At 34.8% G+C, this 53,924-nt stretch carries 52 protein-coding genes, 1 tRNA gene and 1 pseudogene; 42 read left to right on the top strand and 12 right to left on the bottom strand.

Annotated features, from left to right (window positions below):
• Nucleotides 1-1,339 (top strand): hypothetical protein (locus tag J6569_RS06885; RefSeq protein WP_296318097.1); only part of this gene is annotated, 1,339 nt, incomplete at its 5' end.
• 544 nt (nt 1,340-1,883) lie between these two features.
• Here the strand turns inward: J6569_RS06885 and mobA are convergent.
• Entirely contained in the window at nt 1,884-2,471 is a 588-nt protein-coding gene (gene mobA / locus J6569_RS06880; protein WP_296302094.1) for a molybdenum cofactor guanylyltransferase MobA, read from the bottom strand.
• A 144-nt stretch (nt 2,472-2,615) separates the two neighbouring features.
• Between mobA and J6569_RS06875 the strand changes: the two genes are divergently transcribed.
• Complete coding sequence (locus J6569_RS06875) at nt 2,616-2,885, top strand: YihD family protein (protein WP_034911797.1); 270 nt, start codon at nt 2,616-2,618, stop codon at nt 2,883-2,885.
• A 14-nt stretch (nt 2,886-2,899) separates the two neighbouring features.
• Nucleotides 2,900-3,613 carry a DsbA family protein gene (locus J6569_RS06870; RefSeq protein WP_065626249.1) on the top strand — a complete coding sequence of 238 codons (714 nt, stop codon included), beginning with the start codon at nt 2,900-2,902 and terminating at the stop codon, nt 3,611-3,613.
• A 103-nt stretch (nt 3,614-3,716) separates the two neighbouring features.
• Here the strand turns inward: J6569_RS06870 and J6569_RS06865 are convergent, their stop codons facing one another.
• A complete protein-coding gene (locus J6569_RS06865) occupies nt 3,717-5,714 on the bottom strand; it encodes a MacB family efflux pump subunit (protein WP_238552641.1) in 1,998 nt (665 codons plus the stop codon).
• Complete coding sequence (locus tag J6569_RS06860; protein WP_296318096.1) at nt 5,686-6,879, bottom strand: efflux RND transporter periplasmic adaptor subunit; 1,194 nt, start codon at nt 6,877-6,879, stop codon at nt 5,686-5,688. The genes J6569_RS06865 and J6569_RS06860 overlap by 29 nt, the downstream gene beginning before the upstream one ends.
• 575 nt (nt 6,880-7,454) lie before the next feature.
• On the opposite strand from J6569_RS06860, the pseudogene ftsY reads away from it, so the two are divergent.
• The 4 genes and pseudogenes from ftsY to rpoH form a co-directional block, all read left to right on the top strand.
• Nucleotides 7,455-8,378 (top strand): annotated as a pseudogene (gene ftsY / locus J6569_RS06855) (signal recognition particle-docking protein FtsY); the annotation flags it as partial.
• Between the two features lie 8 nt (nt 8,379-8,386).
• Nucleotides 8,387-9,046: a cell division ATP-binding protein FtsE gene (ftsE, locus tag J6569_RS06850; RefSeq protein ID WP_034911799.1), complete on the top strand. Its 660-nt coding sequence runs from the start codon at nt 8,387-8,389 to the stop codon at nt 9,044-9,046.
• A complete protein-coding gene (gene ftsX / locus J6569_RS06845; protein WP_065590255.1) occupies nt 9,046-10,014 on the top strand; it encodes a permease-like cell division protein FtsX in 969 nt (322 codons plus the stop codon). Before ftsE ends, ftsX begins: the two co-directional genes overlap by 1 nt.
• Before the next feature lie 195 nt (nt 10,015-10,209).
• On the top strand, nt 10,210-11,070 hold the full coding sequence (rpoH, locus tag J6569_RS06840) for an RNA polymerase sigma factor RpoH (RefSeq protein WP_065590254.1): 861 nt from the start codon (nt 10,210-10,212) through the stop codon (nt 11,068-11,070).
• A gap of 174 nt (nt 11,071-11,244) precedes the next feature.
• Here rpoH and ubiA read toward each other — a convergent pair whose 3' ends face one another.
• Both ubiA and J6569_RS06830 read right to left on the bottom strand, forming a co-directional pair.
• Nucleotides 11,245-12,072, bottom strand: coding sequence for a 4-hydroxybenzoate octaprenyltransferase (gene ubiA, locus J6569_RS06835; RefSeq protein ID WP_085164970.1), 828 nt, complete (start codon nt 12,070-12,072; stop codon nt 11,245-11,247).
• Between the two features lie 148 nt (nt 12,073-12,220).
• Nucleotides 12,221-12,778 carry a molecular chaperone gene (locus tag J6569_RS06830; protein ID WP_174798935.1) on the bottom strand — a complete coding sequence of 186 codons (558 nt, stop codon included), beginning with the start codon at nt 12,776-12,778 and terminating at the stop codon, nt 12,221-12,223.
• A 547-nt stretch (nt 12,779-13,325) separates the two neighbouring features.
• On the opposite strand from J6569_RS06830, the gene fdnG reads away from it, so the two are divergent.
• From fdnG to J6569_RS06790, 8 genes are all read left to right on the top strand, one after another.
• A complete protein-coding gene (gene fdnG, locus J6569_RS06825; protein ID WP_296318095.1) occupies nt 13,326-16,394 on the top strand; it encodes a formate dehydrogenase-N subunit alpha in 3,069 nt (1,022 codons plus the stop codon).
• A gap of 16 nt (nt 16,395-16,410) precedes the next feature.
• The gene (gene fdxH / locus J6569_RS06820; RefSeq protein WP_296318094.1) at nt 16,411-17,385 is read left to right on the top strand and encodes a formate dehydrogenase subunit beta; all 975 of its coding nucleotides are present in this window, start codon (nt 16,411-16,413) and stop codon (nt 17,383-17,385) included.
• A complete protein-coding gene (locus J6569_RS06815) occupies nt 17,378-18,070 on the top strand; it encodes a formate dehydrogenase subunit gamma (protein WP_296318093.1) in 693 nt (230 codons plus the stop codon). The genes fdxH and J6569_RS06815 overlap by 8 nt, the downstream gene beginning before the upstream one ends.
• A 116-nt stretch (nt 18,071-18,186) precedes the next feature.
• Nucleotides 18,187-19,095: a formate dehydrogenase accessory protein FdhE gene (gene fdhE, locus J6569_RS06810; protein ID WP_296318092.1), complete on the top strand. Its 909-nt coding sequence runs from the start codon at nt 18,187-18,189 to the stop codon at nt 19,093-19,095.
• A 200-nt stretch (nt 19,096-19,295) separates the two neighbouring features.
• A complete protein-coding gene (locus J6569_RS06805; protein WP_296318091.1) occupies nt 19,296-20,255 on the top strand; it encodes an ABC transporter substrate-binding protein in 960 nt (319 codons plus the stop codon).
• 258 nt (nt 20,256-20,513) lie between these two features.
• Nucleotides 20,514-21,491, top strand: coding sequence for an ABC transporter substrate-binding protein (locus tag J6569_RS06800; RefSeq protein WP_296318090.1), 978 nt, complete (start codon nt 20,514-20,516; stop codon nt 21,489-21,491).
• Between the two features lie 61 nt (nt 21,492-21,552).
• The gene (locus J6569_RS06795; RefSeq protein WP_065560857.1) at nt 21,553-22,497 is read left to right on the top strand and encodes an ABC transporter permease; all 945 of its coding nucleotides are present in this window, start codon (nt 21,553-21,555) and stop codon (nt 22,495-22,497) included.
• Nucleotides 22,498-22,499: 2 nt separating this feature from the next.
• The gene (locus tag J6569_RS06790) at nt 22,500-23,294 is read left to right on the top strand and encodes an ABC transporter ATP-binding protein (protein ID WP_296300398.1); all 795 of its coding nucleotides are present in this window, start codon (nt 22,500-22,502) and stop codon (nt 23,292-23,294) included.
• Nucleotides 23,295-23,530: 236 nt separating this feature from the next.
• Here the strand turns inward: J6569_RS06790 and J6569_RS06785 are convergent, their stop codons facing one another.
• Nucleotides 23,531-24,118 (bottom strand): NADAR family protein, encoded by a 588-nt coding sequence (locus tag J6569_RS06785; protein WP_296318089.1) that lies wholly within the window; start codon nt 24,116-24,118, stop codon nt 23,531-23,533.
• A 202-nt stretch (nt 24,119-24,320) separates the two neighbouring features.
• Between J6569_RS06785 and dauA the strand changes: the two genes are divergently transcribed.
• The gene (gene dauA / locus J6569_RS06780) at nt 24,321-25,994 is read left to right on the top strand and encodes a C4-dicarboxylic acid transporter DauA (RefSeq protein WP_296206968.1); all 1,674 of its coding nucleotides are present in this window, start codon (nt 24,321-24,323) and stop codon (nt 25,992-25,994) included.
• Between the two features lie 195 nt (nt 25,995-26,189).
• A complete protein-coding gene (locus J6569_RS06775; protein WP_296318088.1) occupies nt 26,190-26,732 on the top strand; it encodes an HdeD family acid-resistance protein in 543 nt (180 codons plus the stop codon).
• A gap of 141 nt (nt 26,733-26,873) precedes the next feature.
• Here J6569_RS06775 and rsgA read toward each other — a convergent pair whose 3' ends face one another.
• Entirely contained in the window at nt 26,874-27,902 is a 1,029-nt protein-coding gene (gene rsgA, locus J6569_RS06770; protein ID WP_296318087.1) for a small ribosomal subunit biogenesis GTPase RsgA, read from the bottom strand.
• A gap of 79 nt (nt 27,903-27,981) precedes the next feature.
• On the opposite strand from rsgA, the gene orn reads away from it, so the two are divergent.
• From orn to J6569_RS06745, 5 genes are all read left to right on the top strand, one after another.
• Nucleotides 27,982-28,548, top strand: coding sequence for an oligoribonuclease (gene orn, locus J6569_RS06765; protein ID WP_034911832.1), 567 nt, complete (start codon nt 27,982-27,984; stop codon nt 28,546-28,548).
• 5 nt (nt 28,549-28,553) lie between these two features.
• Nucleotides 28,554-29,825 carry a lipid IV(A) 3-deoxy-D-manno-octulosonic acid transferase gene (gene waaA, locus J6569_RS06760; protein WP_296318086.1) on the top strand — a complete coding sequence of 424 codons (1,272 nt, stop codon included), beginning with the start codon at nt 28,554-28,556 and terminating at the stop codon, nt 29,823-29,825.
• Between the two features lie 9 nt (nt 29,826-29,834).
• Nucleotides 29,835-30,821 (top strand): ferrochelatase, encoded by a 987-nt coding sequence (gene hemH, locus J6569_RS06755; RefSeq protein WP_296318085.1) that lies wholly within the window; start codon nt 29,835-29,837, stop codon nt 30,819-30,821.
• A 199-nt stretch (nt 30,822-31,020) separates the two neighbouring features.
• On the top strand, nt 31,021-32,352 hold the full coding sequence (locus tag J6569_RS06750; RefSeq protein ID WP_296318084.1) for a CoA-disulfide reductase: 1,332 nt from the start codon (nt 31,021-31,023) through the stop codon (nt 32,350-32,352).
• Nucleotides 32,353-32,427: 75 nt separating this feature from the next.
• The gene (locus tag J6569_RS06745; protein ID WP_065608940.1) at nt 32,428-33,849 is read left to right on the top strand and encodes a cation:dicarboxylase symporter family transporter; all 1,422 of its coding nucleotides are present in this window, start codon (nt 32,428-32,430) and stop codon (nt 33,847-33,849) included.
• A gap of 895 nt (nt 33,850-34,744) precedes the next feature.
• Here J6569_RS06745 and trmL read toward each other — a convergent pair.
• From trmL to thiI, 4 genes are all read right to left on the bottom strand, one after another.
• Entirely contained in the window at nt 34,745-35,230 is a 486-nt protein-coding gene (gene trmL, locus J6569_RS06740) for a tRNA (uridine(34)/cytosine(34)/5-carboxymethylaminomethyluridine(34)-2'-O)-methyltransferase TrmL (RefSeq protein ID WP_244178553.1), read from the bottom strand.
• Between the two features lie 19 nt (nt 35,231-35,249).
• A complete protein-coding gene (cpxA, locus tag J6569_RS06735) occupies nt 35,250-36,632 on the bottom strand; it encodes an envelope stress sensor histidine kinase CpxA (RefSeq protein WP_296318083.1) in 1,383 nt (460 codons plus the stop codon).
• 28 nt (nt 36,633-36,660) lie between these two features.
• Nucleotides 36,661-37,383 carry a response regulator gene (locus J6569_RS06730; RefSeq protein ID WP_143422135.1) on the bottom strand — a complete coding sequence of 241 codons (723 nt, stop codon included), beginning with the start codon at nt 37,381-37,383 and terminating at the stop codon, nt 36,661-36,663.
• Nucleotides 37,384-37,501: 118 nt separating this feature from the next.
• Complete coding sequence (gene thiI, locus J6569_RS06725; RefSeq protein ID WP_296318082.1) at nt 37,502-38,950, bottom strand: tRNA uracil 4-sulfurtransferase ThiI; 1,449 nt, start codon at nt 38,948-38,950, stop codon at nt 37,502-37,504.
• A 296-nt stretch (nt 38,951-39,246) separates the two neighbouring features.
• Here thiI and secG point away from each other — a divergent pair, with 296 nt between their 5' ends.
• The 11 genes from secG (at nt 39,247) to J6569_RS06670 (ending at nt 46,911) form a co-directional block, all read left to right on the top strand.
• Nucleotides 39,247-39,621 carry a preprotein translocase subunit SecG gene (gene secG / locus J6569_RS06720; RefSeq protein ID WP_085166040.1) on the top strand — a complete coding sequence of 125 codons (375 nt, stop codon included), beginning with the start codon at nt 39,247-39,249 and terminating at the stop codon, nt 39,619-39,621.
• Nucleotides 39,622-39,628: 7 nt separating this feature from the next.
• Nucleotides 39,629-39,714: transfer RNA gene (locus J6569_RS06715), tRNA-Leu, on the top strand.
• A 184-nt stretch (nt 39,715-39,898) separates the two neighbouring features.
• Nucleotides 39,899-41,149 carry an integrase domain-containing protein gene (locus tag J6569_RS06710; protein WP_296318081.1) on the top strand — a complete coding sequence of 417 codons (1,251 nt, stop codon included), beginning with the start codon at nt 39,899-39,901 and terminating at the stop codon, nt 41,147-41,149.
• Nucleotides 41,150-41,834: 685 nt separating this feature from the next.
• On the top strand, nt 41,835-42,212 hold the full coding sequence (locus J6569_RS06705; RefSeq protein WP_296318080.1) for a terminase small subunit: 378 nt from the start codon (nt 41,835-41,837) through the stop codon (nt 42,210-42,212).
• A gap of 651 nt (nt 42,213-42,863) precedes the next feature.
• Entirely contained in the window at nt 42,864-43,166 is a 303-nt protein-coding gene (locus J6569_RS06700) for a hypothetical protein (protein ID WP_296318079.1), read from the top strand.
• The gene (locus J6569_RS06695) at nt 43,159-43,635 is read left to right on the top strand and encodes a hypothetical protein (RefSeq protein ID WP_296318078.1); all 477 of its coding nucleotides are present in this window, start codon (nt 43,159-43,161) and stop codon (nt 43,633-43,635) included. Before J6569_RS06700 ends, J6569_RS06695 begins: the two co-directional genes overlap by 8 nt.
• Nucleotides 43,628-44,107 (top strand): hypothetical protein, encoded by a 480-nt coding sequence (locus J6569_RS06690; RefSeq protein WP_296318077.1) that lies wholly within the window; start codon nt 43,628-43,630, stop codon nt 44,105-44,107. Before J6569_RS06695 ends, J6569_RS06690 begins: the two co-directional genes overlap by 8 nt.
• Before the next feature lie 190 nt (nt 44,108-44,297).
• Complete coding sequence (locus J6569_RS06685) at nt 44,298-45,332, top strand: hypothetical protein (RefSeq protein WP_296318076.1); 1,035 nt, start codon at nt 44,298-44,300, stop codon at nt 45,330-45,332.
• A gap of 104 nt (nt 45,333-45,436) precedes the next feature.
• The gene (locus tag J6569_RS06680; protein WP_091125917.1) at nt 45,437-45,637 is read left to right on the top strand and encodes an AlpA family transcriptional regulator; all 201 of its coding nucleotides are present in this window, start codon (nt 45,437-45,439) and stop codon (nt 45,635-45,637) included.
• Nucleotides 45,637-46,050: a hypothetical protein gene (locus tag J6569_RS06675; protein WP_296318075.1), complete on the top strand. Its 414-nt coding sequence runs from the start codon at nt 45,637-45,639 to the stop codon at nt 46,048-46,050. Before J6569_RS06680 ends, J6569_RS06675 begins: the two co-directional genes overlap by 1 nt.
• 99 nt (nt 46,051-46,149) lie before the next feature.
• Nucleotides 46,150-46,911, top strand: coding sequence for an antA/AntB antirepressor family protein (locus J6569_RS06670; protein WP_085166036.1), 762 nt, complete (start codon nt 46,150-46,152; stop codon nt 46,909-46,911).
• A gap of 319 nt (nt 46,912-47,230) precedes the next feature.
• Here J6569_RS06670 and J6569_RS06665 read toward each other — a convergent pair whose 3' ends face one another.
• Nucleotides 47,231-47,410: a YlcI/YnfO family protein gene (locus tag J6569_RS06665; protein ID WP_085166035.1), complete on the bottom strand. Its 180-nt coding sequence runs from the start codon at nt 47,408-47,410 to the stop codon at nt 47,231-47,233.
• Nucleotides 47,411-47,546: 136 nt separating this feature from the next.
• On the opposite strand from J6569_RS06665, the gene J6569_RS06660 reads away from it, so the two are divergent.
• From J6569_RS06660 to J6569_RS06620, 9 genes are all read left to right on the top strand, one after another.
• A complete protein-coding gene (locus tag J6569_RS06660) occupies nt 47,547-47,888 on the top strand; it encodes a hypothetical protein (protein WP_065585765.1) in 342 nt (113 codons plus the stop codon).
• A gap of 1 nt (nt 47,889) precedes the next feature.
• Complete coding sequence (locus J6569_RS06655; RefSeq protein WP_085166034.1) at nt 47,890-48,105, top strand: host cell division inhibitor Icd-like protein; 216 nt, start codon at nt 47,890-47,892, stop codon at nt 48,103-48,105.
• Nucleotides 48,098-48,325, top strand: a complete 228-nt coding sequence (locus J6569_RS06650; protein ID WP_065636761.1) for a hypothetical protein — start codon at nt 48,098-48,100, stop codon at nt 48,323-48,325. The genes J6569_RS06655 and J6569_RS06650 overlap by 8 nt, the downstream gene beginning before the upstream one ends.
• Entirely contained in the window at nt 48,318-48,539 is a 222-nt protein-coding gene (locus tag J6569_RS06645) for a hypothetical protein (RefSeq protein WP_085166033.1), read from the top strand. The genes J6569_RS06650 and J6569_RS06645 overlap by 8 nt, the downstream gene beginning before the upstream one ends.
• Nucleotides 48,526-48,717 (top strand): hypothetical protein, encoded by a 192-nt coding sequence (locus J6569_RS06640; protein ID WP_065627010.1) that lies wholly within the window; start codon nt 48,526-48,528, stop codon nt 48,715-48,717. The genes J6569_RS06645 and J6569_RS06640 overlap by 14 nt, the downstream gene beginning before the upstream one ends.
• Complete coding sequence (locus J6569_RS06635; protein WP_085166032.1) at nt 48,710-49,084, top strand: hypothetical protein; 375 nt, start codon at nt 48,710-48,712, stop codon at nt 49,082-49,084. Before J6569_RS06640 ends, J6569_RS06635 begins: the two co-directional genes overlap by 8 nt.
• 10 nt (nt 49,085-49,094) lie before the next feature.
• On the top strand, nt 49,095-51,476 hold the full coding sequence (locus J6569_RS06630) for a primase-helicase zinc-binding domain-containing protein (protein ID WP_296318074.1): 2,382 nt from the start codon (nt 49,095-49,097) through the stop codon (nt 51,474-51,476).
• A 6-nt stretch (nt 51,477-51,482) separates the two neighbouring features.
• On the top strand, nt 51,483-51,809 hold the full coding sequence (locus tag J6569_RS06625) for a hypothetical protein (RefSeq protein WP_296318073.1): 327 nt from the start codon (nt 51,483-51,485) through the stop codon (nt 51,807-51,809).
• A gap of 11 nt (nt 51,810-51,820) precedes the next feature.
• A partial coding sequence (locus tag J6569_RS06620; RefSeq protein WP_296318072.1) for a tape measure protein occupies nt 51,821-53,924 on the top strand: 2,104 nt, incomplete at its 3' end.

The raw sequence follows: 53,924 nt of genomic DNA, 5'->3' as shown, positions 1-53,924 counted from the left end.
CATTCACGGTACTGCGCCTTATTTAACTATTGATGGCGGTACTACCAAATTGACTACTACAGATGACTTATTAAGTATTAAGTTATCGGATGGTCGAACATTTACATTGCAAAATAATTCTTCATCACCGACAGCGCCAATCAAGTTACCGAATGTAGAGGATACTTTTGCTGATATTGAAATGATAGTCCCGTCATCAAGCAACTCAATAAATATAAATGACTTAGTGGCACAAGGTAAATGGGGCGATGATGATGGGGATGGACAGGGAGCAGGTGAAGTTACTGCATCAGGAAGTATATCGTTAGTAATAAAAGATAAAGATGGCAATACCGTTAATCGTAGTGATACATTAAGTCTATGTAATGCACCTTATAAGGTAACCTTAGATAGTTCAGAGGGAACTTTAGAGACTCGTTATGGCATGCCGAATAGTAGTACTTTTAGTGGAGGAACAGCGGAGTATTATATCACTCTGCCGTCACAGCCCGTTATTTGTTCGGTCAGGCCGAATCTAAATTATGGCACAGGCAGGTATGCAGGTCCACCTAGTATGTGGAACCCAGCAAAGGGTTTTTTAATTCAGTCCACTAATCCATCATCTTACGGTTTAAATTTTCCAACAACAGGTGCAGATGGATTGTATTTTGATTTGGATATAGTTGGGGTAGATGCAAGCCAATTGAGTTGGACAGTTACTACGCTTGGTGATATAACGGCAGCGGTGAGTTGGACAAGGCCACTTTCAGGGACATTCACGGACCCAAAAGGGAATACTATACCAGCTGATGAGTGGATTACTGATAAATCCAAGAACGTAACGAGGGTAACGTTGAATGGTCCTAAAGCTGATAGTACTCAGATAAATTCAGATAATCCAAGTTCACTAACACGTCCATCTTTACCGCAAACCTTTGAGTTAGTCGGAAGGGATAGAAGTGGTAATGAGGTGAGGTATGGATTTGTGTTGAGGCAGTGGTTCGTCAATCGTGGTGGTCAATGGAAAACTTATAGTGACCAGTTAGCATGGTGTAATAGTTTGGGTTATCGTCCTCCGCAGGTAAGGAATTTAACCAATGGGAAGTGTTATTCATGTATAAGTGGCAGTGGCATAGCGACGTCTGATACTACGCTTTTCAAGCGTCACATTGGAGCAGGATTTTTCACTGAGTGGGGCAGTATGCAATACTATGCTGATGTGGGATTCATGGGCGACGCTTACTTTTCAAGTGAATTAAAAGATGGTAAACGTTCGAACGTTGTTTCCGGGAATTTCGGCGCCACCGGTACTTTCGATCTTGTTTACGATCGTGGCTATACTATTTGTACTGCACCTTAATTTTTAGCGTTTATTTCTTAATCCTTTAGGTGCGGAAGGTGATTATGGTGCCTGAGAGGAAAATATAAAAAATAATAAAGCTCCAACGCAAGTTGGGGCGCTGAGTTTAATGACTAAAAGCCAAAACAACGCCCGACCGAAACAATTTTAAAGTTTGCGCTTTTGTTATTAACTAGCTGTTATTAACAAGTTGCCAATAATAGCTATTATCAAATAACAAAAGCGCTTTTATTAAAAAGTCAAATTCAATGTAATAAATAACTAGCCTATAAGTGTTTGATTTTATTTAGAAACGCAAATAAAAGTTCAATAAAATCAATAGCCTACCTGAACAATTTTAGAGCAAAAACACGCTTATAGCACCACAATGCTAATATGCTTGCCTTATCACAGCATCAAAATATACCGATAACCAAGTAAAGCTAGCACGCCAAACTTGGCTGTTGGGTGTGTTTGTGTTTTAGATGTTATCAGCAATATTAATCATTCCGCAAAAGCCAAAATGTCCTAAAGCTAACACCCTATTTTTTATGAAAATAAATGATTATTTATCTTCTTTCTGATTAAATGAATTAAGCACCTCTAGCGTGTTGATATTGCTAAAACAAGCTGCTTTATCACTAAAATCAACCGATTTAGCACTGATTTGTTCTAAAAACAGCATCAGCTTGCGTTCGCCTTGCTCTAAATAGATTTTTAGTTGTTGAGTAACGGTTTTATGAATAAGTAGGATGGTTGGATGGTGGTATTGTCCATCATGTGGATAAATAGCGCTGTTATTTGCCGTATAAAAAGCTAAACGGTCAATTAAATCAGCTGGCAAAAAAGGCGTGTCACAACTGACAAATAAGTTCCAATCGGTTTTGCTGCGTAATAAACCACTGTAAATCCCCGATAATGGTCCACAAAATCCTGCTAGGTCATCACTAAATATAGGATAACCAGCTTTTTGGTATTGTTCAGTGTGACGATTGCAATTAATCATGATTGCATCAACATGAGGTTTGATGCAATCAATGACATGTTGATAAAGTGGTTTTTGATGTAATAATAACAGTCCTTTGTCGTTGCCATTCATGCGGGTACTTTTACCTCCAGCTAGAATGATTGCAGTAATAGAGGGTTTTTCCATAAATTATTTCTCTTTTACGTTGCGAAAAAACAAAATAACATTACTATATAGTAATGTTATTGCAAGTCGTAGCGTATCATTTTTAATGATTGCTTAATTATCATTATCTTCGAAAGGTTTGAAGATTTACTAAAGGTAACAATTATGAAATGTCATCGTATTGATGAAGTAATGGAATTATTGCAACCCGCATGGGAAGGCGATTCTGATCTTAATTTATTACAATTTTTAGCTAAATTAGGTCAAGAGGCTGGTTTTGAAGGTGAATTAAAAGATTTGAGTGATGAAGTCTTAATTTATCATTTAAAAATGCGGGGTTCGGATAAGAATGATGTTATTCCAGGTCTAAAAAAAGATTATGAAGAAGATTTTAAAACCGCATTGTTAAAAGCTCGTGGGATTATAAAAGAATAAGGAGAATCATTAAAATGAAAAAAACACTTATCGCAATTAGTATTTTGCTTTTTTCTGTAAACTGTTTTGCAAATGAAAGCCCAACTATTACTAAAGCCGACACGTCAGCGAATGCATTTGAGCCGATTGAATTAGGTAAACAATATGCTGCGCTACCAACTAATCCATCGCCAGATAAAGAAGTTATTGAGTTCTTTTCGTTTAATTGCCCAAGCTGTTTTAGATTTGAAATTCAAAATCAAGGTCCTCAAACTATTAGCAAGGCTTTACCAGAAGGTGTTAAATTCAAACGCTACCATTTAGAAGATTTTGGACCATTAGCTAAAGATCTTGCGCAAGCATGGGCTGTGGCTAATGTACTAGGTATAGAAGATAAAGCTTCAGATGCACTTTATAATGCGGTTCAAAAAGATAAAACAATAAAAACAGCAGATGACATTAAAGCTGTTTTTGAAAAATTAGGTGTTAGTAATGAAGTGTATGATAAAACAAAAGATAGCTTTTTGGTTAAATCATTTATGGCACAACAAGCAGATGCGATTAAAGAGATGAAACCAGATTCAATCCCTACGGTTATTGTTAATCGTAAGTTTTTTATCATAGCAAATCAACTTAATGTAACTAGTGATGATGCATTTATTAATGATTATGCAAGAGTTACTGCATTTGTAGCAGGGTTAGATCCTAATGCAAAAATAGAAGAAAAAGCGCATTCTGATAAAAAATAAATGGTTAACAAGTTTAGAAACAACATAAGTTAATCCCTTATTTTTGACGTTTTAAATCCCATTGTATCATTTTGTGCAATGGGATTTTTTATTATATCAATTGTTACTCTCGCTCTAAAGCATAAATTGGATCGAGTTTAGCAGCCCGTCTAGCAGGGAAATAACCAAAAATAATACCAATTATACTTGAGAAACTAAATGCCGCTATAATAGCTATTGCTGAGAAATTCATTGCAAATGATGTAACAACTGAATTAAAAATAAAGCCAATGGCAAACGAGAGTACAATACCTATTGTTCCGCCAATTAAACATACTAATACAGCTTCAATTAAAAATTGTTGTAATATGTCACTTGATCGAGCACCGACAGCCATTCGTACGCCAATTTCTCGAGTTCTTTCTGTGACTGATACTAACATAATATTCATCACACCAATACCGCCAACAACGAGGGAAATCAGCGCAATAGCCGAAACCAATAACGTCATTACCCAAGCGGATGAGTTGATTGTTTCTCGTATATTATCGGAATTAAAGATGAAAAAATCTTTTGTACCATGCCGTTGTAACATAATTCGATTAATAGCTTGTTCAGCAACAGATAAATTAACATTATCTTTAACACGTACTGTAATGCTTTTTAACGAAGTTTGACCTACCATGCGGTTAATCACGGTAGTATAAGGTAACCAAACATTCAGGCTTTCATTGCTACCAAATCCTTGCTGTTGTTTAGTTGCAACACCAATTATTCTTACTGGTAACTGTCCAACCATTAAAATTTTTCCAATTGGGTTTTGATTTGCAAATAACCGTTTAACAGTATTGTCATCAATCACTGCATCTTGTGCCGAGGCAATAATACTTGCTTCATCAAAAGATTTTCCTTGAGAAATAGTGTAACCACGAACCGCAAAAAATTGCTCTCCTACACCATTTACTGTTCCAGTTACTGCTAAATTATTAATTCGGAAATAAACACTGGTTGCAAGGTTAGGGGTAGTACTGTGGACAAAGTTTTGTTGCGCCAAAAAATCTGCGTCTGATGAGCGTAATGTAGTAATTTTATCCGCATTACGATCACCAAAGCCCGATCCTGCATAGATTTCTAACGTGCTAGTTCCTAATGAGTTAATGTTAGATAAAATTTTCTGCTTTGTGCCTTGTCCTAATGCAACAACAGAGACTACCGAGGCAATGCCAATAATTATGCCTAACATGGTTAAAAATGTCCGTAATCGCTGCGAAAGCATTGATAGCATGGCCATTTTAAAAGCATCTCGAAAACGGTAATATTTTGCCAGTAGATTATCTTGGGTTCTGGTTGCTTCGATTTGCTTAACTTGCCGATTATCATTTTGATCAAATTGATAATTAGGGTTAATAGAATCAGAAATAATATTACCGTCACTAATTTCAACAATCCTTTGGGCACTTTGGGCAATATTTGAATCGTGGGTAACAATAATAACAGTGTGACCTTGTTGATGTAACTCTTGTAAGATAGCCATCACTTCTAAACCACTTTTACGGTCAAGTGCTCCCGTTGGTTCATCAGCTAAAATGATTTGTCCACCGTTAATTAAGGCTCTGGCAATACTGACCCGCTGTTGTTGACCTCCAGATAACTGGTTAGGTTTATTGTGGATTTTTTCGGCAAGCCCTAAACGTGTTAAAATTTCGTTCGCTCTTTTTTGACGTTGTTCATTGGTAACGCCAGCATAAATAGCAGGGATTTCTACATTGCCTTGTGCGGTTAGTGCATTTAATAAATGGTAACGTTGAAAGATAAAACCAAAATGCTCTCGGCGTAACTGAGCTAACTCATCAGGTGACAATTCACTTGTTGTGCGTCCTCCAATAGAATAAGTGCCCGAGGTCGGTTTATCTAAACAGCCTAAAATATTCATCAAAGTGGATTTACCCGATCCTGATGCGCCAATTATCGCCACCATTTCACCAGCATTAATTGTTAGATTTATGCTTTTAAGAACCTGTATGGTTGAATCGCCTGCTGGAAATTCACGAACAATATTCTCAAGCTTAATAAGAGGTATATTATTGACCATATTAGAATCGAATCCTTGGGGCTCTTGCATTATTACCACCTAGTGAAGCACCATTAGTGCCACTGACCACAACCATATCACCCTCTTTAATCCCCGATTTTATCTCAACATTGACATTATTATCGATACCCAAAGTAACTTCATGTTCTTCGATCTCATTATGTTTATCTAACAGGTAAATAATGGCTTTATTATTGCCCAATTTTTTTTGAATTGCTTGAGATGGAATGGTTAGTACATCTTTTGCCTCAGACAAGACAATATAAACTTGCGCTGTCATTGAAATTCTTAACACATGGTCGGGATTATCTACATCAAATAATCCATTATAATAAATTGCGCTTTTTGTTGTTGATGATGAGCTTGACGAGGTTGTTTCAGTATTAATTGAGTCTGGTGCAGGCTCTATAGCCCGTAATGTTAAACCATCAAAGCGTCTATTAGGTTGACCTAAAATAGTAAAATAAACAGGCATTCCTTTTTTTACATTGATCACATCGGCTTCAGAAATTTGCGCTTCAATGGTCATTTTATCAAGTTGTGCGACTTTAACAATGGTTGGTGCACTTTGAACAGAGTTAACAGTTTGTCCTTCATTGACTGGAATTGCAACAATCACTCCATCGATAGGGGAGCGAATTTTAGTATATCCCAAATTAACTTTGGCGGTATCGACTGCAATTTGTGCTTTAACGATATCAGCATCAAGTGCTGCAATATCGGCTTTGATTGCATCGAGTTCGGCTTTTGCCGCATCTAAATCCGATTGAATGCCAACGCCTTTATGAACAAGTTTGTACTGGCGATCATAGGTTAATTGATTGTTAACTAATCTCGCTTTTTTTGCCTCACGTTGTGCCTCTAAACTATTAAGTGACGCTTCAGATTGTTTTAAATCATTGCTTTGTTTAAGATCATCAATCTCAGCAATCATATCGCCTTGTTTAACTTCATCACCCAGCTCAACATAGAGTTTTTTAATTTGTCCAGAAACCTGCGCACCAACACTAACTTGTTTAAAAGCACTAATTGTTCCATCGGCTAGTACGGTTTTTTCAATATTACCTTTGGTAACTGGTGAGGTAATATAATTAGCTGTAGGCTCTGAATGAGATATGAATAAACATACAATATAAATAATTGTAAAGAAGATAGTAGCTATAATTAAATATTTAATTTTCATTAATTTTAACAATGTTTTTCACCCTTTATTTTCTTATTATAATTTTAACATTTTACCGTAATAACAAAAATGATATTGATAATTATTATTAATAAATTGTAATAATTATGAAATTTTAAATTTTAAATTTTAAACTAATTTATAGAAATTATTCGTGTTGTTTATAGTAATTTGAGGAACTATTGTAATAAACATGAATAAAAAAAGTAAAATTGATCAAACCTACCTATCCACAAATAAGTGGAAAAGTAAAAAGAGTGATACGTACTCAAATGAAGATGTGGTATTGTCAATAAACATTTAGCAACTCAAAAATAAAAAACAAATTTTTAAGTGATTTATTAACTATTATAATATGGCTAAACTGCATAAAATGATTGCGAGGAAAATAATTTATGAGTTTTTATAGGATTATTTTAACTTGAAGTGTAAACAACCTAGTGTTTTTCTAAATTTTGTAATTAGAAAAAAATCTGACAAAAGAACAAGAATGGTCTCTTTTATTGAATACATTGGGCTTTATTCTAAAATAAGATAAAATGATCTTAGAAAATGTTATGGGATAATTATTTATGGTTGAACAAAAAAAAGAAGGGTTTTTCTCTCGTTTAAAAAAAGGTCTTTTTAAGACTAAACAAAATATTGGTTCAGGTTTTCTTAGTTTATTTAAAGGGAAAAGGATCGATGATGCTTTATTTGAAGAATTAGAAGAGCAGTTACTTATTGCTGATGTAGGTTTTGACACAACCCAAAAAATTATTGATTCCTTAACTAAACAAGCATCGAGAAAAGAGCTAAAAGATGCTGATGCATTACATGATCTTTTAAAACAGGAAATGAAATCTATTTTAGATGGAGTAGATAAGCCCCTTGATATAGAAAGCCATAAACCATTTGTAATATTGATGGTTGGTGTTAATGGTGTTGGAAAAACAACAACAATTGGCAAATTGGCTCGTCAATTTCAACAACAAGGCAAATCGGTTATGCTTGCGGCGGGTGATACCTTTCGGGCAGCGGCTGTTGAGCAATTACAAGTTTGGGGAGAACGAAATAATATCCCTGTTATTGCTCAGCATACTAATGCAGATTCCGCTTCTGTCATTTATGATGCAATACAAGCAGCAAAAGCAAAAAAAATAGATATATTAATAGCCGATACTGCAGGGCGCTTACAAAATAAATCTCATTTAATGGATGAGTTAAAAAAAATAGTACGCGTAATTAAGAAACACGATGAAACAGCACCCCATGAAATTATGTTGACTATTGATGCTGGTACTGGTCAAAATGCGGTTAGCCAAACCAAACTATTTAATGAGGCTGTTGGTGTCACTGGGATGACATTAACTAAATTAGATGGTACTGCAAAAGGGGGTATTATCTTTAGTATTGCCGATCAGTTTAATATTCCTATTCGTTATATTGGTGTCGGGGAGAAAATTGAAGATTTAAGGCCTTTTGTTGCTGATGATTTTATCAATGCTTTGTTTGATGAAACAGATGGTTAGAGAGTGTCATGATTCAATTTCAGCGTGTAAGTAAAGTGTATTCTGGCGGTAAACCAGCACTACAAAATATTAGCTTCACTTTATTACCTGGTGAAATGGCTTTTTTAACTGGACACTCAGGGGCTGGTAAAAGTACGTTAATGCGATTAATTTGTGGGTTAGAAAGAGCGAATGATGGCAAAGTGTTGTTAAATGGCGTTGATGTTTCAAGTTTAAGACGCCAAGAGATGCCATTTCTACGTCGCACAATTGGTATGATTTTTCAAGATCACCAATTACTGATGGATCACACTGTTTATGATAATGTAGCTATTCCATTAATTATTTTAGGTAAACCAGCTGAAGAAATTAAAAGAAGAGTTTCCGCTTCACTGGATAAAGTTGGATTACTTAATAAGATGGAATTTTATCCAATACAGTTATCTGGTGGTGAACAGCAGCGAGTAGGTATCGCTCGCGCTATTGTTAATCGTCCTAGTGTTTTGCTTGCAGATGAACCCACAGGTAATTTAGATGATAAACTATCAAAAGATATCTTAAAGCTTTTTGAAGAATTTAATCAAGCTGGTGTAACGATTTTGATGGCAACGCATAATATGGGACTGATACGACGCAAGCACCATCGAATATTGCATTTAAATCAGGGACGTTTAGAGATTAAAAATTAATGAGCTTAACTAATATCAAACCTAGTAAATCGAAGAAGAATGAAAATAGCTTTTTCTCTCGCTGGATAAGACAAATCGGTTATGCTTGGCGTAACACGTTTAATGACTTTTCTCAGCATATTATTGCTTCATTACTGACCATTTTTGTTATTGCTATTTCAATTACTTTACCAACTATCAGCTATTTACTTTGGAAAAACGCTAGTCAAACTGCACAGCAATGGAATCCAACTCCCAGTTTGACAGTTTATATCAATAAAGAATTAACATCAGAACAAACAACAGAATTGATTGCTAAAATTAAATCTTATTATGAAGTTGATCAGGTTGAATATCTTTCCAAAGATGAAACAAAAGAAGAATTCGAAACGTGGTCTGGGTTTAGTGATGCACTCGATTTGCTAGATGAAAATCCATTACCTGCAGTAGCAATTGTTATTCCTAAAGATGAGTCAAAAAAGACAGCTGTGTTACATCGATTACAAAAAGAATTGCTTACCATTGATGGTATTGATGATATAAAATTAGATGATAGCTGGTTTACTCGTTTAACAGCACTAACTGATATGGTTAAATCTATCGTATGGATTATTTCTATATTTATGATTATAGCTGTATCCCTTGTGATTGGTAATAGCATCCGTTTAAATATATTCTCTAGAAAACAGACGATTATGGTTATGCAATTAATTGGGGCAACAGAAGGATTTATTTTGCGTCCTTTTCTTTATAGTGGAATGTTTATTAGTTTTATTAGCGCTATTATAGCGTTAGTGTTATCGGAAATATTTATTTATCAAATAGAGTTAATTATGTTGAATGTTTCTGATACATTTGGAACAATAATCCATATTGAAGGGCTATTATGGGATGAGAGTTTATTGATTGTCCTTATAACAGCTAGTATTGGGTGGCTTTCATCGTTGATTGCGACTAAGAAATACTTAAAAATAGCACAAATTGTCTAGTTATTTTGCTATAAATTGCCAAGATATATATCAATTTAATAAAAGGCTAATATTAAGTAAAACATTTTAAGTATTTTAGCTAAAATAGTGAACTAATTTATAATTCATTGGTCTAATATTGTAATAAACGCTAGTTTAACGTTTTTATTGTTACATATTTAATGTAACGAAATTTATTATTTAAGGGGGAATTAAATGAGTACTGATTTAAAAATGCAAGTAGGTGCTTTAATCCCACAAGGAAATATAGAATCATACCTTCGCATGATTAACACCTATCCAATGTTAACTGCAGAAGAAGAAAAATCATTAGGTGAAAAACTCTATTATCACGATGATGTAGATGCTGCTCGCCAGTTAATTTTATCTCATTTACGATTTGTAGCGCATATTGCCCGTGGTTATTCGGGTTATGGTTTACCACAAGCTGACTTAATTCAAGAAGGTAATATTGGCTTGATGAAAGCAGTACGTCGTTTCAATCCTGAAATGGGTGTTCGTTTGGTCTCATTTGCTGTGCATTGGATAAAAGCTGAAATCCATGAATATGTATTAAAAAATTGGCGTATTGTTAAAGTTGCAACAACGAAGGCACAAAGAAAGCTATTCTTTAATCTAAGAAAGACTAAACAACGTTTAGGTTGGTTCAGTAATGCAGAAGTGGATATGGTAGCAGATGAATTAGGTGTAAGTCGTAAAGATGTACTTGAAATGGAATCACGTATGTCAGCACAAGATATGTCATTTGATATAGATAATGATGACGATGATAATTCAATTATTGCACCGGCACTTTACTTAGAAGATAGCAATTCTGATTTCTCAAAATCAATTGAAAATGATAATTGGGAAAATGATGCGACAGATAGGCTACATGATGCATTATTAAAATTAGATGAACGTAGCCAAGATATTATTAAAGCACGTTGGTTAGATTCTGATGAAAGCAAATCAACTTTACAGGTCTTAGCCGATAAATATAGTGTTTCAGCAGAGCGTATCCGCCAGCTTGAAAAAAATGCAATGAAAAAGTTAAGAGTTGCTATTGAAGCATAATTTTTTCATTTATAATTTTTTAATTAGTGTTAACTTCCTAAACCTTACTTTTAAAAAAGTAAGGTTTTTTTTATAACTTAAACTCATGAAATAAAAGGATATAAAATAAACACAGATATGATTAAGTTATATTTTCGATTGAATCAATCTGTAAATATAGTAGTGATTTAATTTTTAAACAGAAAAGAGACCTAAAAAAACAATCAAACCAACATAATTATTATTCATAAATGCGCTAAAACATTTGTTTCTTTCTCGATCTTTTATCAACCATTGTTGGTAAATAAATAATGCTGTAACTAGTAATAAAGCAATATAAACTATCAACGATAGTTGGTTGATTAAACTAATCAATAATAAACCAATAATAGAAGCTATCTGTAATAATCCAATGATTAATTTATCATAACGTCCAAATAAGATGGCAGTGGATTTTATACCTATTTTTACATCATCGTTGCGATCAACCATCGCATATTCGGTGTCATAGGAAATTGTCCAACAAATATTAACAAAGAAAAGCAACCAACAGGTTAATGGGAACTGCTCAATAGTTGCTGCATATACCATCGGAATGCTCCAACTAAATGCGATACCTAAGATGATCTGAGGTAAATGGGTATAACGCTTCATAAAAGGATAAATCAGCGCAGTTAATAACGCAAAACAACCTATCAACCATGATAGTTTATTTAAAGTTAGCAATAAGCAAAGAGCAATAAATAATAATACAAATAACGTCCATAATGCGTTCTTTTCCGTCAATGCTCCACGAGCCAGTGGGCGATTTTTAGTCCGTTCAACATGTGCATCAAAATGACGATCAGCATAATCATTCACTACGCAACCTGCCGAGCGCATTACAAATACGCCAAGTATAAAAATAATTGTTATGTAAATAGAGGGGTGTCCCGTAAGCCAAATTGCCCAAAGGGTAGGCCAGAGTAAAAGCAATGAGCCAATAGGTCTATCTAATCGCATTAGTTGTAAATAGGCTAGCATTAATTATTTACCTTGAAAAAAGCATAGCATGGATTATACCGATTAAGATAAAAGCTGCAATGTTACAGTATGACAAGTTACAATTCAGCATTAAGTAAAATAATCATTTACCTGAAATAACTATTTTTTCAAAAAATAGAAAATAGAATTAAAGCATCTGCAAATATTGATCAGCAATCATAGCTAATGCCCGATAAAATGGACTTATCTCATTTTGCTTTAGTCTTTTTAAATAGGTTGAAGACCAGATCAATAAATGTTCATTGATTAACTGTTTTGCTGCTGTATAGTTATTATTTTCAAGCAACATGGCATACGCCATTAGCATTAATCCAAATTGATCTTCGGGTTCGTTCATTCCTGTATTGAGTGTCAAACCATGTTGCTGCAGAAATTGGCGGTAGCATTCTTGTGATTCGCCTAGTAATAAATGTTCTTTATCAAGGTAAAATGATCCCCATGGTGGTGCAGGCATTGTTCCTTGACCTTCAAATAGTAATGAAAACTGATAATTAAGTTCTGAGTCATCAATGTGATTTGCTAATATATTGCACTGTTCAGAAATAATACAAGGGTTTAACCATTTGACTAAATCATCAATATGTAATAATGCCTGTATTAATGGTGTGGTAACTTTATTATTTGGTGGATAATAAAAAAAAGTACTAAGTAGTTTTGCTAATGTGATTCTGGTTATGTTATCCAAATAAATATCCTTGAAGGTTTGGTTTTTGCGCCTAAAAACAATAAAGAGACAAGAGCTGCTGAACTTTTGTATTAATGATAACCCTCCTTTATGTTTTTAGCCATATCAAACAATGGTTAATGCAACCATATTGTAGAAATTAATCGTATTATTTGCAGTAATTTGAGAAACGGTGGTAATGAATATACATAAAAAAACTAATTTTTTCTCAATTGGTAAGAGATATGGCAATTATATCATTAAGAAAAAATAACTTTCACTAATTTGTTAGACGCTTTATGGTCAGTTGTCTAACTGCCTTATAAATTTTTATACTTAAACGTAGTGTTACCTGAAACTTTTTTATATTAATATAATTTTTCACCATATTAAACATAAATTAAGCTGTCATTATTTTATTTTTTGACATATGTCAAAGTTTATAAATTCATATCTGTTTATCCCTTTATTTCCATTTGATTAAAGATTATCATTACAGCTAGTAAGGATGTTAATCGCTTCCAATATAATAAATTAAAACGTAATGTCAGCTTTTTAAGGAGTCCATATGCTATTTAACCGTAGGCAGTTCTTTAAGATCTGTGCTGGTGGTATGGCTGGAACAACGGTAGCTACGCTTGGTTTTTCTCCAAACGTAGCGCTTGCTCAAACTCGCCAATATAAATTATTGAAATCAAAAGAAACTCGAAATAATTGTACTTACTGCTCTGTTGGCTGTGGTATGTTGCTATATAGCCGTGGCGATGGGGCTAAAAATGCCGAATCGTCTATTTTCCATGTAGAAGGAGATCCCGATCATCCTGTTAGTCGAGGCTCTCTTTGCCCTAAAGGTGCAGGTGTTCTGGATTATGTAAAAAGTGAACAACGAGTTAAATATCCTGAATATCGTGCCCCTGGTTCAGATAAATGGCAACAAATAAGTTGGGATGAAGCCATTGATCGTATTGCTCGTTTAATGAAAGCTGATCGAGATAAAAATTTTGTTGAAAAAAATGCGGAAGGCACAACAGTCAATCGCTGGACAACAACAGGCTGGCTTGTTACCTCAGCAGCTAGTAATGAAACAGGTTGGTTAGCGTTCAAAGTTGCTCGCGCATTAGGTATGTTAAGCCTTGAAACCCAAGCTAGAGTTTGTCATGGTCCTTCTGTATCTAGCTTAGCGGCTACTTTTGGTCGCGGCGCCATGACTAACAACTGGAATGATATCAAAAATGCTAATGTTGTTATCGTAATGGGGGGAAATGCAGCTGAAGCTCATCCGGTTGGTTTTAAATGGGCTATAGAAGCAAAAATTAATAATGGTGCTGAACTAATTGCCATTGACCCTCGTTTTCATCGAACAGCCTCAGTGGCTGATTTGTATGTACCTATTCGCTCAGGTTCTGATATTGCTTTTCTACTTGGTATTATCAATTATCTTATTACCAATAACGAAGTTAATTTTGACTACTTAGTTACTCATAGTAATGCAAGCCTAATTGTTCGTGATGATTTTAATTTTGATGAAGCTACAGGGCTATTTAGTGGCTATGAAGCTGATACCAAACAGTATGATCAGACAAGTTGGGCATATCAAAAGGATGACAACGGTTATGCTCTTCGGGATAAAACGTTAAGTCATCCTCGTTGTGTATGGAATCTATTAAAACAGCATGTCAAACGTTATACACCCGAAATGGTAAATAAAATAACGGGAAGCCCTATTGAAGGTTTTTTGCATGTTTGCCGCTCACTTGCTAGCACTAAAACTAACGATAGAGCAGCCACATTTTTATATGCATTAGGTTGGACTCAGCATACTTATGGATCACAAATTATCCGTACTGCTGCCATGATTCAGCTTATTTTAGGCAATATTGGCGTAATGGGCGGAGGTATTAACGCACTACGTGGACATTCAAATATTCAAGGCTTAACTGATGTTGGTTTATTATCAAATCGTCTGCCTGCTTATCTTGATTTACCAAAAGATTCTCAAGTTTCACTTACTCAGTACCTAGATGAAAAAACACCAAAACCACTTGGTCCAAGCGAAGTGAATTTTTGGGGGAATTATCCAAAATTCTTTGTCAGCTTTATGAAATCAATGTACGGTGATAAATCGACTAAAGATAACGATTGGGGATTTGATTGGTTACCTAAATGGGATAAAACCTACGATGTTTTAAGATTTAGCAAAATGATGCGTGATGGCCAAGCCAATGGCTTTATTTGTCAGGGCTTTAACCCACTTGCTGCACTTCCCGATAAAAATAGTATTCGCGAAGGTTTGTCTAACTTAAAATTCTTGGTGAGCATTGATCCAATGCCAACAGAAACAGCTGAGTTTTGGAAAAACCATGGCGAATCTAATGATGTAGATTCTAGCAAAATTCAAACCGAAGTATTTAGATTACCATCAAACTGTTTTGCAGAAGAAAACGGTACAATAGTTAACTCATCTCGCTGGCTACAATGGCACTGGGCAGCCGCAAGACCGCCTTACGAAGCTTTATATGATCCTGAAATTATTGCGCGTATCTTTTTGAGAATAAAAGAGCTGTATGCTGAAGAAGGTGGTGCTTATTACGAGCCAATTAAAAACTTAGTTTGGGATTATAAGGAGCCAGAAGGCCCAGCGGCTGAGGAATTAGCCAAAGATTATAATGGACGAGCACTTGCTGATATAACCGACGAAAATGGCAATGTTATTCTTAAAAAAGGTCAATTACTAAGTGGTTTTTCACAATTAAAAGCAGATGGTACAACCTCATCGGGTATTTGGATATTCTGTGGTTGTTGGACAGAACAAGGTAACCAAATGGCAAGGCGTGATCCAAGCGATCCATCTGGTAAAGGCGTTCATGCTGGTTGGGCGTGGTCGTGGCCGATGAATCGACGAGTACTTTATAACCGTGCTTCAACGGATGAAAATGGTAAACCATGGGATCCTAAACGAGTTTTAGTAAAATGGAATGGCTCAAGTTGGGTAGGCAATGATGTACCTGATTTTACAGCAACATTACCACCAAGTAGTGGGGCTGGTGCTTTTATCATGAATAATGATGGTTTAGGTGGGTTATTTTGTTTAAATCGGTTAGTCGATGGGCCATTCCCAGAGCACTATGAACCGTTTGAAACACCTATTAGTAATAATCCATTGCATCCAAATCAAGTCAGCAGCCCTGTAGCTCGCGCATTTAAAGAAGATTTGGCTCGCTTAGGGAATGCTAGCGAATTTCCTTATGTTGGTACCACTTATAGTATCACTGAACATTTCCATTTTTGGACGCAACATGCAAGGCTAGCTTCAATTACTCAACCTGAGCAATTTGTTGAGTTAAGTGAAAATCTTGCCCTCAAAAAAGGAATCAAATTAGGTGATACGGTTAAAATCACTTCACATCGAGGTTATATTAAAGCTAAAGCAGTTGTGACTAAACGTCTTCCAACTTTAACAGTTGATGGTAAAGAGATCGAAACTATTGGAATCCCAATAGTATGGGGATTCACAGGTCAGACAAAGAAAGGTTTTTTGGTTAATGAATTGACGCCACATTTAGGTGATGCAAATTCACAAACACCAGAATATAAATCATTCTTAGTCAATATCGAAAAAGTTACTACAGCGGCATAAGATGGGAGGATAAATTATGTCATTACAAACTCAAGATATTATACGCCGCTCAGCAACCAATTCTTTAACTCCAGCGCCACGAGCTAGGGACTATCAACAAGAAGTTGCAAAACTTATTGATGTAACCACCTGTATAGGTTGTAAAGCATGTCAGGTTGCTTGTAGCGAATGGAATGACCTTCGAGCTGAAGTTGGCAATACTGTTGGTGTTTATGATAATCCTGCCGATTTAGAGCCAAAAGCATGGACTGTAATGCGGTATTCAGAAGTCGAGATAAATGGAAAATTTGAATGGTTAATTCGTAAAGATGGCTGTATGCACTGTTCTGATCCTGGTTGTTTGAAAGCATGCCCATCAGAAGGTGCTATCATTCAATATGCTAATGGTATTGTTGATTTTCAATCGGAACACTGTATTGGTTGTGGCTACTGTGTAGCAGGTTGTCCGTTCAATATTCCACGAATTAGTAAAGAAGATAATCACTCCTATAAATGTACATTATGTGTCGATCGCGTTGCTGTGGGTCAAGAACCCGCCTGCGTTAAAACTTGTCCTACTGGCGCTATACACTTTGGTACTAAACAAGATATGATTCGCCATGCTGAACACAGAATTGTAGATTTGAAAAAACGTGGTTTTGAACATGCTGGTCTTTATGACCCGCAAGGAGTTGGGGGAACACATGTTATGTATGTTCTTCATCATGCAGATCAGCCAGAATTGTATCACGGCTTACCAAAAAACCCTAAAATTAGTGAAATTGTCAGATTTTGGAAGGGTATTTGGAAACCGTTATCTGCAGCTGCATTTGTGGCAACTTTTAGTGGTTTGCTGTTCCATTACATGGGCGTTGGTGCAATTGAAGTTGATGAAGATGACATTGAAGAAGAAAAAGAAGCAGATAAACAAGCTCGAAAGCGTTTAGGCTTGCCTGTTTTAGAACAGAAAATTGACTCTAATTTATCACAACAGGAGAATCATCATGGATAAGAAAAGCATGATATTAAGAACACCACTTATTGTTCGCTTCTGTCATTGGTGTATGGTCTGTCTGTTTATTCTGACTGCACTATCTGGCTTATCTTTATTTTTTCCATCTATAAAACTGTTTGGATTATTTCTTGGTACGCCGCAATTAGTAAGAGCATTGCATCCATTTTTAGGGTGCATTGTTTTTGTTTTACTCATGTTTATGTTTATAAAACTTGCTCACCATAATATTCCAAATAAAAATGATCTTTTATGGATTAAAAACTTTAAACATGTCATTTTGGGCAAAGAAAGAGGCATTCCAATAGGCAAATATAATGTAGGACAAAAGTTTTTATTTTGGTGCATTATGGGGTTAATTTTAGTTTTATTTGTTACAGGCTTCATCATGTGGCGCCGTTATTTTGCGGATAATTTTTCTGTTCCAGTTGTCCGTATTGCGATATTTTTTCATTCTCTTGCTGCAATTGGCTTAATCCTGCTTGCAATTGGTCATGCTTATATGGCAATTTGGGTTAAAGGTTCCATTAAAGGGATGATAACAGGCTATGTTTCGCGTGCTTGGGCACAAAAAAATCATTCAACTTGGTATGAAGAAGAAATGGAAAAGATCTATCAAAATGAACTAAGGTTAAAGGCCAAATCTGAAGAAGAATCTACAGATATTAAACATAAACCAGCATAGTAATTTTCCTGCATCTATAATGGTATTTTCCGCTGATAGTAACTATCAGCGGTGACATTTTAATAGTAAAAATAAAAAGCAGTGATGAATAAAATCACAATTAATGAGCATTTATAATGAGTATAAAAATTATCCCCCAAGAACAACTTGAACAACAAGCCATAAACTCAGTTATTAGACAAATCCCGTTACTATTTTATCCATCACCTAAAACACTTTATGCTCATCGAGCAGAACGTTTAAAAACTCTTGCAAAAAATAATCCAATTAGTGATTATTTGAATTTTTGTGCAATTATAGCTGAACAACAAGCCAATTTAATTAAACATAAGCCTATAGATATTGATGTATCGTGTTTATTAAATAGCGAATATCCTCCACTTAGTTTAGCTAATTTACCTCTTAAAGATACTTGGCAAGATTACTTTACTTCATTACTCGACTCATTTTCTGATACCACGCAGCAAATCGCTATAGTCATTGAACAGCTTAAAAAAAATAGCGCTTTAGAATTACAAAATAAAGCATTACATTTGCTTAAAGGAGAATTTGATAAAGTTGATGGTAATGAAGCAATATTTATTTGGTCATCATTATCTGTTTATTATTGCCAACTGGCTAGTCAAATTAAAAGTAAAGCTATCGCAGAAAATACAGATAAACTCTGGTTATGTCCAGTTTGTAATAGTATGCCTACTGCTAGTATTATTCAATTAGGCGGTAACAATGGATTACGCTATTTACATTGTAGTTTATGTGAAAGTGAATGGTATGTACCTAGAATTAAATGTACCTGCTGCGATAATATGAAAGACATACAATACCTCTCATTAGAAAAAGAACTCGCTGCAATTAAAACCGAGTGTTGTGATGCTTGCCATAGCTATTTAAAAATATTTGATCAAGATAAAGATCCTCATATTGAAGTCATCGCGGATGATATTGCTTCGCTGATATTAGATATCAAAACCGAAGAAGAAGGGTTTGCTAAAAGTGGGGTAAATCCTTTTATATTTGCTCAATAAAAAAACAAAGATACTGATAATATAGTTTTATAGGCATTATATCGAATATGAAATAATTCATTCAAAGCTCATTAATTATTTAACTATTTTACAATAACGATTATTTTGTAACATGATCATCAATTAAATAAAATACAACTTCACATTTTTGATTAATAAAGCTAGAATTAAACTATTGTACTAGTTTGCGAGTTTAATTCATGAAACGTTTTATTTTATTGGTAACAATATTATTGCTTACACCTTTTTTAAGTTTTGCAGATACAATTAAAAATGTGGCCATTACGGCAATTGTTGAGCATCCTTCATTAGATCAAATCCGTGATGGTGTTAAAGATGAATTGGCAGACAGCGGCTATACGTTAAACAAAAATTTAACTGTCCAATACAAAAGTGCACAAGGAAGTAGCGCTACTGCAGCTCAGATTGCAAGGCAATTTGTAGCAGCAAAACCTGATGTTATTGTGGCAATTGCGACACCAAGTGCACAAGCAACAGCTGCAGCGACTAAACAAATTCCTATTGTATTTGCTGGAATTACCGATCCTATCGCCGCTAAATTAATTAAAGATTGGCAACCTGCTGGCACAAACATTACTGGTGTATCAGATTATCAAGAAATTGGTCCACAAATCGAATTTATGAAAAAAATTGTACCTAATGTTAAATCAGTAGGATATATTTATAGTCCAAGTGAAATTAATTCAACCGTGGTATTAAAAAATCTACAAACTCTTTTATCTCAACAAAATATTAATTTTATTGCGGTGCCTGCTCAACGAACTGCTGATATTTCAACTGCTGCCAATACATTAAAAGGTAGAGTAGACTTAATTTACACGACAACCGATAATAATGTTGTTTCAGCCTATGAGTCATTAGTCAAATTTGCAAATGAAAATAAAATTCCTCTTTTAGCATCGTTCCCTGATGCGATTGAACGAGGAGCCGTTGCTGCATACGGCATGAGCTACTATGATGTAGGACGCCAATCAGGTAAGCTTGTTGTGCGCATATTAAAAGGTGAAAAACCAGGAAGTATAACTCCAGAAATAGGGAAAGCATTACGCCTTGTTGTTAATACTGATGCAGCTAAAAAACAAGGGGTTGCTTTGCCTCCTGAGGTAATTCAATCTGCTGACAAAGTCATAGAAAAATAATCAAGCCCTACTTCACTAAAATTAATTAACAATTTTGCTCACTTAGTAGTTAGGTGAGCAAAAAATATAACCTACAGTAATCCAATAACTGGATTAACATCAATTAATCCAGTTTACCAAGTTAACATCAAACCACCGATAATGTGTAATAAAAAATTTACACTCATAGCTGTTTTTATACTAGAAAATTATCTTTTTTTGCTTTATAGTAACTCAATATTTAGCTTGATTGTAAAAAAAACATTACAGGAGTGCTCTATGCGTAATTCTATCATTAAACTTTGTATATTACTTAGTTTATCGTTAGCAACATTTTATTCTTTCGCTGAGTCTAAAACCGAACAAAAATTTGTTGCCATTACAGCAATTGTTGAACACCCAGCATTAGATAATGTGCGTAAAGGTGTTGAGGATGAGTTAAAAGATAGCGGTTATATTGCTGGAAAAAATTTAAAGTTACAATTTTTAAGCGCACAAGGCAGTAGTGCAAATGCAGCTCAAATTGCTAAACAATATGTAGCAAATAAACCAGATGTTATTGTAGGAATTGCCACGCCAAGTTCGCAAGCATTAGTTGCTACAACAAAACTTATTCCTATTGTTTTCACTGCCGTTACCGATCCCGTAGCAGCAAAATTAACTCCGAGTTGGGATGCATCAAAAACAAATGTAACAGGTGTATCTGACGCCTTATCACTAGATTCTCAAATCGATATGATGTTAAAAATAAAACCTGAGGCTAAAAACATTGGTTATGTTTATAGCCCTAGCGAAGTTAACTCAACAATCATACTAAAACAATTACAAAATGAGCTAGAAAAACGGGGTATGAAAATTATTGCCGCTCCTGCGCAACGTACTTCTGATATATCTACCGCGGCTAGAAGTTTAAAAGGTAAGGTAGATATGATTTATACTACTACCGATAATAATGTGGTTTCAGCTTATGAAGCTTTAGCAAAAGTGGCTAATGAAAGTAAAATTCCTCTTATTGCATCCAATCCCGAATCGGCAGAACGTGGTGCTATTGCCGCTTTAGGCATGAGTTATTATGATCTTGGTCGCCAAGCTGGTAAAATTGTTATTCGTATACTTAACGGCGAAAATCCTGGTGATATTCCACCACAAGTGGGTAATGTCACTCAATTAACAATTAATAAAAAAGCGGCCGAACGCCAAGGTGTTATATTATCTGAAAATGTATTAAAATCAGCTACCAAAATTGTTGAAAAATAATTTTTATTTTTTTTATAACTAAGCTGCCAACTTTAGCGGCTAACTTTTATGGATTTTTTTCATGTCTTCTGAATTCTTATTAGGCTCAATTGGAATTGGGCTTATTTATGCGTTGGTGAGTTTGGGTGTATTTATCTCGTTTCGTTTACTTGATTTCCCAGATCTTACTGCTGATGCAAGTTTTCCACTTGGTGGAGCGATATGTGGATTATGCATTTATATTGGTATCGATCCTTGGATTGCAACGTTGTTAGGTATGTTTGCTGGCTGTCTTGCTGGAGCAATGACAGGAATACTGTATGTTAAACTCAATATTCTTCAATTATTATCAAGTATTATTGTAATGATAGGACTCTATTCTATCAATTTAAGAATATTAGGTGTTGGTCCGTATATTATGGATGAAACATCAAGAATGGCAGGATCCCCTAATCTTTCTTTACTTGATGCCAAAACTATATTTTCACCATTTATTGCTGAAGATTACAGCAACCAATATATTGTACAACCTCTTATGGCTTTAGGATTTGTCATTGTGTTTTGGGCTTTACTCAATGCGTTTTTAAATACCCAAATGGGATTGGCCTTAAGAGCAACTGGCACTAACCAACGAATGGCAAAATCGCAAGGCATTCCGACTGGAAGAGTCACAATTCTTGGTATGGCTATATCAAATGGTTTAATTGCTCTCGGAGGTTCATTATTTGTACAAACACAAGGTGGGGCTGATATCACCATTGGTGTTGGTACAATTGTAATCGGTCTTGCATCAATTATTATTGGTGAAAGCTTATTCCCCGCTAAACGAATTTGGGCTGTGATGCTAGCAGTTATTGTTGGTTCTATTTTATATCGTTTATTTATTGCATTTGCACTTAGTAATGAGTTTTTACAAGAAATCGGGGTTGGAACAGAAGATTTAAATCTCATTACGGCGATACTCGTTGTGCTGGCTCTTGTTGTGCCTAAGCAATTAAAAAAACACGCAAAAATAAGAGGTAAGTAAGCATGATTAAAGTTGAACAATTACAATTAACTTTTAATCAGGGTACACCAATTGAAAATCATGTATTACGAGGACTAAACCTGAATATTAGTGAAGGTGAATTTGTTACCATAATTGGTAGTAACGGAGCAGGTAAAAGTTCTTTATTGAATGTGATTAGTGGCGATTTACTTCCTGATTCAGGAAAAATTGCTATTAATGGTAAAAATGTCACTCGCTGGCCAGCATGGAAACGAGCTGGTATGGTTGCTCGTGTATTTCAAGACCCCATGGTTGGCACATGTGAAAACTTAACTATTGAAGAAAATCTCGCTATAGCTTATAACCGAGGATATCGTTTTACCTTATCTTCAGCTCTTAATCGAAATATCAGATCAATATTTAAAGAAAAACTTGCTACTTTAAATTTAGGTCTTGAAAATCGATTATCAGATATGATGGGATTACTCTCTGGAGGTCAAAGACAAGCTATTAGTTTGTTAATGTCAACTTTACAACCATCTAAAATATTATTGCTTGATGAACATACCGCAGCGCTTGATCCTAAAACTGCACAGTTTGTTTTAGAGCTAACCAATGAAATTGTTTCAAAAAACCAATTAACAACAATGATGGTGACTCACTCTATGAAACAAGCATTAGAATATGGCACCCGAACAGTAATGCTTCATCAAGGACAAGTTGTGCTTGATGTATCTGGAGAACAACGAGCTAAATTAACTGTAACGGATTTATTAGATATGTTTGAAAAAACACGTGGTGAAAAAGTTACCGATGATGCATTACTTTTAGGTTAACAATAAATCAAAAAGCAATATTTCTATCAAAAATATTGCTTTTCCAAACTTATTGATGCAAATTTTATTCTGGTCATATCTTGTTATTCATAAAGCCATTATATTTACTTTTTATTACAAATTGTAATAAAACTATTGATGTTTGAGCATAAAATATTCTATAACATCAAAGAAATAATTTTAAGTTAACAATCATTTAATCTTAAAACAAATCCAAGAATTCTAATTAGCCATTTTTAATAACACATTTTTAATTTTTGTCGAACTGCCATTAAAGCAAACCCTAATAAATTTTTACCTTGCCATGTCAATGGGTTATCTATATTCGGTGCATCTTGGGCTAAACCAATTCCCCAAATTTTATCAGTGGGACTAGCTTCAACTAAAACTCTTTGTTGAGTGGATAATAAAAAATCAGCTAATTGTCGATTTTGAGAAAATTTAGCGAAGTTACCCTCTATAACAATAGATAAACACTGTTCATCCCATATTTTATCAACAAATCCTCTGACTTGGCGTCCCAATGATTTAGCAAGGCCTGGATTGTTAGCTTTAAGGATTTCTTGTAATATTTTTTTATCCTCAAATAATCTTGCTTTTGCTGCCATCATATAATGTTCAGCTGTAGCATAATAAATATCATTAACAGTAAATCCGCTAGGGTACCATTGGCTAAAGCAAGATTTTGTAATTATAGACGAAGGCTCTCTTTGGTTATGTCCCCAAAAATATACATATTTAAATCTTTCTCCTGTTTTATAACGTTGGCATAACTCATCAATATCTATAATTTTTAGAAAAACATCAGATTGTTCATATTTCATAGTTAAAATAGTCCTTTAAAAATTCATAAGACATTTTTTCCGAAATCGCTTTATGGGGGGACTGTATTATAGATGATTTAATTAAACTTTTTCTAAAAAATTTTTACAAAAAAAGATGATTATTTTTATAACGCTCTTTTATTTTTTTTAAAAAAGATTATCTTATTAAGAATTCAAGTCAACATCTCTTTAATTACAAACAATGAAATTATATGGCCTTTCTGGTACAAAAATTAGCTGTGCATTTATATCTGCATGTATAAGTACCCCTTACAATACAACTCGTTTTATCAAAGATTTAATAGCTGGAATAACTGTTGGGATTATTGCTATACCACTAGCAATGGCATTAGCTATTGCTAGTGGTGTACCACCACAGCATGGTCTATACACAGCAATTATAGGTGGTTTTATCATTGCATTAACGGGTGGTTCAAGGTTTAGTGTTTCTGGACCTACAGCAGCATTTGTAGTTATTTTATACCCTGTATCATTACAATACGGATTATCTGGACTACTAATTGCAACATTGCTATCGGGTATATTTCTTGTATTAATGGGATTAATTCGATTAGGTAGATTAATCGAATATATTCCTTTACCCGTTGTATTAGGTTTCACATCGGGCATTGCCATAACTATAGCAACCATGCAAATTAAAGATTTTTTTGGTTTAACACTTGAGCACATGCCAGAAAGTTATATTGGTAAAGTTACGGAACTAGCTAAAACACTACCAACCATTAATATTGCTGACACTTTAGTCGGTGTAGTAACACTAATTGTGTTAATAGTATGGCCAAAACTTAGACTTAAAATATCAGGACACCTACCTGCTCTAATTGCTGGTATTGCTGTCATGTTTATTTTTAATCAATTTGGCTATCAAATTGAAACGATTGGTTCACGATTTACCTATACACTAGCTGATAATACAATAGGTCATGGTATACCCGCTGTTCTACCAGAGTTTATTTTACCTTGGCAGCACGCTGATTTTACTTGGGATTGGTCAACATTTACTGCCTTACTGCCAATTTCACTGACCATGGCAATGTTATGCGCAATTGAATCATTACTCTGTGCTGTGGTATTAGATGAAATGACACACACTAAACACCACTCAAATAGTGAACTCATTGGCCAAGGCTTAGGTAATATTATTGCACCATTTTTTGGTGGCATTTCAGCAACAGCGGCTATTGCGCGTTCAGCGGCAAATGTCAAAGCAGGTGCAACCTCGCCTATTGCAGCCGTTTTGCATTCTTTAGTTGTTTTACTTGCTCTTATTTGCTTCGCACCAGCATTATCATTTATCCCACTTTCTGCTATGGCGGCATTATTACTTATCGTGGCATGGAATATGAGTGCAGTTCAACGCGTCATTTATATTATCAAATGTGCTCCTAAAGATGATATTTTGATTATGCTTATTTGCATGTCGTTAACAGTACTATTTGATATGGTGATTGCAATTACACTTGGGATTATACTTGCCTCAATCCTATTTATGCGCCGTATCGCCCGCATGACTCGCTTAGTTGAACTTAATCGCAGTAACGATAAAACATTAGTGCTACGTATTAACGGGCCACTATTTTTTGCTGCCGCTGAACGTACATTTTTAGAAATTTATCAAAAGATTAATGGATATGAACACATAGTGCTACAATGGGATGCGGTACCTATTCTTGATGCTGGTGGGCTCAATGCTTTAATTCATTTTATTGATGAACTACCTGAACAAGTTGATCTATCAATTTGTGAGTTACAGTTTCAACCATTAAAAACATTAGCTCGCGCAAAAATTGTTCCAATTCCTAACAAACTAATGTTCTATTCAACGCTAGAAGAAGCACTGAAAGATAAAGATTAATTCTAAAATTAGATTTATTATATTAACTAATTTATATGCACAGTAACGGTTTGAACAGAAACTAATTACTGTGCAATAAATTGCACCTTCACTACCTTTCTTTTCATTTACTAAATCACCATTGACAAACTATAAGTGTTAAAAAGTGATTTTAATTTGAAATCCAAAATTAACTTATAAAAATAGGTAAATAACATGATATCTAACGAAAACAATGTCTACAATCTTAAAGAAAAATCAAGTTGGTTTATTTTAGTTGGTGTTATTTTAATTATATTGGGGGGCTTAGCTTTAGGTTATCAGTTCATGGCAACCGTCTTTTCTGTCTATTTTATTGGTTCATTAATTTTAATTGCAGGTATTGCCCAAGCGCTACATTCATTTCGCATTAAAGATTTTGGTCAGTCAGCATTATGGGCAGTAATGGGGATTTTATACATTTTTATTGGTCTAATGTCATTTTTCCAACCTGTTGCGGTTTCATCAGCCTTAACATTGGTGATTTCATTCTTGCTAATTATGGGCGGCTTTACACAAATATTTGCTGCTATGAATAACCGCAATTTACCTCGCTGGGGATGGGTTTTAACCTCAGGGATTATTACATTAATTTTAGGATTTATGATTATTGCAGGTTGGCCATATGACAGTCTTTGGGTATTAGGTATGTTTTTAGGTATTGACCTTATTTTCCAAGGTTGGGCATATGTAGCTATTGGTTTTGCATTAAAAAAATAGATGTTAAATAACACATTCGTTGCTCACAATCTAGCAATGACTTTCAAGATGTTACCACTAATTGTGAGCAGCAAATAATTACAGTAATGACTCGAACACAAATACAACTTATTTAATTTTGTTATAAATGAATTAAGCTGATTATTTATAGATTTTGTTAGTTTTTGCCTTAACTTCTTGCATTGTCTGTAAAATTCGATGATAGTTATCAAGCCTTGATGGTGCAATTTTACCGTCTTGTACTGCTTTTTGTAGTAAACAACCTGGCGTATCAAAGTGATTACAATCGCGAAAGTGACAACCGCCTAAATAATTACCAAATTCTTTAAAACCACTAATCACTTGTTCAGGCTCTAAGTGCCATAAACCGAATTCGCGGATCCCTGGTGAGTCAATAATATCTCCACCATTTGGTAAGTGGTAAAGCCGAGAGGAAGTGGTTGTATGTTGACCAAGTCCGGATATTTCTGAAATACCTCCAGTTATAACTGATTGTGATTGATGAGGTAACAGTAAATTAATAATACTTGATTTTCCTACACCAGACTGCCCAACTAAAATGGAAATCTTACCTTGCAAAATTTCTTGTAATACAGCAATGCCTTGTTGATTTTGACATGAGACATACAAAACTTGATAACCGATATGAGTATAAATCGTCAATTTTTTTTCAACTTCAGTGCGTTGATCATCATTAAGTAAATCAATTTTGTTTAAAACAATAATAGGTTTTATATCAGTGCATTCACAAGCAACTAAATAGCGATCGATAATATTTAGTGATAATTCTGGCAAGACAGCCGAAATAATCACGATTTGATCAACATTTGCGGCAACGGGTTTAACGCCATCATAAAAATCAGGCCGGACAAGTTCAGAATGTCTCGGGTGAACCGCTTCAATAATACCATTGGTATTTGGCTCTAAACTTTCGCGCCATACTACTTTATCACCAGTGACTATCGACGGTAACGTGCGACGAATACTACAACGATAAATAAGACCTACACTATCTTCAACATCTGCAGACTTACCAAAACGACTTATTACTACACCGTCACGAGGTGACGAAAAATTTGCCAGACTCTCATCTTGCTTTATTGCTAATCGTTGCTGATGTTTTGCCGCTACACGTCTTTTTTGATTATTGGATAGTTTATTTTTTGCCATAGTACTCATTTTTTACTAAAACAGATTGTCAGTTATGCTACACTACTCAGTATCAAAAAGAAAATCTCTATAGCAAATTATGAACAAACAATCTCAAATTAATAGTAACAATCTTATTTGGATAGATCTTGAAATGACTGGACTCAATCCAATAACTGATCGCATTATTGAGATCGCAACCATTGTTACCGATTCTAACTTAAATATTCTTGCTGAAGGGCCTGTGATTGCAGTTCATCAATCTGATGAGCAATTAGCATTAATGGATGAGTGGAATCAAAACACCCATGGCAAATCAGGACTTATTGAGCGTGTTCGCAAAAGTACTATTAGTGAACAACAGGCCGAACAACAAACCATCGAATTTTTAAAACAATGGGTACCAGAAAACAGCTCGCCAATTTGTGGTAATACTATTGGGCAAGATCGTCGTTTTTTATTTAACTATATGCCTAATTTAGAAAGTTATTTTCATTATCGCTATTTAGATGTCAGCACAATTAAAGAATTAGCTAAACGTTGGAAACCTGAAATACTAAAAGGGATTAGCAAACAGAGTTCTCATCAAGCTCTTGATGATATTCGTGACTCAATTGCTGAACTTGTTTATTACCGTGAACACTTTTTTGATCTAACCAACTTATAATTAGTATGCAAATTTTATATACTTTTTTATTGTATTTGATTCAACCATTGGTTTGGCTAAGACTGCTTTGGCGTAGTCGTAAAGCACCAGCTTATCGAAAGCGTTGGCTTGAACGCTATGGTTTTTGCAAAAATAAAGTTAAATCTAACGGTATTTTAGTGCATGCCGTATCGGTGGGTGAAACGATAGCAGCCATCCCACTAATCAAAGCACTTAAACAACAGTATCCTAGTTTACCTATCACAGTTACCACCATGACGCCAACAGGCTCAGAGCAAGTTAAGTCATTACTTGGTGATAGCGCCAGCCATGTATATTTACCTTATGATTTGCCCTGCGCGATAAATCGTTTTTTAAATACGGTTAAGCCCAAATTAGTGATCATTATGGAAACTGAGCTTTGGCCTAATTTTATTGGTCAATGTTACAAACGAAATATTCCACTGATTCTTGCCAACGCTAGATTATCAGAACGATCAGCTAACCGATATCGCAAACTAGGACGCGCGATTAGCCATTTACTATCAAAAATCAGCACCGTTGCCGCACAAAATAAGCAAGACGGAGAGCGTTTTGTGTCACTTGGTTTGCCGAGTGATCATTTAGCCATAACCGGCAGTATTAAATTTGATATTGATTTAACAGCTCAACAGCAGCAAAAAATTGCAACGCTAAAACAACAGTGGCAAGTAAACCGCCCTGTTTTTATTGCTGCAAGTACACATAGTGGTGAAGATGAAATCATCTTGTCTGCCTTTGAACGATTATTACAAACATCCCCCGATTTGTTATTAATCGTTGTTCCCCGCCACCCTGAACGCTTTAAAACCGTCGAAAAATTAATTAATGATTGCGGATTAAATTATATAAACCGCAGTAGCGGTCAAATTCCTGCTAAACAAACCCAAGTCATTTTGGGTGATACGATGGGAGAATTAATAGAACTTTATGGTATTGCCGATATCGCCTTCGTTGGTGGCAGTTTAGTGAAACATGGAGGGCATAATCCATTAGAACCCGCACTTCACCACATTCCAATCATTAGTGGCGAACATTTTTTCAATTTTAAAGTGATTTGTGAGCAACTTATTTCAGCTGATGGCATGATCATTTGTGCTAGCACAGCCGATTCCCTTTATTCAGCGATTAATGGGCTTTTAGAAAATAAAACGCGTAGTCAACAAATTGGCGAACAAGCGTATCAAGTATTAAAACAAAATCAAGGCGCACTACATAGGCTTTTTAACATTATCAACTATTATCTTTGCTCAAAATAAGGATTACTTGTGAATAAAAAACAAGGGTTATTGCTGATTAATCTAGGTACACCAAACGCGGCAACACCAGATGCAATAAAACGGTACTTAACCGAGTTCTTACTCGATCGCCATGTCGTTGATTTACCGAAACTGTTTTGGTATCCGATTTTAAAGTACCTTGTAATACCTAAACGAGTGCCTTATATTATCCATCATTATCAAAAAATTTGGATAGATGGCTCATCACCTTTACTTCATTACAGCCAATTATTATGTGATAAATTACAACTCCACTTACCAAATATTCAATGTGAATTAGCCATGACCTATGGTGAACCCAATATTCAATCTGCATTGAACAAGCTTCAATCATGTTCAAAAATTACGGTATTGCCACTTTTCCCACAATACTCAACGACCACAACACTCGCTGTACTTGATAAACTTAAACAAGTTATAGCAACCGACAAAATCATAAATAGTATTGACTATATTCGTGATTATGCCGATCATCCAAGTTATATCAATGCACTTTATTTACAAATTAAGCAAGCATTTCAATGCCAAGGTGAGCCTGAAGTGCTTATACTTTCTTATCATGGTATTCCTGAGCGTTATATTTACAAACGAAAAGAGGATTATATTCAACGTTGTGAAATGACCACACAGTTATTAATCGAAAAATGCCGAACAAATAACATAAATATACCAATTCAAATGGCTTATCAATCTAAATTTGGAAAAGGTAAATGGGTTACGCCAAGTACCAGCGATACACTACAAACATTAGCAAAAAGTGGTGTTAACAATGTGCACGTCATCTGTCCCGGATTTTCGGTAGATTGTATTGAAACTATTTACGAAATTGACGAAGAAAATCGAGAAATCTTTTTAAATGCAGGTGGAAAATCATTTTATTATATTCCCACATTAAATGACACGGACTTACAGATTAATTTAATCATGGCATTAATCAACCAAACTCAGCCACCTATACTTAATAATTTATACTGAAACACATAGTTACCGGAAACTTTTTAACAAAAATAATACGACTAAAAAATTACACTAAACAAGTAATTGTTGATTTTTAAACGAATGAAATTTTAAATTAACGAATATTAATGCTAATTATCTATCACCAAGGTAATCTATGGGGTATGATAAGGTATTATTTTATAATTCAGTATCTGAGCACTGAGGAGAAAATTAAGTGAAAATAATCATCATTGGCGCTCAAGCCGCAGGTGCAAGTGCTGCTGCAAAGGCTAAAAGAATGAACCCTGAGGCAACCATCCGTATTTATGAAAAATCAGATATTGTTTCGTTTGGTGCTTGCGGTTTACCTTATTTTATTGGTAACCACTTTACTGACGCCAACGAAATGATATCCCGAACGCCCGAGCAATTTCAAAAAGATGGTATTGAAATAAAAACTTTACATGAAGTCATTGCTATTGATACTAATCAAAAAAAATTAACTGTTAAAGATCTCAATACTGGCAATTGCTTTGATGATAGCTATGACAAGTTACTACTTGCAGTTGGTGCAAGTCCCATCATTCCCCCTTTTGAAAATAGCCAACTAAAAAATATCTTCACATTACGCAACCTGCATGACGGGTTAGCTATCAAACAGACATTATCCAACTCAAATATCAAAAATTTGATTGTTATAGGTGCTGGCTATATTGGGCTTGAAATAGCTGAATCGCTTGTTGCTTTACAAAAAAACGTCAAATTGATTCAATTGGATGACAGAATTCTTATCGATGCATTTGATAGGCAAATTACTGAACTAATTGAAGAAAATATTAAACAACATTGTGATCTACATTTGCAAGAGCGAGTACTTGGCTTTGAAGGATCGCACAACGTCACACATGTAATTACTGATAAATCACGATATCCAGCCGATGTTGTTATTATTGCAACCGGTGTTAAGCCAAACAATGATATCTATAAAAACCTTGGTATCAAGACACTTGCAAATGGTGCCATAATCACCAACAGCTTTGGACAAACTAATATGGCAGATATTTATGCTGCTGGAGATTGTGTTGCCCTTCACCATAGAGTTAGTCATTCAATGGTATATATTCCACTTGCTACAGGGGCGAACAAACTAGGCAAAATTGTAGGCGAAAATTTAGGTGGCGGAAATTGTGAATATCCTGGCACTATTGGCACCTCAGCCTTAAAAGTCTTTGATATTGAAGCAGGACGAACAGGTTTAACTGAAAGCGAAGCCCAAAAATCTGGAATTCCTTATAAAACTGTCATAGTTAAAGATAAAAATCACAGCAACTATGTTGCTGGTCAAACAAGTGTAACAGCAAAACTTATCTATCATGCCGACACTCGAGTGATTTTAGGTGGTCAAATAGCTGGAGGGCAAGGTGCGGCATTAAGGGTCAACACCCTTGCAACCGCAATATGGACGAATTTGAAAATTGATGAATTAACCATGATAGATTTTCTTTATGCTCCACCATTTTCCAGACCGTGGGATATTTTAAATATTGCAGGCTCAATTGCAAAATAAGATAGATATTAATAAACCTATCAATAAATATTTTACTAGATAATTAAATTTATTATTAAAGGGTGAGGATTAAATATGCCAGATGCCATTTTTCAAGGAGTCTTTTTTGAAAAGTTCTTATCTATTACTCATTACCAGACATTAATTGGTATTGGGTTACTGCTCATCTGTTTTTTTGCAGTAATGAGGCCATTACAAAAGCAAAAGGTTAATTTTTCAATACGTATGTTAGTTGGGTTAATACTTGGTGCCGTGCTTGGTTTAAGTATTCAAGCTGTAGCAGGATTTCCAGACACATCAACAATCTGGATGCAAGAAACCGCAACTTGGTATGGACTATTTGGTCGAGCATTTATCGCTTTTATCCGAATGTTAGTGATACCACTCATATTTGTATCTATTGTTAAAGTAATTATCGATTTCTCTGGTAAAAAAAATCTACCCCAAATCGCATTCAGAGGAATTTTTTGGTTACTGTTTACAACAGCAATTGCCTGTATTGTTGGTATTTTGTTAGCTAATCTATTTGCATTAGGTGAAATAAGCTCAAGTTCTGTACATCAAGCTCAGGCAAAACAATACACTAATATTATTGATACCTTTATAAATCTAATTCCAAGCAATATTATTGCATCAATGGTAAACGAAAATATTGTTGGATTGGTCATTTTCTCTGCCTTAATGGGGATTGCCGCCAACAGAATGGAAAAGAAAAACTCACAACCAATTGCCCTATTTAAAACGTTTATCGAAGCACTTTATAAGATCATCATGTCGATTGCGATGACAGTCATAAAATACATGCCTTATGCAGTAATTGCTTTACTTGCTCGCACCATCATTTCTAACGGAATACCCGCAATTATTCAGGTTTCAAGTTTTGTTGCAGCGATCTACATCGCCACATTGATTATGTTGATTGTACATGTTGCCATTATTGTGATTCATGGTATTTCACCAATCATGTTTATAAAAAAAGCGCTAGGAACATGGTTATTAGCCTTTACAAGTCGCTCCTCTGTCGGTTCATTACCAATGACTATTTCAACACTAACCGTCCGAATGGGTGTTAATACAGGTACCGCAAATTTAGTTGGCTCTCTAGGTAGTACCATGGGAATGAATGGATGTGCCGGTTTCTTTCCTGCTTTACTTGCTGTTATGGTAGCTCATATGGTTGGCATCGATACTAATATCCAATTTTATATTATGCTTGTCATTGTAGTGGTTATTGGTTCAATTGGTATAGCTGGAATTCCTGGCACGGCAACAGTTGCCGCAACCGTCGTTTTATCAGGTATGGGCATGGCCGAATACTTCCCATTAATTGGTATGGTTTTAGCTGTTGATCCAATTATTGATATGGCAAGAACTTTAGCTAATGTATCTGGCGCTATGACAGCCGCTGTCGCAACCGATAAAGAAATTGGTCTTATGAATATGGCAGTGTACAACGACCCCGATATCACTCTTGAAAACGATCAGCCAGAAGCTTAACTGTAATGGCTGTTGTTATGAGTGAAATAGAACAACAAATTTCAAGATAATAATCAAATTTTTGTTTTGCTATTATTGGTGTTGAACGATTTTTTTGTGGAAACAGATTTTCTGAATATTGGTTTGAATTTGATGCTAAATTTTTTGCCTATGATATTTGTCCCGCTATGATTTGTATTTATGTCATAGCGGTAACTTCTGCCTTTTTTTTGTGAGGATCACTACATATAAATCAATTCAAAGGCAGTTATTTTTTTAATTTAGGCGAACCGATAAAAGCCAAAATTAAATGTATAGAATCTTGATAAGTTCGGTAGTTTTAATTTTGGATATAGCATAAGTGCATAGATTAATAATAGCGGTAAATTAGAATGTAGTTTACGTGATTGTATTTGTATAGATGCCGTAATTTGGTAAAACAAGCAGGTAAACTTATAAAAGTTAATAATGTAACAATCGAAAGAATAAAAAATTAAGATTTAAAGATAGGTATATTGACATGCGGTGTTGTAGGAATGTTTTTTCTCTAAAATCGTTCAGGTGGGTTATTGATTTTATTTAATTTTTTGGTAAATCAAATGGTAATAGAAAATTTTGGGGATCGGTCAGGTTTCAAACATTTTATCTATTAGTGGGTAGAATAGCTACAATAGCTACTTCCAATTTAGGGGATTAGCCGATAAACTGCACCGAAAAAGCCAAAACGTCCGCTCCTAAGTCTAATTCTAAAAAACATAACTATTTGACTTAAATTAAGGCAAAAAACATTAATAAAATAAATGAACTATATAAAAGGTTTTTATAAAAAAATAATTATTTTAACCGCACCGAAAAGTTTGAATATTGCTTTTTTCCCAACGTCGGTATTTATCCAACAACTGAGTAAGACAAAATTTTATTTTGCACCCATATAATTTAACTGACGCCATGATTCATAAACCACAACGGCAACAGAATTAGATAAATTCATACTACGGCTAGTGGCGAGCATGGGAATGCGGATCTTTTTCTCTTGTGGTAGTGCATCAAGTATGTTTTTTGGTAAGCCTCGGGTTTCTGGCCCAAACATTAAGAAGTCATTTTGCTGGTAATCGACTTCACTGTGTGGTTTTTGTCCTTTTGTGGTTAAAGCATAAACTTGTGTTGATAGGTCTATTTGATTGGCATCTAAAAAATGGTTGAGATTTTTATAGCGTTTTACATCAACAAATTCTTGATAATCAAGCCCGGCTCGCCTTAACTTTTTGTCATCCCAGAAAAAGCCCATAGGCTCAATAATATGTAAATTGAAACCAGTGTTAGCACAAAGACGGATAATATTTCCAGTATTAGCAGGAATTTCGGGTTCAAATAAAACGATGTTTAAGGCTGAATTTGACACAATTTTTCTCATTTATTATTTATGGATGTTTATGAATTGGCAATATTATCACAATTCTAAGTCCACCAAGATGACTTTTTTCTGCTTTTACAGTACCGTGATCGCGTATGATGGCATTAGCTACAATAGCGAGCCCTAATCCAGTTCCGCCAGATTCACGATCTCGAGCTTCACTTGTACGATAAAAAGGTCTAAAAATTTGTTCTAGTTCACTTTCAGCAACTCCTGGACCATCATCATCAATTGTAATTGTTAGCTTTTGTTGTTGTGCTACAAAATTAATATCGATCTGTTTATTTGAATAGCGAAATGCGTTGCGTATAACGTTTTCAAGTGCGCTACACAAAGCAATTGGATAGCATAATATAGTATGGTTAGTTGGAAAATTTGTAACGACCAACGTTTTACCTATTTGTTCTGCTTCAAAAGTGGCATTATCAAGCACCTGTTTAAATAGAATATTAATTTTATTAACTTCACGAATTTCATTATTGTCATATTGTTGCCTTGCCAATGACAATAAGTCACCAATCATAGAGTCTAATTTTATTGCTTCATTATTAATACGTATAACTTCACTGCTTTCACCTTGTTTGCGTCGCAATAGCGATGTAGCAAGCTGCAAACGAGTCAAAGGAGTGCGTAATTCATGAGAAATATCTGAAAACAAACGTTGCTGTACTTCTTGCATTCGTTTAAGCTCTCTTAGCATATGGTTAAAACTAGCCCCAGTAGCTTTATATTCAGACGATCCTATTTGTTCTAGCTCAGGCCACTCTTGTAAATTTCCTTTCGCAACCTGATCAGCTGCTTTTTTTAGCCCTCGAGCAGGTTTTGCAATACTCCAAGATAGCCATAGTAAAAAAGGAGAACTTGCCAGCATGGTTAAAGTTAATAGTAAAAAAGGATGATCAAATATAAAGTTGACTAATTGAGATTGAATATCTGTAGTTTGTTGTAGGATATATAATTGATATTCAGCATTAGCATAATGAATGAGAAAAGGTCCTATAATTTCTTGAGAATCATAAATTTTTTTTGCAGGATCTTTGACATCATGGGATTTTTCACTAAAGTTTTTGATTAAATCAATATTTTTTGTTTCAGCTGTAATGATTTGCCCATTAGGAGTAACAATAAATAAAAATTGCCCCGGTTTTTGATAACTATCCATAACAACAATAAAACGCATCCACCACCGAAAACTATCTTTTGGTACATTAATAAGATCATTTTCAATTTGATGCGCAAGCATATTACCAGCTTGTTTATCTTTGTTTGCTAAGTAGGTTAGGTTTCGAGCATCAAGACTCGGCAAAACCATTATTAACATTAGAAAAAAAGCTATGGTTAATAAAAATATTGTGAAAATTCTTATTGTTAGTTTATCAAAAAGCCACATGTCATTTTATCTGATCTTCATTATAAAGTTATTCATATAACAAATCGTCATTTCGATCAATTACAAATAAGTAACCTTTTGAACGTAATGTTTTAATCCATGGTAAACCATCACTTCTAGGCGGTAGTTTTTTCCGTAATCTAGATACATGTACATCAATTGAGCGAGCAAGTGGAGCTAAATTTTTACCCAAAACAAATTCGCTTAGTTTTTCGCGTGTAATTATCTTTCCCGAATTTTCTAGAAAGGTAAGCAACACTTGAAACTCAGTACCCGTTAAATCTATATACTTGTTATCAAAAAAAGCAGATCCCTGTTTTCGATTTACATTAAGTTTATCAATTGTATATTTAATTGGTTGTTCAGTTTCATCGTTTGCTACATTATCCCAATGCGCTCTACGCAAAAGTGCATTGATTCGGGCAATAAGCTCTCTATCATTAAATGGTTTTAGAATGTAGTCATCAGCACCAAGCTCAAGCCCAATAACTTTATCATATTCATTATCTTTAGCCGTTAAAAAAATAACAGGTACCGTAAATTTACCTCTAAGTTGAGATAAGAATTTAAGTCCATTCATTTCAGGCATCATAATATCAAGTAAAATAAGATCTATCGTACTATCAAACTTTTCTAAAGCCTGAATACCATTATTCGCTATTTCAACAAGAAATCCTTCTAACTCAAGAAGTTCTCGTAATAATAAAGTAATTTCTGGATCATCATCAACTACAAGTAATTTACTGCTCATTACAATCCTCTTTATTTCATTCATTCTTGATATTAATTTTTATACCAAATATAGTTTTATCCAAAAATTTACTATATATGTAAAAATCACGAACAATATAGTAAATTATTGTTAATTTTTATATAGAAAATATTTTTACATTATTATAGCCTTGGTCAATTAAATAAAGCGCTTGTAACTTACTCATGACTCCACGATCGCAATATAGTAAATATTGCTTCGATTGATCCAAATTCCCAAATTGCGTTGCTAACTTATAAAATGGAATATGCTTAACTTCAATATCGCTTAATATAAGTGGATTATCTTCCTGATCTTCTGAAGATCGAATATCAATAACCACGTGATCGGTACTCAAAGTTGTGACAGTTTCAACATGAGCAATTTTTGTATCAGTTTGTTTTGCTATCTCACGAATATCAATATTTTCAGCCTCGGCAACTGCTTTATCCAAAAGCGTGAAATCAAAATTCATTTCTTCTGCTTCAATTTTTTCTTTCACGGCTTTAACCGTTGGGTTTTTAGATATTACGCCACAAAATTCTGGCATTGTTTTAGCTATATCTTCAGTACCAATTTGACGCGCAATATTGATAATGGTTTCTTTATCGTGTGTGATTAAAGGACGTAAAATTAATGTATCACTAGCATTATCAATTAAACGTAAATTGGTAAGTGTTTGGCTTGATACTTGCCCCAATGCTTCTCCAGTAACGAGAGCTTCCACTTTATAACGTTGCGCAATTTTTGATGCCGCACGAATCATCATCCGCTTTAAGATAACTCCCATTTGCCCATCATCAATTTTTTCAAGAATCTCACCAACAACATCCGAAAAATCAATAGCAATAAAACGCACTTTATGTGAGCTACCAAAACGCTCCCATAGGTAATGCGCCATTTGTTTGACTCCAATTTCGTGAGTTTTTCCACCAAGATTAAAGAAACAATAATGCACTCGGCTTCCGCGTCGCATTAGCATATAACTTGATACACCAGAATCAAAACCACCCGATATGAGCGAAAGAACATCTTCTTGTGTACCAGTTGGAAAACCGCCAATGCCAGCATGTCGACCTTTTACCAGCAGTAACTTTTCTTTGTCGATTTCAAGATGAACGGTGATTTCTGGATGAGTTAATTTAACCTTAGCCGAAGACACATGTTGATTAAGCCCACCACCAACATAACGTTCAACATCAATTGAAGTAAATTCATGTTTACCTCGACGCTTAACGCGTACACAAAACGTTTTGTTTTCAATTAATGGAGCATAATAATCTAATGCTTTTTCAAAAATATCATGCATATCAACAAAAGTGATTTCATCGACAGCAAGAATATGATGTATACCAGGGATTCGCATTAATAATTCAAGTATCTTAGCTTCACTATTTTCAACTTTTGGACGAACTTCAATAAAATCCCAATGACGAATAACTGCAACATCTTCAATATGATGCTTTAAAATATTACGAATGTTACTTGTTAGTATTTTAATAAATCGTAAACGAACAGAATCACTTTTGATGGTAATTTCGGGAAAGAGCTTAACAATAAATTTCATAAAATCAATGCGAACTATTATAAAAATGCATCATTATACTTGTTTTACTCAAAAACTCACAATTGATTATGATAAATATATCTAATGACTGTTTTAATTTATTGCTTGAAATAAAATTAGTGAATATACAATAATACATCATCTACAGATAAAATAAGTATTTTTACTACCTGAAAAGTATAAATGCTTAAAATATATCGATCATATCTTAAATTTTACTTGCTTGTTGGACTGTCTTTCGCTAATATCTCGCATCAATAAATTCTGTTGTATAACATATAAATTGACAGGTTGAAATGTACGAATTTTTAATTATAAGCTATTTAATTATCGCGGTTATAATAGTTGCGTTAGTTTTAATACAACGAGGTAAAGGTGCTGACATGGGTTCATCATTTGGCGCTGGTGCATCCGCAACTTTATTTGGCTCTTCAGGTAGTGGGAATTTTTTAACTCGCGCTACCACTTTATTAGGTATTTTGTTTTTTGTAATAAGCATTTTACTTTCAAATTTAGGTAGCAAACCACGAATAGCTTCATCTAGCGAATTTGAGAATATTGAAGATACTGTACCAGTAACAACACAGCTGAATGAAGGTAATACCGCACCTGCAACAGCTCCAATTACTCAACCTGTACAGCAAAATTCAACTTCAGATATACCTGAATAACAACGGCGCCGTGGTGGTGAAATTGGTAGACACGCTATCTTGAGGGGGTAGTGCTCTAAGAGCATGCGGGTTCAAGTCCCGCCCACGGCACCAAATCAATAATCAGTAACATTCTTTTAAACCCAACAAAGCACACCAAACTCAGTAATAACAAGCCTTACAGTCTATTTTATTGCCCATTAAGTATCAGTAAGGTACATTTACAACCAAAAATAATGGGGGTATATTTGGGGGTATAATTAAATACCCTATTATTGCGTACCCCCAAAGGTGAAAAATGGCTGTAAAAACTACTCCCTTAACTGACACACAAATAAAAGCATTAAAAGCCACTAGTAAGGATAAAAAGTATTTTGATGGTGGAGGTCTTTTTTTGTTAGTTAAACCGACAGGGGTTAAATTATGGCGATTTAAATATAAAAAGCCAATATCACATAAAGAGACATTATTATCTTTCGGTAAATACCCAGAAACATCGCTACAGCAGGCACGAAAACAACGAGATGAAGCACGCGAATTAATAAAGCAAGGTATAGATCCACAACATCACAAAGCGGAACAAGAACAACGTAAGCAAGAAGCTTGTAATAATACCTTTTACGCTATGGCTGAGAAATGGTTCAAATTCAAAACAGAACAAGGTTTAGAAGAACAAACGCTCAAAAAGGCTTGGCGTTCATTAGAAAATCATGTTTTCCCTTATATAAAAGATATTCCAATAAACCAAGTAACAGCTATCAAAGCGATTAACGCATTACAGCCATTAAATAACAATAATAAATACGAAACAGTAAAAAGAGTTTGTAGGCGAATTAATGAAATAATGTATTATGCTGTCAATATGGGAATTATCGATAATAACCCTCTAGCCAAAATCACCGACGTATTTAATAGCCCGAAAGTAAAAAATCAGCCAACTATTCCCCCTACTGAGTTACCGCAGTTCATGCAAGCTTTAGCTATGGCAAAGATTGAATTGCAAACTAGATGCGTGATTGAATGGCAGTTATTAACATTAACGCGACCAAGTGAAGCCGTAGGGGCTAAGTGGGAAGAAATTAATCTAGATAAAAAATTATGGAGTATTCCTGCCGAACGCATGAAAATGGATAGACCTCACAATATACCCTTATCACCGCAAGCAATAAAAATACTTGAGATAATGAAATCTATTAATCATAAAAGTGAGTTTGTTTTCCCAACAGCAAGACCGCCTTATAACAAGCCAATGAGTAGCCAAACCGCTAACATGGCAATAAAGCGCATGGGATACAAAGATAAGTTAGTTGCGCATGGATTAAGAGCTTTAGCTAGTACCGCTTTAAACGAACAAGGCTTTAATTATGATGTCATTGAAAGCGCGTTATCGCATGTAGATAAAAACGCAGTAAGGCGAGCCTACAACAAAGCAGAATATGAACATCAAAAGCGTATTATGCTTGACTGGTGGGGTGACTTTGTTGAGCAAGCAAGCCAAGGAAATCTCTCACTATCAGGTAACCGCAATTTAAAGCTAGTTAATCATTAACCATATCGCGCTATTCATACCGTGCCCCATATTTGGGTTACAAACTTCAATTATCCATAATAACCACTCCTCATATCTGAGGGGTGTTTTTTCAAATGTCACCCTTTACTTACCCAGTCATTAGGCTGTTTTTATGCTTACCCCCCATAATCTTAAACTTTTAATATAAAGTGTTCACTACTATTCACTAACCTAATATTAATTTATATATATCAATATATTATATACTTATTATATATATTTTTTGGTATTCACTAGTATTCACTACTGTTCACTACTATACACATTTAAAAATAATCTTGATCCTGTAATTAACCAATTGAAATATAAATATATTTATATGGCACTATTTTTTTATTAAAATAAAATAATTATTAATCATAATGTTAAGTTATGATGATTTTAAGGTTGATCCAGGGCTATTATTAGAGGAAAAGGCTAAATGCTTTATGGTGATTTCCACCATACAGGGAGATTACGGAAAAGGTAACATTAAAAAAACTAAAAAAATCGGGTTAGCGTTAAAATGAATGAGAGTGGGCGGTTTAGAACGTATAGGGTCGTAGGAATTTACACCCCCCTCCTATTGGTTGGCTTAGTGAATTTTTGGACACGTTAGAAAGCAATCTAATAATTCGCCTTATTGGATTATAATAGCCTTATTATTAGTAAGTTAGGTGGCAATATGGCAGGGCGAAAATCAAAGATAAAGGACATGTTAAAACTAGGGCAAGAGTATTTGCATAAACAGGGCTATATCAAAAATGGCGAAATCATTCCCTCTATGGCTGGACTGGCTTTATATGCTAACTGTTCAAGGTCAAGTTTATACAATTATGCGAGTTCAAGCGAAGAATTTAAGGACATGTTAGAACTTATCAAAGCGCGCCAAGAAGTCGAGTTAATTAATAAAGGCTTAAAAGGCGAGTTTAACGCAAGTATTGCCAAATTGATGCTTGCTAATCATGGTTATTCTGAAAAGCAGATATTAGACCATCAATCTATGGGTAGTGGCATTACAGCCAAATCCAAACCAATGCGTATTGAGTTAGTAGCGCCATAACCAAAAGATTTAACCGCCTGACAAGCAAAGAGCATAAACTTGTTACCTGCTCAAGTTTTAGATGCTCAAATTGAGCCACTTCATATGGAATTTAAATACCCAAAAATCCATTTAATATATAATCACTAGTACTTATATAGGTATCCATTCAGGTATCCAGTGAAAAGGCTTTAAAATAATGGATACTAATCGAAGCCATTGCTTAAGTAAATTATTTCTTGATTGCAAAAGTCAGATATCTTCATAATGAAGACAACTATAAAAGTATCTTTAGCATTTTGATATGAAACAGGCTAAATTAATCTGAATTGAAAGTACTTACCGACATAATGTAACTACATTGATGAGTTAGTGCCTAGATTGATTAATAAATAAAAAAATCATTAAAAGTGATTACAAAACCTAGAAACTAGAAAATCCCGTATCTAAAATAATACTATTCAATTCTTTTCTGTTTTATGTATAATTATGTACCTAACTGGTTGTAAATGTATGTAATTATTTTTTCTAGTAGTATTGATACTAGAGAATAACAACAAGCATGAGCGCTTTCAATTTTTAATTAAAACAAACTGCTGTAGCGGTTTTTATTTGATGAAAAAAACAATTAAAATAAATTTATTTTAGTGACACTATAGGTAATGTCATAGTATGATACAATCTAAAATTGAATATTTAAAAAAAAGAACAGCAAATATTTCTTGTAACGGTAAAGCAGGGATAGTGTCTTTTTTAACAGATCTTGGATTTTCTATGACAACTGGAAAATCTGCACAACATAAAATTTTTTCATTTAAAAAGTTAACTATTATTACTGATGGCAAGTTTAAAACTTTTTCAATTGATTGTGGACATGCACCTAAAAAACCAATGAAAATAAGTTATGTTCATAACATAATTAAATTATTGGAAAAATATGAAAAAGATCTATTGGAGATAAATGAGAATGGCTAACTTCAACCCTGAAATGTATACAATAACTATAAGACAAGAAAATTGTCATGAAGGACTTCTATATGTAGGTAGAGTTTCAGAACTTCCAGATGTTATTGAATATGGTGACTCCTTCAATGAAGTTAGAGAGCTAGTTATAGATACACTAATTACATCTAAAGAAGCTTTTGATAACATGGGTTTAGAATTTCCGAAACCAAAAGTTATAAATGATGGTGATGATTGCGGTGGTAGATTGACTCTGAGATTAAGTAATATTAATTATTCTAAAACCATATCTAATGCAAAAGAACAAGGGGTTAGTGTTAATGGATTTATTATAGAAGCTATAACCAGGTATATAGCATATATAGAATCAACAAAAGATATACGTCACATTTTAACATTCAATAATTTGACCCTAACAACTAGAACTAAGGTTTCAGATAATCTTACAATAAAATTACAAAACGAGAATAAACATGGATAAAATATTAAGTTCATTCTCCTTACAGGGAATTGTTACAAAAAATGTAGATATTGAGCATATTGGGGGTGGTAAATATGGAAAAGACAATAAAAAACAGCTTATTTCTAATGAATTAAGTTTAGGGTTTAATATAAAAAGCAATTTTAAAAAAATAAAGAAAAGTGATAAATTAATACAAATAGATATTGCATTAATGGCTTCCTGCTCAAGAGAATATGAAGGAAATATTGCAGAAAAATATCTAAATGTAACTTATGAGATTTCATGCTATTTTTCAGTAAATAATTATAGTGTTCTTAAACAAGTAACAGAGGAAGATTTTATAATACTAGGTGTTACAGCATCTTATTTAGAAATAAGACGAAGGTTACTAGATATTTTATTGGATGCTGGAGAGAATAATATTCAAATACCTTACTCTATCAGCAATGTAATTTCTCAGTTAAAAGAAGAAGTCAAGAATCAAAAATAATTGGTAATCATACATATCCACCAACCCACTTCGGTGGTTTGTTTATCTCCAAAACCCATTTAATGCATATAAACACAGTGCTATAATGTACCTAACTGTATATTAATGTATTATTTGCGTCTAGGCTGATCCCCGAACATTCGCAACCCTAGCGAACTGGCGCACATATCTATTAGGGCGTGAGGGGCGTATGGCATTACCTGAAAGGTTATTTTATCCATTAGATAAAGCTGTTATTAAAATAAATCAAAAGTTATCACCTGAAAACTATATAGATATTGAAGATTTATTATATTTTTGCTTCTGTAAAAAAATAGAATTATGTGTATTTTATACTGAAAACATCGCCAAGAAATATATTCTTCCAGCAGATTACCGATATAATAAGAGCCATAATAAAAAAATAACCACTTTAGGTGAAATATCAATAGATACATCTCAAAATAGTGGTTTTGAATTTTTGGAAAAATTATTTGTTCACGATGATTTTTATGGAAAGAGTCTAAAGACAAAATATGGATTTATAACTGCTGATTTATTTGCTCGTGATGAGGTTTTTAAATTAGAAAATGATAAAGATTCATTTAATTATAAATATCCATTTATCAATCATTATATTGACATTAATAATATAAACACCCTACTCGCAATAAAATTCTCTAAATACCAAATGTATCCTATACAAGAAATAACTATTTCACAGTTTAAACTTCCAAGAAATAGCTTTTTTATTGCTGATCGTATCTATAATCAAATCTCAGAGGACAACCCAAATTCTTTTTTGGATTCCCTATTTAAAGATTTAGATAATATTATTGAAGTAAATATAAACTCTTCCTACCCAGTAAAACTGGATATAAAAGATTTACTTATTACTCAAGAAGAAATAAACCTATTTTTAGACGGAGGAGATACTAACAATAAAACTGATCTTGATATAGTGCAAGCAGCTACGGGACGGCCAGAAAACTACTATAAAAGATTTTGTATTGATGTAGGCATTGCTACACGTGAAAAATATCCTTTTAGTAAAGTATCGACAATTTCTGAGAAGATTATAAATTACATTAAATTATTGAGTAATGAAGAATCAAATAATATTATTCCAACAAAATCAACAATAGATAATTATCTAAGACAAGTTGGGTTAAAATTACCATCGATTAAAAGTAGTGAAACTTTTGAATTAGTAATTCCTGAAAAATATAAGTTATTTTTTAAATAATCAATTAAATCGTTTAATGGCACATTTTAGTATTTAATGTAATGCATGTCTGTTTATACAGTTATATTCTATATCTATCTTTTAGATACAGGAGAATATAGCTAATGACCAATCAAATCCTATCCAAAAAAGAAGTAAAAGCTTTACTTCACTTCAAATCCGACACTAGCCTTTATACGCTGGAACGGAAAGATGAAACCTTTCCCCAAAAAATCAGAATAGGCTTGCGCCGTGTTGGCTATCGAGCTGATGAGATTTACTCTTGGCTTGAATCTCGCAGAGTAGAACGCCGCGAGGTAGCATAATGGTGATAAAACAAAACCCTCTATATCGCGAAATAATCGAGGGCTTGCATTGGAATCTTGACGCTTCCAATCATAGCCAATCTGATTATAAAAAGCTACCCAAAAAGCCGAGAGCTTACCTATTAATTGCGTGTACTGGTGACAATGGTATTACCGAAAATGAAATATTACGCACCTGTAGGCTTTCTAGCGGTAGAAATTACTGTTCAGAACTAGAAAGAAAGTTAGGCATCACATTAAAGCGAATGGATGAACCTAATACCGACGGAATAGGCTCACACTATCGCTATTACCTAGCCAATAAGGAAGATGCTCAAAAGGTGGTTAATCTGATTCTTAGTTATGAAAATAGCTTATTAACTGAATCAGATATCAGCCAAATTTTAGCACTTTATCCAAGCAAAGCAGCTTAATTAATTGATTTTATAGCAAAGCTCATTTTTGAGCCGACGGTATCCCTTTGCCTAAATTTAGCTAAACGGGGAATTTTCGGACACGTTAGGAGATAAAAAATGACAGATTTTAATAATTTAGTACCAGTAACCGAAACACAATTAAACGGTAAATTACAGCAAACAGTTAGCGCAAAGGCTTTACATAATTACTTAAAAGTAGGAAATGATTTTTCAACATGGATAAAGGGAAGAATAAAAGAATATGGGCTTATTAAAAATGATGATTTTTTAATCTTTGATTCATCAGAATTCAGGAATCAAAGTACAAATAATGAACAACAAATAAAATGGACAACTAAGCGAGGTGGAGATCGTAAAAGTACAGATTACATCCTTACAATCGGAACCGCTAAAGAATTAGCAATGATTGAAAATAACGAGAAAGGACGAGCAATAAGAAAGTACTTTATACGTTGTGAAGAACATCTTAAAGAAATCGCGCCAACAATCCAAAAGAAAGCACTTAATCGATTAAAAGCACGTTTAAAAGTCGCAGATTATAGCCGTCCTATGTGTGACGCTTTAACAGAGCAACGTAAAGCACTGGGGAAAAGCGCAAATAACACCGTATTTACTAATGAATTCGATATGATTAACCGCATCGTATTAGGTACTACATCAAGCAAATACAAGAAAGCCAATAATCTTACTGGTAATATTCGTGACCACCTAAACGAATTTGAATTAAACCATATCGCATACCTTGAGAACGCAAATATAACATTAATCCATATTGGTTACGACTATCATCAGAGAAAAGCCGAGCTAATAAAGTTATCTCATGCTTATTTAATCCGTCATATGGCACAGGTGGCTTAATTATGATGACTACACACCCATTTAACGCCCTAGCAATAGGGCAATATACTCAAGCCCTAAATAATCGCTTAAATTGCTATTTTAACGGAATTAACGCGAAATCATTCTTCTTGGTTGGCAATAATTCTAGTTTTCAGTCAAAAAAGCCTATTTCAGTGGAAACCAGTGTAAAAGTACGCGCTAAGTACGCAGTGAAAACCGTTTTTTTAATGCGTACTAATCATTGCATGGGGTTGAATTTCAAAAGTATGTTTCTTGAGTCCATAAAAAGGAGAATGGGAAAACAAATACCACCAATCAGTGGCATTAAGTTAAAAGATTATTTCTTATCTAGTTTAGCTAGTTTTTCGCGACAAGCATCCTTAACCCATGCGCTAAAGTTACTACTTTCTTGTAGTATTTGCTTTTCCATTAGTTCAAGTAAATCATCTTCAAAGCGGATTATTTTAGATGTGCTCTTAGAACGGTCAAAACTTCTTTTTTTATTTTCTTCTTGCATTGGTTTATACCACTATGTTAGATTATCAGTTAATGGTTTATACCATATTAAGGATAATACCACTAAAAAGCAATGCCACGAAGTGCGACCAACACTATCGAGGCATCTAACCACAAACATTAAACGGAGTAATGCTATGGCTAATAGTAATGATACCCTACGCCCTAAAAATGGGCAACCTGACCTATCTAATTTAATTTCTGTTTTAAATCTCTATCAAGCAGATATTCCAACACACCATTTATTACAAGCTGAGAATCATTTTGAAGAACTACAGCAATCTATTCTATATGGAATAGGTGCGATTGGTAACCTGATGTTTTGGGCTAGTGAAAATGAGAGTTATTCCGAGCAGAACCTTAAAAGTGATATGCGCGATATTGGCTATTTACTAGCACAATTAAGAGATGTTGCCTGTTTCGCTTCAAATCAAATTAACCTACTTGATGCTACACAAAACCGTAAGGGAGGTAAATAGTATGTTGAAAACGAATTATAAAGAAAAAAGTAATCGTGAAACCAAACTATTTAAATTCTATGACCTTACTACTGCCAAAGTATTTGAGGCATTAGCTCCTACAGAACAACAAGCTAGAAAAAGCCTAGGCAAATCATCCCTTATCTTTATTGCCAGAATTCGCTTATATCCAGTCATTGAAGACACTAGAAGCTTTGGAGGTTACAGCCATGAATAACGATCAGTTAATTTGTAATGTTGAATCTAAACTTATTCAAGTTCGGAGCATGGCTAAAATCGCTTTGGATAACACTAATTATAAGTGCGCAGGATATGACGAGCCTTTTATCGAACAAACCGATATGAGTAATTTACTGTGGGTTATTGTTGATTTAGTAGAGCAAGCTTTTGATGAGCTACAAGGGTACGGGTTAACGGAGGATAAGAATAATGGCTAATATCTCATTGGACGCAATTAATACTATCAATACAAAACTAGGACAAGCCAACGCTATCACCACGCTTTTAATGGTGGATTGTGATCCGGATACGCCAATTAATGATGAGTTACGCGCCTATGCCCTTGATGCTGTATCAGACTTGATTAACGATTCTAAAAAGCTATTTAGAAGCGAAACCGAGCGCAAGGAGGCAAAGAATGAAAGAGTTTGATTTTGTCCATAACGATGACGGCACTATTACCGCATTAAGGCTTAAAAATGGCAAATATGTAGCACTATTTTCTTTTGGCAAGGATGAAATCCCTAACTTACTCGCCGATGTCACCAAGCGACTACCGCCCGAGGTTAGGCGATACATGACACAAATTAAGGGGGTAAATCATGGATAACCAGCAAGAAGTAACAGCAATTCATCATAGTATCGTTGATTCTACCATGGCGATTATAGCAGGCTTATTTTTAATTGAGCAGATTAATAAAAACGGTGCCAAGGTGTTTATTCATGAGGGTATCAAGATTGATATTGACAAAGATTTAATTGTTTTAGGGTTAAAAGTTAGTCTTGAAGAATGCTTGATTGAAGACTTTGGCGAAAGTGAGGGATTAAACCGCACCTATGGGCTATTAAAAAAGATGTACGCCGAAAGTGACGATAAACCTATGGCACTAACGCAATTCGGGCAAGAAATGCTTGCAACGTTATTTATTGATTTAGCCGAAGATATCAAAGCTGAATCTAGCGCGATAATTCATTAAGGGGGATGTAATGAAAATCAATGAAATTACAGCCCAAGCCGTAGATAAATGGGATTATATCTTTCAATCATTAGGTATTGAAGTGGGTAATGGCAAACATTGCCCCTGCCCTGTCTGTGGGGGTAAGGATAGATTTAGATTTGATAACCAAAATGGTAGAGGTACGTACATCTGTAACCAGTGCGGTAGTGGTGATGGCTTAGAGCTTATCAAAAACTATTGTCAATGCGACGCTAAAGAAGCATCGAGTAAAGTAGTGGAGTGTTTAAATCTATCCAATCAGAATAACCAAATACGGGAAAATCTCGCATTTAGAAAAATAGATTCCGAACAATTACATAACGATAACATACCAGATAATCCCGTATGTAAAAAGGTCGAGTATTTGCTATCTAAAGTAACATTAGGGCAATCAGATTACCTGACCAAGAAAGGGTTAACCTTTGATTTACCCTTGTTAGATAACGGGCGCATTTTTGTGCCCATGCTGAATCTTCATAATGAATACGCAGGCGGTCAATTTATTGAGCTAGACGGCAGCAAGCACTTAATGAAAAGCTCGAGCAAAAAAGGGGCTTTTATTTTAGCCACCTCAATTTTGAGTAGACCTGCCGAGGTGTGCGCAAATTTGCTCGCACATAATGAAATTATTATCTGTGAGGGTTTGGCTACAGGGATATCGATAGCGGAATTCCGTCATCAGTCTATTGTTATATCCGCTATTGACGCAGGCAATCTTATTCATGTGGCTAAAGACATTCGTGAGTTAAACCCTACCGCTAAAATCATTATTGCAGGTGATAACGATATTGGTCAAAGCCCTAATACGGGCTTAGCTAAAGCAATAGAGGCAGCTCAAGCGGTAAATGGTTATTACTCCGTTCCTGATACAGATTATAAATGTGATTGGGATGATTATAGGCAACAATTTGGAAGCGATAACGCTTTGGCTCATTTTAATAAAAACCTCATAAAACCAGAGTTATCCACCATGACAAAACATAACATGCAAAACGAGTTATCAAGCATGAACCTATCGCAAATGGCATCAAGTCAACGCGCCGAACTGCTTAATCAATATTATGATAATAACCTTGCGATTAATCTTACTACCGATGAAATCTATCACTATCAAGATAACGCATGGCAACCTATAAGCGATAAACTATTAATGCGAACACTAGCCGATTTATTCACTCAATCAGGCGAACCATTTAACCCTATGCGAATTAGCTCAGCGGTTGAATCGCTCAGGTTATCACTGCCGATAATGGGAACACCTCAGAAAGATTTAATCTGCTTTAAAAATGGCGTATATGAGCTAAAAAGCCAAACCTTTAGACCTCACAATAAGCAAGATTGGTTATTAGTCAGTAATGATATTGATTACTACCCTGCCAAAGAAAATGAATCTTTTGATACTCACGCGCCCAACTTCGCTAAATGGCTAAAAAGAGCATCAGGCAATCAAGATAAGGCTAAAAATATCTTAGCTGCGCTATATATGATATTGGCTAATCGCCATGACTGGCAATTATTCTTAGAGGTTACAGGCGCAGGCGGTAGCGGTAAAAGTGTTTTTGCTGAAATTGCGACGATGTTATCAGGTAAAAACAATACTGTAATAGGCACTATGGACGCCTTAGAAAAGGCAAGGGATAGAGCTTTAATCGTGGGTTACTCATTAGTCATACTACCCGACCAACCGCGTTATATGGGCAGTGGTGCAGGATTAAAAGCAATTACTGGCGGTGATGAAGTCGCAATAGACCCAAAACACAAGCAACCCTATTCTTGTAAAATCCCTGCGGTAGTTTTGGTTATCAATAACGAGGCAATGAGATTTAACGAGCGTAACGGCGGTATATCACGGCGTAGGGTTATCTTTCACTTTGGCGAGGTCATCCCTGAAAAAGAGCGAGATTTAAACTTGGTTAGCAAAATAGAGCAAGAGCTCCCCTCAATTGTGAGGTTGCTATTAAATGAGTTTACCAGTCCAGCAGAAGCTAAAGAAAGACTACACCAGCAACAACAATCAGACGAAGCGACGGCGATTAAACGCGAATCCGACCACTTGGTGGATTTTTGTAGTTATCTTGATGCGCTTGATTATCCCAATGGTATGTTTATTGGCAATATGGGAATAATGCCCTTTAACCCCCGAAAATATTTATATCATGCTTATATTGAATACATCCGCAATACAGGTTTAAACAATCCGTTATCACTGACGCAATTTGGCACATCGCTTAATTATGCAATGAAAGAAAACGGTAAAGACTACATGCGTAAAAGAGCAAATAAAGGGATGAGGACCAACGTAGAGCTTAATATCAATACTAGTCAAGATTGGCTACCCAAAGCCGAAGAACCAAAACTTAAAGGAGTATAAAAGAAAATGAAATCATTGAAATCACTTGCTGACGCTATAGCGGAAACTTATGTTAATGAAATGATAGCTAAACAAGGTAATACCATATTTACCTTTGTTAATGATGGCGACACTTACACAGGAACTATCACAAAAGAACAATTATCATCGGGGTTAGTTGAACTAGCACTATTTTGTACAGAAAACGGTAGAAAATCTGACCCATTTCATTTTATCGAAGATATGATTAATTTTTATAGTAAACCTTGGCATATAACCGACTGGGGGAATAGAGCTATAAAAATATATACCGAACAATCATTACTACAAACCCCAACGCGCGTTTATCATTAGGAGATTATTATATGACGACATACTTTTCACGTGACAAAGATTTTACTATTACTTGCAGCGTAGAACTAAAAGACTTACTAGAAGCAACTGACAAAGCAAAAAAAGAACTTAAGGAATTAAGTGATAGTGGAGCGAAAGCATCAAAAGGCATAGATAAATTAGAATCCTCAGCAAAAAGCGCAGGAGGAGCACTTGGTAAGCTTACTACTATTGCTAAGGCTGTATCTGCTGCTTTAGTTTCTAACCAAATTATTTCTTATGCACAAAGCTGGAACGAGCTAGAAGACCGTATACAAAACACTGGCGCAACCGCATCACAAACTAAAGACATTTTAGACCAGCTCCTAGCAACTTCTGACCGCAACGGTCGCACAATTGAAGAATCATCAGAGTTATATATTCGCCTTTCAAATTCGATGGGCGAGCTAGGATATAGTACGCAAGGTACGCTATCTTATATTGGCTCAATGTCTGATTTATTGACTATCAATAAAACAAGCACAATAGGCGCAGAATCAGCTATCAATGCCCTTACCAAGGCGCAAATGAAAGGTAAGCTTGCTGGCGTTGATGCGATGACTGTATTTGGGCATATGCCTAGCGTTTTGGGAACATTATCCAATTACCTAAAGAAGAACGCCAAATCAACAAAAGAAGCTGAGAAAATAACAGAGCAATACGTAAGGCAGTTAGCCACTGACGGCAAATTATCTATGCAAACCTTTACCGATGCGCTTATAGATTCTAACGCTGAGCTAGATTCGCTTGCTGACAACATGCGAAATACTGTAACTGACGGGCTTAACCGTGTTACGAATAACCTTAAAAAATACTTTGGTGAACTTAATAACTCAACTGGCGCAACCAAAGTTTTAGTTGATTCGCTGATTCTAATGTCTCAGCACGTTGATATCTTGATGACTGGTGTCGGTGCGCTTGCTGCCATTTATGCAGGGAAATACATCACATCGCTAGCTAGTGTGACCAAACAGAGCGCCGAACAAACAATTGCAAATATTCGACAAGCACAAGCTGAAAAAGTTTTAATTCAAGCCGAAATAGAGCGAATTAGCGAGAACATCAGAGCGTTAGAAGTTCAGAAGCAGAATATTATTCTAGCTCAAACGCATTGTAATAGCTTACGCGCCCAAACATCATTAAATAAACAGCTTATCGCGGTTGAAGCCCAGTTAGCTACAGCAACAAACAAACATGCAGTAGCGCAAACACAGTTAAACACAGCAATAAAAACGACTTCTTTAGCTGCCAATGGTCTAAGGTCTGCTATGGCTTTGTTAGGTGGACCTGCTGGCGCTGCTATGTTGGCGGCTATGTCGCTGTACCATTTCTATGAAAAGGCAAAAAATGCAAAAGAAGAAGCTGTTGGTTTAACTGGAAAAGTGAAAGCACTTTCTGAACAGCTTAATTCTTTCGCTGATGAAAAATTAGTTGTTATTAAAGATGAAGCTGTCAAAGATATAAAAAATGCACAAGAGCAGTTGAAGTTATTGCGCGTCCAAATGAAGTCAACACAAGATCTTTTGGATAAGAAAACTCTTGTTCCTCCATCTGAAAAACAAATAAATGAAGCTCTTGTCACTAGAAATAAACAGCGTGAACAAGAAAAAGAAATTCTTGACGGAATATTGGCAGCCCAAAAACAAATAGCAGAAGTTGAAGACATACTAGCTTCCCGTATAGGACCAAAGCTTGTAAATAATGGTAAGGAATTAGCAAAAAACTGGGATGACGCATCAAAATCAGAAATTGATAAAAAGCTTGCGAGCATATCCAAAGAGCTTGAAATTGCTAAGTTGAAAGCCAAAGAAAATAGTGAAGCGGCATTTGTCTTGGACGGGCTTTATTCGGCGTTGGGTGATAGAGCTAATGAGTATAGGGAAGACTTAGTAGCGCTGGCACTTGGTCAAACCAACTTTACTAAGTTAACAAATGACCAAGCGGTTGCTTTACAGCCGTTGATAGCACAATTAAGAGTGTTGTCAGCGGAAAACAATAAAATTAAGGCAAGCAATAAAAAAGGCACAACAAAATCATACGCCGAAGAAGTCAAAGAGCTTAGTGATAAATTGGAAGTTGCTAAACTTGAAGCAAAAG

The organism is Gilliamella sp., assembly GCF_024104075.1.
GTDB classification, from domain to species: Bacteria; Pseudomonadota; Gammaproteobacteria; order Enterobacterales; family Orbaceae; genus Gilliamella; species Gilliamella bombi.
This window is presented reverse-complemented; position numbering and strand designations above follow the sequence as displayed.

Excerpts from the sequence above, each read along its gene's own strand:
- mobA (WP_296302094.1), bottom strand. The coding sequence starts at position 2,471 with ATGGAAAAACCCTCTATTACTGCAATCATTCTAGCTGGAGGTAAAAGT.
- J6569_RS06875 (WP_034911797.1), top strand. The coding sequence starts at position 2,616 with ATGAAATGTCATCGTATTGATGAAGTAATGGAATTATTGCAACCCGCA.
- J6569_RS06870 (WP_065626249.1), top strand. The coding sequence starts at position 2,900 with ATGAAAAAAACACTTATCGCAATTAGTATTTTGCTTTTTTCTGTAAAC.
- J6569_RS06865 (WP_238552641.1), bottom strand. The coding sequence starts at position 5,714 with ATGCAAGAGCCCCAAGGATTCGATTCTAATATGGTCAATAATATACCT.
- ftsE (WP_034911799.1), top strand. The coding sequence starts at position 8,387 with ATGATTCAATTTCAGCGTGTAAGTAAAGTGTATTCTGGCGGTAAACCA.
- ftsX (WP_065590255.1), top strand. The coding sequence starts at position 9,046 with ATGAGCTTAACTAATATCAAACCTAGTAAATCGAAGAAGAATGAAAAT.
- rpoH (WP_065590254.1), top strand. The coding sequence starts at position 10,210 with ATGAGTACTGATTTAAAAATGCAAGTAGGTGCTTTAATCCCACAAGGA.
- ubiA (WP_085164970.1), bottom strand. The coding sequence starts at position 12,072 with ATGCTAGCCTATTTACAACTAATGCGATTAGATAGACCTATTGGCTCA.
- fdnG (WP_296318095.1), top strand. The coding sequence starts at position 13,326 with ATGCTATTTAACCGTAGGCAGTTCTTTAAGATCTGTGCTGGTGGTATG.
- fdxH (WP_296318094.1), top strand. The coding sequence starts at position 16,411 with ATGTCATTACAAACTCAAGATATTATACGCCGCTCAGCAACCAATTCT.
- J6569_RS06815 (WP_296318093.1), top strand. The coding sequence starts at position 17,378 with ATGGATAAGAAAAGCATGATATTAAGAACACCACTTATTGTTCGCTTC.
- fdhE (WP_296318092.1), top strand. The coding sequence starts at position 18,187 with ATGAGTATAAAAATTATCCCCCAAGAACAACTTGAACAACAAGCCATA.
- J6569_RS06805 (WP_296318091.1), top strand. The coding sequence starts at position 19,296 with ATGAAACGTTTTATTTTATTGGTAACAATATTATTGCTTACACCTTTT.
- J6569_RS06800 (WP_296318090.1), top strand. The coding sequence starts at position 20,514 with ATGCGTAATTCTATCATTAAACTTTGTATATTACTTAGTTTATCGTTA.
- J6569_RS06795 (WP_065560857.1), top strand. The coding sequence starts at position 21,553 with ATGTCTTCTGAATTCTTATTAGGCTCAATTGGAATTGGGCTTATTTAT.
- J6569_RS06790 (WP_296300398.1), top strand. The coding sequence starts at position 22,500 with ATGATTAAAGTTGAACAATTACAATTAACTTTTAATCAGGGTACACCA.
- J6569_RS06785 (WP_296318089.1), bottom strand. The coding sequence starts at position 24,118 with ATGAAATATGAACAATCTGATGTTTTTCTAAAAATTATAGATATTGAT.
- dauA (WP_296206968.1), top strand. The coding sequence starts at position 24,321 with ATGAAATTATATGGCCTTTCTGGTACAAAAATTAGCTGTGCATTTATA.
- J6569_RS06775 (WP_296318088.1), top strand. The coding sequence starts at position 26,190 with ATGATATCTAACGAAAACAATGTCTACAATCTTAAAGAAAAATCAAGT.
- rsgA (WP_296318087.1), bottom strand. The coding sequence starts at position 27,902 with ATGGCAAAAAATAAACTATCCAATAATCAAAAAAGACGTGTAGCGGCA.
- orn (WP_034911832.1), top strand. The coding sequence starts at position 27,982 with ATGAACAAACAATCTCAAATTAATAGTAACAATCTTATTTGGATAGAT.
- waaA (WP_296318086.1), top strand. The coding sequence starts at position 28,554 with ATGCAAATTTTATATACTTTTTTATTGTATTTGATTCAACCATTGGTT.
- J6569_RS06745 (WP_065608940.1), top strand. The coding sequence starts at position 32,428 with ATGCCAGATGCCATTTTTCAAGGAGTCTTTTTTGAAAAGTTCTTATCT.
- cpxA (WP_296318083.1), bottom strand. The coding sequence starts at position 36,632 with ATGTGGCTTTTTGATAAACTAACAATAAGAATTTTCACAATATTTTTA.
- J6569_RS06730 (WP_143422135.1), bottom strand. The coding sequence starts at position 37,383 with ATGAGCAGTAAATTACTTGTAGTTGATGATGATCCAGAAATTACTTTA.
- thiI (WP_296318082.1), bottom strand. The coding sequence starts at position 38,950 with ATGAAATTTATTGTTAAGCTCTTTCCCGAAATTACCATCAAAAGTGAT.
- secG (WP_085166040.1), top strand. The coding sequence starts at position 39,247 with ATGTACGAATTTTTAATTATAAGCTATTTAATTATCGCGGTTATAATA.
- J6569_RS06710 (WP_296318081.1), top strand. The coding sequence starts at position 39,899 with ATGGCTGTAAAAACTACTCCCTTAACTGACACACAAATAAAAGCATTA.
- J6569_RS06705 (WP_296318080.1), top strand. The coding sequence starts at position 41,835 with ATGGCAGGGCGAAAATCAAAGATAAAGGACATGTTAAAACTAGGGCAA.
- J6569_RS06700 (WP_296318079.1), top strand. The coding sequence starts at position 42,864 with ATGATACAATCTAAAATTGAATATTTAAAAAAAAGAACAGCAAATATT.
- J6569_RS06695 (WP_296318078.1), top strand. The coding sequence starts at position 43,159 with ATGGCTAACTTCAACCCTGAAATGTATACAATAACTATAAGACAAGAA.
- J6569_RS06690 (WP_296318077.1), top strand. The coding sequence starts at position 43,628 with ATGGATAAAATATTAAGTTCATTCTCCTTACAGGGAATTGTTACAAAA.
- J6569_RS06685 (WP_296318076.1), top strand. The coding sequence starts at position 44,298 with ATGGCATTACCTGAAAGGTTATTTTATCCATTAGATAAAGCTGTTATT.
- J6569_RS06680 (WP_091125917.1), top strand. The coding sequence starts at position 45,437 with ATGACCAATCAAATCCTATCCAAAAAAGAAGTAAAAGCTTTACTTCAC.
- J6569_RS06675 (WP_296318075.1), top strand. The coding sequence starts at position 45,637 with ATGGTGATAAAACAAAACCCTCTATATCGCGAAATAATCGAGGGCTTG.
- J6569_RS06670 (WP_085166036.1), top strand. The coding sequence starts at position 46,150 with ATGACAGATTTTAATAATTTAGTACCAGTAACCGAAACACAATTAAAC.
- J6569_RS06665 (WP_085166035.1), bottom strand. The coding sequence starts at position 47,410 with ATGCAAGAAGAAAATAAAAAAAGAAGTTTTGACCGTTCTAAGAGCACA.
- J6569_RS06660 (WP_065585765.1), top strand. The coding sequence starts at position 47,547 with ATGGCTAATAGTAATGATACCCTACGCCCTAAAAATGGGCAACCTGAC.
- J6569_RS06655 (WP_085166034.1), top strand. The coding sequence starts at position 47,890 with ATGTTGAAAACGAATTATAAAGAAAAAAGTAATCGTGAAACCAAACTA.
- J6569_RS06650 (WP_065636761.1), top strand. The coding sequence starts at position 48,098 with ATGAATAACGATCAGTTAATTTGTAATGTTGAATCTAAACTTATTCAA.
- J6569_RS06645 (WP_085166033.1), top strand. The coding sequence starts at position 48,318 with ATGGCTAATATCTCATTGGACGCAATTAATACTATCAATACAAAACTA.
- J6569_RS06640 (WP_065627010.1), top strand. The coding sequence starts at position 48,526 with ATGAAAGAGTTTGATTTTGTCCATAACGATGACGGCACTATTACCGCA.
- J6569_RS06635 (WP_085166032.1), top strand. The coding sequence starts at position 48,710 with ATGGATAACCAGCAAGAAGTAACAGCAATTCATCATAGTATCGTTGAT.
- J6569_RS06630 (WP_296318074.1), top strand. The coding sequence starts at position 49,095 with ATGAAAATCAATGAAATTACAGCCCAAGCCGTAGATAAATGGGATTAT.
- J6569_RS06625 (WP_296318073.1), top strand. The coding sequence starts at position 51,483 with ATGAAATCATTGAAATCACTTGCTGACGCTATAGCGGAAACTTATGTT.